Source organism: Psychrobacter sp. 72-O-c, from assembly GCF_904846605.1.
Classification (GTDB): Bacteria; Pseudomonadota; Gammaproteobacteria; order Pseudomonadales; family Moraxellaceae; genus Psychrobacter.
Genome location: NZ_CAJHBI010000015.1, coordinates 1 through 57671, shown reverse-complemented (window position 1 = coordinate 57671; position 57671 = coordinate 1). Strand labels below are relative to the sequence as shown.

At 42.7% G+C, this 57671-nt stretch carries 50 protein-coding genes and 1 pseudogene (1 of these 51 running past the window's edge); 27 read left to right on the top strand and 24 right to left on the bottom strand.

Features of this window, described 5'->3' with window-relative positions; genetic code table 11:
- Positions 1-721 carry the 5' portion of a hypothetical protein gene (locus JMX97_RS07295; RefSeq protein WP_227671500.1) on the bottom strand. Its footprint begins 362 nt before the window's first position, so the window shows 721 of its 1083 coding nt (coding positions 1-721); the start codon lies at positions 719-721; its stop codon lies off the left edge, out of view.
- A gap of 152 nt (positions 722-873) precedes the next feature.
- Here JMX97_RS07295 and ccmA point away from each other — a divergent pair, with 152 nt between their 5' ends.
- The 5 genes from ccmA to ccmE all read left to right on the top strand — a co-directional run bounded on the left by ccmA (position 874) and on the right by ccmE (position 4319).
- On the top strand, positions 874-1515 hold the full coding sequence (gene ccmA, locus JMX97_RS07290) for a heme ABC exporter ATP-binding protein CcmA (protein WP_201556481.1): 642 nt from the start codon (positions 874-876) through the stop codon (positions 1513-1515).
- 109 nt (positions 1516-1624) lie between these two features.
- A complete protein-coding gene (locus tag JMX97_RS07285) occupies positions 1625-2299 on the top strand; it encodes a heme exporter protein CcmB (RefSeq protein WP_201556501.1) in 675 nt (224 codons plus the stop codon).
- Between the two features lie 256 nt (positions 2300-2555).
- Positions 2556-3344 (top strand): heme ABC transporter permease CcmC, encoded by a 789-nt coding sequence (gene ccmC, locus JMX97_RS07280; protein WP_201556480.1) that lies wholly within the window; start codon positions 2556-2558, stop codon positions 3342-3344.
- Between the two features lie 35 nt (positions 3345-3379).
- The gene (gene ccmD, locus JMX97_RS07275) at positions 3380-3592 is read left to right on the top strand and encodes a heme exporter protein CcmD (protein ID WP_201556479.1); all 213 of its coding nucleotides are present in this window, start codon (positions 3380-3382) and stop codon (positions 3590-3592) included.
- Positions 3593-3818: 226 nt separating this feature from the next.
- Complete coding sequence (ccmE, locus tag JMX97_RS07270; RefSeq protein WP_201556478.1) at positions 3819-4319, top strand: cytochrome c maturation protein CcmE; 501 nt, start codon at positions 3819-3821, stop codon at positions 4317-4319.
- Between the two features lie 177 nt (positions 4320-4496).
- On the opposite strand, the gene JMX97_RS07265 is transcribed toward ccmE, so the two are convergent.
- The 7 genes from JMX97_RS07265 to JMX97_RS07235 form a co-directional block, all read right to left on the bottom strand.
- Complete coding sequence (locus JMX97_RS07265; protein WP_201556477.1) at positions 4497-5345, bottom strand: aldo/keto reductase; 849 nt, start codon at positions 5343-5345, stop codon at positions 4497-4499.
- A 415-nt stretch (positions 5346-5760) separates the two neighbouring features.
- Positions 5761-6711, bottom strand: coding sequence for a MetQ/NlpA family ABC transporter substrate-binding protein (locus JMX97_RS07260; RefSeq protein WP_201556476.1), 951 nt, complete (start codon positions 6709-6711; stop codon positions 5761-5763).
- A gap of 232 nt (positions 6712-6943) precedes the next feature.
- Entirely contained in the window at positions 6944-7630 is a 687-nt protein-coding gene (locus tag JMX97_RS07255) for a methionine ABC transporter permease (RefSeq protein ID WP_201556475.1), read from the bottom strand.
- Positions 7631-7649: 19 nt separating this feature from the next.
- Positions 7650-8420 carry a methionine ABC transporter ATP-binding protein gene (locus JMX97_RS07250; RefSeq protein WP_201556474.1) on the bottom strand — a complete coding sequence of 257 codons (771 nt, stop codon included), beginning with the start codon at positions 8418-8420 and terminating at the stop codon, positions 7650-7652.
- Positions 8421-8790: 370 nt separating this feature from the next.
- Positions 8791-10971: an ATP-binding protein gene (locus JMX97_RS07245; protein WP_201556473.1), complete on the bottom strand. Its 2181-nt coding sequence runs from the start codon at positions 10969-10971 to the stop codon at positions 8791-8793.
- A 130-nt stretch (positions 10972-11101) separates the two neighbouring features.
- Positions 11102-11824, bottom strand: coding sequence for a response regulator transcription factor (locus JMX97_RS07240; protein WP_201556472.1), 723 nt, complete (start codon positions 11822-11824; stop codon positions 11102-11104).
- A gap of 229 nt (positions 11825-12053) precedes the next feature.
- A complete protein-coding gene (locus tag JMX97_RS07235) occupies positions 12054-13322 on the bottom strand; it encodes an efflux RND transporter periplasmic adaptor subunit (protein WP_227671501.1) in 1269 nt (422 codons plus the stop codon).
- A 628-nt stretch (positions 13323-13950) separates the two neighbouring features.
- On the opposite strand from JMX97_RS07235, the gene pilG reads away from it, so the two are divergent.
- From pilG to JMX97_RS07190, 9 genes and pseudogenes are all read left to right on the top strand, one after another.
- Positions 13951-14328 (top strand): twitching motility response regulator PilG, encoded by a 378-nt coding sequence (gene pilG, locus JMX97_RS07230; protein ID WP_201556471.1) that lies wholly within the window; start codon positions 13951-13953, stop codon positions 14326-14328.
- Positions 14329-14625: 297 nt separating this feature from the next.
- Complete coding sequence (locus JMX97_RS07225; RefSeq protein ID WP_201556470.1) at positions 14626-14988, top strand: response regulator; 363 nt, start codon at positions 14626-14628, stop codon at positions 14986-14988.
- Between the two features lie 3 nt (positions 14989-14991).
- Positions 14992-15522, top strand: a complete 531-nt coding sequence (locus tag JMX97_RS07220) for a chemotaxis protein CheW (protein ID WP_201556469.1) — start codon at positions 14992-14994, stop codon at positions 15520-15522.
- A 315-nt stretch (positions 15523-15837) separates the two neighbouring features.
- Positions 15838-17055 (top strand): annotated as a pseudogene (locus JMX97_RS07215) (methyl-accepting chemotaxis protein); the annotation flags it as partial.
- A gap of 370 nt (positions 17056-17425) precedes the next feature.
- A complete protein-coding gene (locus JMX97_RS07210) occupies positions 17426-18385 on the top strand; it encodes a CheR family methyltransferase (protein WP_201556468.1) in 960 nt (319 codons plus the stop codon).
- A 30-nt stretch (positions 18386-18415) separates the two neighbouring features.
- The gene (locus JMX97_RS07205) at positions 18416-25585 is read left to right on the top strand and encodes an Hpt domain-containing protein (protein WP_201556467.1); all 7170 of its coding nucleotides are present in this window, start codon (positions 18416-18418) and stop codon (positions 25583-25585) included.
- Complete coding sequence (locus tag JMX97_RS07200) at positions 25575-26573, top strand: chemotaxis protein CheB (protein WP_201556466.1); 999 nt, start codon at positions 25575-25577, stop codon at positions 26571-26573. The genes JMX97_RS07205 and JMX97_RS07200 overlap by 11 nt, the downstream gene beginning before the upstream one ends.
- Before the next feature lie 17 nt (positions 26574-26590).
- Positions 26591-27181, top strand: a complete 591-nt coding sequence (locus JMX97_RS07195; protein WP_201556465.1) for a hypothetical protein — start codon at positions 26591-26593, stop codon at positions 27179-27181.
- A gap of 138 nt (positions 27182-27319) precedes the next feature.
- Positions 27320-27847 carry a cytochrome b gene (locus tag JMX97_RS07190; RefSeq protein WP_201556464.1) on the top strand — a complete coding sequence of 176 codons (528 nt, stop codon included), beginning with the start codon at positions 27320-27322 and terminating at the stop codon, positions 27845-27847.
- A gap of 124 nt (positions 27848-27971) precedes the next feature.
- Here the strand turns inward: JMX97_RS07190 and minE are convergent, their stop codons facing one another.
- From minE to JMX97_RS07165, 5 genes are all read right to left on the bottom strand, one after another.
- Complete coding sequence (gene minE / locus JMX97_RS07185) at positions 27972-28262, bottom strand: cell division topological specificity factor MinE (protein ID WP_201556463.1); 291 nt, start codon at positions 28260-28262, stop codon at positions 27972-27974.
- Positions 28262-29077: a septum site-determining protein MinD gene (gene minD, locus JMX97_RS07180; RefSeq protein WP_201556462.1), complete on the bottom strand. Its 816-nt coding sequence runs from the start codon at positions 29075-29077 to the stop codon at positions 28262-28264. Before minD ends, minE begins: the two co-directional genes overlap by 1 nt.
- 429 nt (positions 29078-29506) lie before the next feature.
- Positions 29507-30340: a septum site-determining protein MinC gene (gene minC, locus JMX97_RS07175; RefSeq protein WP_201556461.1), complete on the bottom strand. Its 834-nt coding sequence runs from the start codon at positions 30338-30340 to the stop codon at positions 29507-29509.
- Between the two features lie 232 nt (positions 30341-30572).
- On the bottom strand, positions 30573-31682 hold the full coding sequence (locus JMX97_RS07170; protein WP_201556460.1) for a hypothetical protein: 1110 nt from the start codon (positions 31680-31682) through the stop codon (positions 30573-30575).
- A gap of 248 nt (positions 31683-31930) precedes the next feature.
- Positions 31931-32875, bottom strand: a complete 945-nt coding sequence (locus JMX97_RS07165) for an acyltransferase (RefSeq protein WP_201556459.1) — start codon at positions 32873-32875, stop codon at positions 31931-31933.
- Between the two features lie 527 nt (positions 32876-33402).
- Between JMX97_RS07165 and JMX97_RS07160 the strand changes: the two genes are divergently transcribed.
- The 7 genes from JMX97_RS07160 to JMX97_RS07130 all read left to right on the top strand — a co-directional run bounded on the left by JMX97_RS07160 (position 33403) and on the right by JMX97_RS07130 (position 42405).
- Positions 33403-34056 carry an OmpA family protein gene (locus JMX97_RS07160; protein ID WP_201556458.1) on the top strand — a complete coding sequence of 218 codons (654 nt, stop codon included), beginning with the start codon at positions 33403-33405 and terminating at the stop codon, positions 34054-34056.
- Positions 34057-34357: 301 nt separating this feature from the next.
- Entirely contained in the window at positions 34358-35818 is a 1461-nt protein-coding gene (locus tag JMX97_RS07155) for an imelysin family protein (RefSeq protein ID WP_201556457.1), read from the top strand.
- A 400-nt stretch (positions 35819-36218) separates the two neighbouring features.
- Positions 36219-37850, top strand: coding sequence for a di-heme oxidoredictase family protein (locus tag JMX97_RS07150; RefSeq protein ID WP_201556499.1), 1632 nt, complete (start codon positions 36219-36221; stop codon positions 37848-37850).
- A gap of 127 nt (positions 37851-37977) precedes the next feature.
- Positions 37978-39147, top strand: a complete 1170-nt coding sequence (locus JMX97_RS07145) for an imelysin family protein (RefSeq protein WP_201556456.1) — start codon at positions 37978-37980, stop codon at positions 39145-39147.
- A 90-nt stretch (positions 39148-39237) separates the two neighbouring features.
- Positions 39238-40914, top strand: a complete 1677-nt coding sequence (locus JMX97_RS07140; protein ID WP_201556455.1) for a DUF1513 domain-containing protein — start codon at positions 39238-39240, stop codon at positions 40912-40914.
- 33 nt (positions 40915-40947) lie between these two features.
- Complete coding sequence (locus JMX97_RS07135; RefSeq protein ID WP_227671503.1) at positions 40948-41634, top strand: M48 family metallopeptidase; 687 nt, start codon at positions 40948-40950, stop codon at positions 41632-41634.
- A gap of 159 nt (positions 41635-41793) precedes the next feature.
- The gene (locus JMX97_RS07130; RefSeq protein WP_201556454.1) at positions 41794-42405 is read left to right on the top strand and encodes a methyltransferase domain-containing protein; all 612 of its coding nucleotides are present in this window, start codon (positions 41794-41796) and stop codon (positions 42403-42405) included.
- 38 nt (positions 42406-42443) lie between these two features.
- Here the strand turns inward: JMX97_RS07130 and JMX97_RS07125 are convergent, their stop codons facing one another.
- Positions 42444-43355 (bottom strand): hydrogen peroxide-inducible genes activator, encoded by a 912-nt coding sequence (locus JMX97_RS07125; protein ID WP_201556453.1) that lies wholly within the window; start codon positions 43353-43355, stop codon positions 42444-42446.
- Between the two features lie 300 nt (positions 43356-43655).
- On the opposite strand from JMX97_RS07125, the gene ahpC reads away from it, so the two are divergent.
- Positions 43656-44222 (top strand): alkyl hydroperoxide reductase subunit C, encoded by a 567-nt coding sequence (gene ahpC, locus JMX97_RS07120; RefSeq protein ID WP_201556452.1) that lies wholly within the window; start codon positions 43656-43658, stop codon positions 44220-44222.
- 177 nt (positions 44223-44399) lie between these two features.
- On the opposite strand, the gene JMX97_RS07115 is transcribed toward ahpC, so the two are convergent.
- Positions 44400-44648, bottom strand: coding sequence for a YdcH family protein (locus JMX97_RS07115; RefSeq protein ID WP_201556451.1), 249 nt, complete (start codon positions 44646-44648; stop codon positions 44400-44402).
- 525 nt (positions 44649-45173) lie between these two features.
- On the opposite strand from JMX97_RS07115, the gene ahpF reads away from it, so the two are divergent.
- On the top strand, positions 45174-46754 hold the full coding sequence (gene ahpF / locus JMX97_RS07110; protein WP_201556450.1) for an alkyl hydroperoxide reductase subunit F: 1581 nt from the start codon (positions 45174-45176) through the stop codon (positions 46752-46754).
- Between the two features lie 104 nt (positions 46755-46858).
- Here the strand turns inward: ahpF and JMX97_RS07105 are convergent, their stop codons facing one another.
- From JMX97_RS07105 to JMX97_RS13955, 5 genes are all read right to left on the bottom strand, one after another.
- Positions 46859-47716 (bottom strand): bile acid:sodium symporter family protein, encoded by an 858-nt coding sequence (locus JMX97_RS07105; protein ID WP_201556449.1) that lies wholly within the window; start codon positions 47714-47716, stop codon positions 46859-46861.
- A gap of 170 nt (positions 47717-47886) precedes the next feature.
- Positions 47887-48219 (bottom strand): TIGR01244 family sulfur transferase, encoded by a 333-nt coding sequence (locus JMX97_RS07100; protein WP_201556448.1) that lies wholly within the window; start codon positions 48217-48219, stop codon positions 47887-47889.
- A gap of 221 nt (positions 48220-48440) precedes the next feature.
- Complete coding sequence (locus JMX97_RS07095) at positions 48441-48767, bottom strand: beta-lactamase hydrolase domain-containing protein (RefSeq protein ID WP_201556447.1); 327 nt, start codon at positions 48765-48767, stop codon at positions 48441-48443.
- A 218-nt stretch (positions 48768-48985) separates the two neighbouring features.
- Complete coding sequence (locus JMX97_RS07090; RefSeq protein WP_201556446.1) at positions 48986-50695, bottom strand: SulP family inorganic anion transporter; 1710 nt, start codon at positions 50693-50695, stop codon at positions 48986-48988.
- A 105-nt stretch (positions 50696-50800) separates the two neighbouring features.
- The gene (locus JMX97_RS13955; protein WP_320157740.1) at positions 50801-51304 is read right to left on the bottom strand and encodes a metalloregulator ArsR/SmtB family transcription factor; all 504 of its coding nucleotides are present in this window, start codon (positions 51302-51304) and stop codon (positions 50801-50803) included.
- Positions 51305-51605: 301 nt separating this feature from the next.
- Between JMX97_RS13955 and JMX97_RS07080 the strand changes: the two genes are divergently transcribed.
- The 4 genes from JMX97_RS07080 (at position 51606) to trxC (ending at position 54285) form a co-directional block, all read left to right on the top strand.
- Complete coding sequence (locus JMX97_RS07080) at positions 51606-52478, top strand: MBL fold metallo-hydrolase (RefSeq protein ID WP_201556445.1); 873 nt, start codon at positions 51606-51608, stop codon at positions 52476-52478.
- Between the two features lie 112 nt (positions 52479-52590).
- Positions 52591-52773 carry a DUF2892 domain-containing protein gene (locus JMX97_RS07075; RefSeq protein ID WP_201556444.1) on the top strand — a complete coding sequence of 61 codons (183 nt, stop codon included), beginning with the start codon at positions 52591-52593 and terminating at the stop codon, positions 52771-52773.
- Positions 52774-53064: 291 nt separating this feature from the next.
- Complete coding sequence (locus JMX97_RS07070) at positions 53065-53676, top strand: class I SAM-dependent methyltransferase (RefSeq protein ID WP_201556443.1); 612 nt, start codon at positions 53065-53067, stop codon at positions 53674-53676.
- Positions 53677-53841: 165 nt separating this feature from the next.
- Positions 53842-54285, top strand: a complete 444-nt coding sequence (gene trxC, locus JMX97_RS07065; protein ID WP_201556442.1) for a thioredoxin TrxC — start codon at positions 53842-53844, stop codon at positions 54283-54285.
- A 133-nt stretch (positions 54286-54418) separates the two neighbouring features.
- On the opposite strand, the gene JMX97_RS07060 is transcribed toward trxC, so the two are convergent.
- From JMX97_RS07060 to JMX97_RS07045, 4 genes are all read right to left on the bottom strand, one after another.
- Positions 54419-54820: a hypothetical protein gene (locus JMX97_RS07060; RefSeq protein WP_201556441.1), complete on the bottom strand. Its 402-nt coding sequence runs from the start codon at positions 54818-54820 to the stop codon at positions 54419-54421.
- Between the two features lie 221 nt (positions 54821-55041).
- The gene (locus tag JMX97_RS07055) at positions 55042-55401 is read right to left on the bottom strand and encodes a SirB2 family protein (RefSeq protein WP_201556440.1); all 360 of its coding nucleotides are present in this window, start codon (positions 55399-55401) and stop codon (positions 55042-55044) included.
- A 163-nt stretch (positions 55402-55564) separates the two neighbouring features.
- Positions 55565-55909 carry a BolA family protein gene (locus tag JMX97_RS07050; RefSeq protein WP_201556439.1) on the bottom strand — a complete coding sequence of 115 codons (345 nt, stop codon included), beginning with the start codon at positions 55907-55909 and terminating at the stop codon, positions 55565-55567.
- A 242-nt stretch (positions 55910-56151) separates the two neighbouring features.
- Complete coding sequence (locus JMX97_RS07045) at positions 56152-56964, bottom strand: M48 family metallopeptidase (RefSeq protein WP_201556438.1); 813 nt, start codon at positions 56962-56964, stop codon at positions 56152-56154.
- Positions 56965-57671: the final 707 nt, after the last annotated feature.

The following is a 57671-nucleotide window of genomic DNA, read 5'->3' as shown; positions in this document are numbered from 1 at the left end:
CTTTGATACCTGCCCAGCCAGTCACTAACAGACGCGAGACTTCTTCGTTAGACAAGTGCGCCTTAGCGTTGGTTTCTGCACGTTGGGTCAGATCTTTGATATTGCGATGTAAGTAAGTTTGCAGCTTTTCATCAAGGTTTTTATTAGTGGCTTTTTCAAAAGAGCTGCGCCCCAGTTTCATTAATTTACCCACGCCACCTGCTTTATCGAGCGTACTTTCCATAAAGTCGTTAATAGCGTGGTACAGTGTTTGGGTCAGCAGATTGGCGAAAGTATCGTTACCAATGAGCGCATGGATCAGCATGTTGCGCTGCTGCTCGTGACTGCCAATATAGGTTGCAAGGGTCTCAACTTGAGCGTCATCAAAGAGCTCAGAAAGGGGTACCGTGTCATTGGCCGGATGATAAATCAGCGTATGCAGAATAGCGCGAATGTCTGCGCGCATGACCTCCCTCATCGGTTGGCTAAGTAACCAGTCATTGATTAAGCGTTGTAAGTCCTCTACGCTGACGTATTGACTGAGCGGCTGCGCCCCTAACCATTGCCACGCCTCATTAGCAAGCGGTTCCGCCTTTTGCCGTAGCCATTGCTGGATGAATGCCACTTGCGCATCGACTAGGCCATCTGTTGTGAACGCGGCGTTCAAAGGAGAATTTGGCACATCAGCATTAGTAGTATCTGAATCAAGTGCTAGGTTTTGGCTGTCTTTCGAATTCTGCATATTTTTTGAAGTCTACTTCTGTTTTAAGATAATGACAATCGACAATTTGATATACTGTGATGTGGTAGTGAGCATAACGTATTATGCCATGAACGCAATATCTGTTTGTGGTGAATATTTATCGCCCGCTCAAATCATAATAAGAGGTTTTGATGACTGCGCCACCTTTATCTATACCTACACCTATGCTTAAACTTGACGATCTGACCGTTCAGCGCGGCGAAATACCTTTGTGTGAGAGGGTGACTCTGAGCTTATCTGCTGGTAGTATTTGCCATTTGATTGGTGCTAATGGTACGGGTAAGACCACGTTACTTATGCAGCTTGCTGGATTATTGCCAATAATAACGGGCGAGATTCATTACCAAGGGACAGCTGGCGTACCCGTACAGCCGTTATATGTATCACATCAATTGGGCATACATCCGAGTCTGACCGTGGCGCAAAACCTAACGTTTTTACTGAATTTGTATGGCATTACGCCAAGTAGTACCGATATTGATGAAGCGTTGGCATGGGTAGGGCTACAAGGTTTTGAGACTATTAGCTCAAGCCATCTATCTGCTGGACAAACGCGGCGAATTACGCTTGCTCGCCTGTATTTATTAACCCCTCAGGTGACGCCATTGTGGTTACTTGATGAACCATTCACGGCGTTGGATGTGGATATGATGGCGCGGATGGAGACTCGATTGCGTGAGTTTGTAGGCATGGGCGGGGCGATAGTGATGACCAGCCATCAGCCCGTAGGCGTCGCCAATCAAGTGCTCGATTTATCAGATTATATGGTATAGGGGGCAGACAATGACCGACAACCGAGTGCAAGCAGCAAGTGGTAACTCTACCAGTGCTAACAAGAGTGCTAATAACATTGCTAACGTGTATTCTGCAGAGAACCTTGCTATGCCCAGCATTACCTTTAGTCAATTATGGCGCCGCGAATGGCAGGTTAAGCAGCAGGGGGCGATACAATGGCTATATCCCTTGGTACTGTTTTTAGTCATTATCACCTTGTTTCCCTTAGCCGTTGGTAGTGAACCTCAATTGCTACAACGGCTTGGGGTGTCAGCGGTGTGGATTGCTGCTTTATTGTCGTTGGTAATGGGTGTGGATGGCTTGTTTAAGCCTGCGCTTGATAATGGGACCTTGGCGCAATTGGTGGTGGCAAGGGTCTCGCTGCCGCTGTGGGTGCTTATTCGTTTGATTATTCACTGGGTATTTAGCAGTGGTATTGTGGCGGTGCTTAGTTTGCTTGCGGTACCGTTATTCCAGTTGAGCTGGTTTGAGGCAGGCATATTAATGGCGTCAATCGTCACTGGTAGTCCGATGCTGCTGATGTTGTCAGCAGTCGCCAGTAGTTTGACGCTATCGCTTAAAAATGGTGCAGTACTCGTGCCTTTGATTGCACTACCGATGCAATTGCCCGTGTTGATTTTTGCGACCGGGGCCGTTGATTTGTTTGCTTCAGGTCTCAATGGTCTGCCTATTTTAGCGTTACTGCTAGCGGGTAGTATTGTCTCTGTATTGGTCATGCCTTGGGTCATTTCACTGACCTTAAGAATGGCATGGCTCAACTAATAGTTTGAATGAAAAATTTAAACAAACGGCATTTTGCTTTTAGGTTTCGTGTAACCGTACCGCGTAGCCCTTTTGAATTAACATCGTGGTGAGATGCTGCAATTTTGCTATAATAGTCAATTAATTGAATGAAAAGTCACTTGTAGATTCTGTCCAGTGTTTAACACTAACAGGTTAGCAGATAGTAGCGCTCGCAAATAATATAATCGTGCGCCTATCAGCCATAATCAATATGCTGAGCAATAGGTTTATTCCCATGCCCAACCTGAATAACGTCTCATCTCCCAGCCTGTGGCAGCGCATTTGGCAAGGCTTCTTAGCCACGGTGGGTACCAAGCAGTTCTTCCGTATCTTTGCGCCATGGGTCAAGTGGCTTGCGATATTAGCCGGTATTTTCCTGCTGATTGGTAGTGTCTGGGGTTTGGCCTTTGCGCCGCCTGATTATCTACAAGGCAACAGCTATCGCATCATCTTTATCCACGTGCCGGCTGCCAGTCTTGCCATTTCGATTTATTTTGCGCTTGCTATATTGGGTGTGATTTATCTGGTATGGAAAATAAAGACAGCCAACCTTGTGGCGCAAGCGCTTGCCCCTATTGGATTTTTGCTGTGTGTGATTAGCCTGTTGACTGGCTCTATCTGGGCAAAACCAACGTGGGGCACTTACTGGGTTTGGGATGCGCGACTGACCTCGATGCTGATTTTGGCGTTTTTGTATGCTGGAGTGATGGCGCTGTTTGCCGCCTTTGAACATACTGCCAATCGCGGAAAAGCTGCCGCTATTTTGTCCATTATCGGTGCAGTAAACCTGCCGATTATTAAATATTCTGTGCAGTGGTGGAATACCTTGCATCAAGGCGCGACCTTTAGCTTGACCGAAGCACCCAAAATGTCTGCTGATATGTGGATGCCATTATTAATGATGATTATTGGTAGTTACTTATTAGTGGCGACATTAGCGATTTATCGTACCAATACTTTGATCTTGTACCGAGATCAAGGCAAAGCTTGGGTGAAAGAATATATTCGTGGACAACATAAATAACGGCTAAGAAGATACCATTTAGAGAGGAGAAGACCATGCAGCCTTACTTTTATAGCGTATCTGAGTTTGTTGCCATGGGTGATCATGGTGTTTTCGTCTGGTCATGCTGGGCGATTACGTTTGGTATGATGCTGGTTTTTGTTATTTATAGCCGCCGGCAAAGACAAGCATTGATAAAGCAGCTCATCATTCAGCAGGTGCGGCAAGCTCAGCGCAATCCTAACGCTAATAAATCCTACACGTCGTAGATAGCTTTACTTTAAAATCACTATAGTATTGATCCTTTGCGGTAGCAGGATGTTTTTTAATGCCAGTACCCATCAGTTTTCTCATATCTAAATGGCTTATTGATTTGTGCGAACAGTGCTACCATATAGGTGTTATAAAATTATCCTGTCTGATTCATGACGACAAGGGTGTCCTTCGATATTTTCTCTATTTTGTACAGCAGTCACTCGATAATGAGGTAGTGGTATGAACGCAGTTCGTCGCAAAAAACTGATGTGGGTGTTGTTTACGCTGGCAGGCGCAGCGGTAGCGGTGGTGCTGGTCGTCTATGCTATTGGGCAAAAGACTGACTATTATTTTGACCCTACTGCCATTGCTCAAGGTGAAGCCCCGCAAGACAAACGCATACGTGCTGGTGGTATGGTGGTTGCTGGTAGTATACAGCGTGCGCCAGACGATCCGCTCAGCATTGAGTTTGCTATTACTGACTTTAAATCGTCGGTTCCCGTGACTTACCAAGGTATATTGCCGGACTTGTTCGCTGAAAACTCAGGCATCGTGGCTACGGGTAAAATGCAAGGTGAAACCTTTGTCGCTGGTGAAGTATTGGCCAAGCACGATGAAAACTACATGCCACCAGAAGTTGCAAAGTCGTTAAAAGAAAACAACCGTCTTGGTACAACTCCATCATCCGAGCAGTATAATCCTGCTGAACCTATTAATGAGACTCAAACGCTGCAACAATAATGGTTATTGTTAACAACGATTCCTGGTCTTTAACGTGATAAGCAAGAGCAGTAAAAAATCCACTGAATATATCAGTGGATTTTTTTGTGTTTAAGGTGACGATTTTTGAGATATTGTACTTTCTAAGCAACGTTGCAATTAATATTCTAAGCAACTTTTTTTATCAGCTTTCGAAAATCAATCATCCCATTCAGGGGTATAGTCTGGATGCTCAATCTTACGACCATCGCTACGGGCTAAGCTACCGATCTGTTCTAGTTCGTCCGCGCTCAACTGGATATCGATAGCGTCTAAATTCCCTTGCAAATGATCAGGGTTAGAGGTCTTTGGAATAGCAACGCGGTCTTTGTCCGACAGAATCCATGCAAGCGATACTTGGGCGGGGGTAATACCATGCTTTTCAGCAATGTTTTTAATAATTTCATTATCAAACACGTCACCACGCGCTAACGGCGAGTAGGCCTCTAACAAGATATGATGATTGTTTAAGAAGGTCTGTAAAGTATGTTGTTTGATGAACGGATGGAACTCAACTTGGTTAACCACAATAGGTACATCAGCGTATTTTTCTGCTTCAGTTAAATTCGCGATATTAAAGTTCGACACCCCGATATGACGCGTCAAACCTTGTTTCTGTAGCTCGCACAGCGCAGGAATGGTTTCAGACAAAGGAACACGATCATCAGGCCAGTGTAATAGCAACAGATCAACGTAATCGGTATCTAAATCTTCTAAAGAGCGCTTAGCTGCTGCCATTAACTTCTCTGGCTGGAACTTTAAGTCATCAGGAAATATTTTGGTCGTAAGAAAAAACTTATCACGAGCCACTCCTGATTCTTTGATTCCTTTACCTACTTCTTTTTCATTACCATAAGCTTGGGCAGTATCAATGTGCTCATAGCCCATCTTTAAACCTTGGCTCACGACATCAACACAGTCCTGACCTGTGGATTGCCATGTACCCAGTCCAAGTACAGGAATATTAGCTTTCCCAGCTGTTCGAATGTTATATTTTTTTGAACTCATAGCATTGTCCTTATTATTAGTTTGTAAGTTATTAATTGGTCTTTATTAATAATATGGCTTATGTTTCTACAGCCATCAGTATCAATTTACTTCACTCACTATAAGAGCATTTAACCCTAAGTGTAAGGGGAGGTGACGCTTTCTTACAAAGGGTACACAGGCTTTAACGTCATTTTTAGTAACGAGGATAAATGCTCGTCATAAAAGGGAGACAATAAAAAACGTCCATTATCAGAGGATAATGGACGTTTTGGATACTTATATAGTCAATGCTAAATAAAAGCAATACATAGATAAATGTATGTAGCTGGTAGAAAGTTTCTAACTTACTGCGCGCTTCGCCAGACAGAGGCTGCAAAAATTTCTACCAGCCACACTATATCTTTTTTAAAGTGTACCGATTATACCGTATAAGCTATTGGGCAGTTTCTTCTACGACCGGTGCAGTAGGGGTCGCATTGGTAGTCGCTGCACTACCATCAGCGGCCCAGATTTTTGGATATTTATAACCTGGGAAAGTATCATGCGCATACTTTTTAAAGGCTTCTGAGTTATAAGCGTTAGTAACGTCTTGGACCCATTTTTTGCCGACATCAGCAGATTTGATTGCCGACCAGTTGATATAGTTAAAGCTTGGCTCTTGGAATAGCGCTTCGGTCAGCTTGATGCCAGCGTCAGTCGCGTAGTTACCATTAATGACCGCAAAGTCCACTTCATCACGTGCACGTGGTAGTTGGGCCGCTTCTAGCTCAACGATTTCGATATCGTATTTGCTGTTGTCAGCGATATCTGTTTTTGAGGCCGTTAATGGATCGATATCGTCTTTTAAGGTGATCCAACCCAGATCATTCATCATTACCAAAGCACGGGCAAAGTTACTTGGGTCATTAGGCGCAGAGACACTCATGCCTTTATAAACATCATTAAGGTCGGTTTTTTTGCCTGAATAGATACCAAGTGGTGCGGTTGGGACTTGGAACACTTCTATCAAATCAAGGTCGTTTTCTGATTTGAAGGTATCTAGATAAGGCTTGTGCTGAAAGATGTTGATGTCTAAATCGCCATCGGCCAATGCGAGGTTCGGGCGTACGTAGTCAGTGAAAGGAATCAGTTCAACTTCATAGCCTTGAGCTTCAAGTGAGCTTTTGACTTGGTTACGTACCATATCTGCAAAGTCGCCTTCGGTGGTACCGATAACGATTTTGGTATGGTCAGGGTCAATATCGCTATTGGCAGCGTTTTCAGTGACTGGCTCTTGCGTGGCTTCTGGGGCTGATGAGTTGCTACAACCGACTAAGACCAAGCTTGATACACCAACGGCGGCAAAGGCGGTCGCTAATTGACGGCTGATATCTGTTAATTTCATGGGATTTCCTCAATAATAAAAATAATAAACGCGTTAGGTTCAACGTAGTCATCAAAAAAGCAACATGAGTCATGCTGCTATGTTATGTAATGCGATATCAATTGGTGCTAAATTAGCATCAAAATTAAACTTGCTCAGTTACAAAGTCAAGCATTGTACCTAGAAGGTATGGACACTAAATTCCGAATATAATTTATAACTAGGAATAAACCGATGAATACTCTGAGCAATCCTAACGTTTATCCAGCCGAGTTGCTAGCAAATTACCAAGGCCTTGAATGGAGATAACCATGATCGATAGCATAATCACAATAAATACCATTACCTCAGTCTGATAGCGATAGTAACCATAACGAATGGCCAAATCACCAAGCCCGCCACCACCAATCATACCTGCCGCTGCTGAGTAGGACAGTAAGCTGATACTAAGAATAGTTACGGACAGCACCAACCCTGAACGTGCTTCGTTAAGCAGTACTTTAATAATAGTAAAGGGACTGGCGCCCATAGATTCGGTAGCTTCAATGATACCGCGCGGCACTTCTCGTAGATTTTGTTCCACCAAGCGTGCAAAATAGAATGAGCCTGCAATGGCCAGCACTAAAGAGGCGGCGATCGGGCCGATACCTGTGCCGACAATGGCTTTGGTAAAGGGACTCATGGCAATCATCAAAATGACAAACGGGAAAGCACGCATAAAGTTGGTGATACCACCCAACACGCCATACAAAGTTTTATTTTGCAAAAACTGCCGATCGCTAGATAAGAATAAGAATATGCCAAACAGTCCGCCGATAAGTATCGCTACCGTGGTGGAAATGCCCAGCATAATAAAGGTATCGACGAACGATTTCAAAATCTCTTTGCGCAGTTCAAACAGCTTGTCTATTGAGGCGGATAATTCAGCACCAGTCAACATATTTATCTCTCCTGCCTCATTAGTCTTCGTGCACTAAGCCTTGGCCAATAGGGGTGGTAGCCTGAATCAAGCCATCGCGAATATCGGCGACCTCGAGCAGTTGCCCTTGATGTAGCAATGCGGCGCGGTGACACAGCCTACGAATAACACTCATCTCATGGGTCACAATAACAATAGTCACCCCGAGCTGTTCATTAATATCACGCAGACAAGTCAACAAACTGCGGGTAGTGGCAGGATCAAGAGCACTGGTCGGCTCATCAGCGAGCAAAACTTTGGGGCTCGGTGCAATAGCGCGGGCAATACCTACTCGCTGCATTTGTCCGCCTGAAAGTTGCGCGGGATAATGACTGGCGCGATCGGTCAGATCAACAATGTTCAGACAGTCCATTACCCGCTTATGAATATCACGGCTGGGATAGCCTGAAACCGTCAAATTAAAAGCGACGTTATCAAATACCGTGCGATTCGACATGAGATTAAATTGTTGAAAAATCATACCCATATTATGGCGTGCGATACGCAAATCACTGGCAGACAACTGGGTCAAATCAGTGCCATCGATAATAACTTGTCCGCTATCAGGACGCTCAAGCAGATTAATCAACCGCAGCAAGGTAGACTTTCCTGCTCCCGAATAGCCCATTAGACCGAAGATTTCACCTTGCTGTATAGATAGCGACGTCGGCTCAACGGCAGTAAACCAATGCGGTTTGCCGTCTTTGTTCTTTATCGATCGGTCGCTTAAAAAGCTCTTCGTCACATCATTTAGGACGATCATGTCACTCATGGAATGCTCAAAATAATAATAGATATAGTAACGGTTATAAAAGTCAGCATGCTACTGCGTGATGACGGCATCGCAGTCAATAAGCACTGTCAATAACAATGTAATTAAGGGGCAGTAATATAGCATATTATTGAGCGCTTTGGATATGCACATCCGTATTTGGCTTATGACAATATAGCCATTAGCTGCAATAAGTATCATAGTGCGGATATGAATAAGATGACGCCATAAAGCGGCAAACAGTAGAGAGTCATTATTGCTGTAATAAAAACCAATATTGAGGTAGGAGAGCCATTATAGGGCGTGTCTAAATGGCTTTAACTGAGCACGATAAAAAGATTTAAAAGTTGAAATATAGTCCAATGATATGCTACTCATTAAGGTCTTTATAGCTATGATGAGGGTCGTGTTTGACTGGAATCACTACCAAAAATCGAGTATGACCATTGATGGTATCAGTAATAATATGACCTTGATGAGCAGTGACAATTTGTGCTACCAACGATAAGCCTAACCCCGAGCCTTTATTTTTTTGCTGCAAACGTACAAATGGACTAAAGATTTCTTCGCGTTTGTTTTCAGGTATACCGTCGCCTTCATCAATGACAGCGAGCACAGCATATTTTGGTAGGGGACGCGTCGGCTCGGCTTTAGATTTTTTTAAATGCTTGGTAAATAGGTTTTCTTTACGCGGGGAAGTAGGCGTCTCGTTTTTATCCTTACTGTCTTTTTTATTATTGGTTTTACTAATGGGCTCATTACTATCAAGGCTGTCATCTGTGTGTTTGTTAGTAGCGTTGATGGTATTAGGATCTTGAGGCTCAAGATGAACCTTGTCGTTCTTAGCAATGTTACTATTCTGACCAGCATCGGCTGGCGCATCCGGTACTATATTCCAAATAACTTTTTTAATCTTGTCCATTAGATCTATGGTCAGTTTATTGGCATCGTTGCTCAGTGAAATATCTCTTTCACTATTGGGCGACGTAGCAGCTGATTGTCTGGTACTGACTAATTCAGTCGCTGCTGGTTGTCGCTTATCTGTCTCAGCAGACTTTTCATCAGCCTTTCTGGAATATGCATTCTCTTGCTTATCCTCATTTGTGCTATCAACAGGGGCCAGCGTCTCACCATTTCGATAAATAATGGGCGCAGGTGGGGCGGCTATTTCATCTGAATTTTCTGAACTAGCAGTGCTCGAACGATCCGATTTGCGGTCAGATTGTACATTGATACGCTGGCCATTTTTATTTATTTCATCCTGATTGCTATCATTAAGAGGGTACTCGCTATCGTCAAACTGTTCAGCATAATAATTATAATCTGAGTCACTGTGATCGGCAAAGCTGCTGCATAGTACGGATTGCAACAGATAGTCAGGCACAATATCTGCCTCATCGATAGTTTGTACGCCATAGAGTAATACAGTCACAGGCGGTCTGCCATGTAACATCGCGTTATTTAATAAATTACGAATTAAATGGGTCAACATGGATGGCTGACCATCAATGACCATATGCTCACCAATTAAGGTCGCCTCAGAATAATGTTGACGCTCTTGATTGACCAAATCGTATAAATCTAATCGTTCAACTTGCTGCATAACATGACCGGCATCTAAACGACTGACCAGCAAGATACTTTCAACCAGATCATTGAGTCCTGACAAGTCGCGATTGATGGCTTGGGCACGTTTATCAAACTTGGCTTTAGTATCTATAGGCATGGCTCCGGCCAGCATGTCCATCATCTCGATTTGCAAGCGAATGCGAGTGATGGGAGTGCGCAGCTCGTGAGAGGCATGTGCCAACAGCAAGTTATTAGCGTTAATAAGCTGTTCAATCTTTTTAGCCGCTTGGTTAAATCCTCGTGATAGCGAAGCAATTTCATCATTACCGCGCGCATTCACACGTACTGTAAAGTCGCCATCCCCAAGCTGAGTCATTTGCTGGCTCAGCTGATTGATCCGCCATGTCATGGTACGAGCGATCCACCATAGCGCGCCTGCCATAATCATAAGTAACAGTAAAGTACCAGTAAATAAATTCAGCGCAGCAGAGAGTACTGGCTTTTTGGGTGGCAAGCGTGATTCATAAAGCAGTGTGTAGCCGGTACTACTATACACTTGTGCTTGCTGGGTAGGCGGGGTGTCTGAAAATGAGGGGAAAACGTGTGATAATAAAGACGGGGTTGCTGGCAACTCCAATGGTAGATCGCTGCTGTCCGTCTGCATCAATAAGCGACCATGACTGTCATACAAGCCCATTTTTGCTTGCAATGACTCATCAAAGATATCAAAGCTTTTTTTGACGACTGCCAGCATAAAACGTGATTGTAAGCGATTGTCTTCGCTGACAGATATATTGAGCTCATATAAAAAAGGGTCTATCTGCCCCAAAATCTGAGTCGCGACTACCTCTGAGCGTATGCCAGCATCCTTATCGTGGACCAATTGCGTCAATAGCACCATCGCAACCGCAAATAAGATAAGTGCCAGCATCACACTGGCAAATAACTTAGCAAATACGGAGCGAAAACCCAGCTGCTGCATTAAACAGTCTCTATTATCATAAGCTCATATCTATTCATGCTGATACTAGTAAATATTGGTTATAGTTATTAGTTGCAAAAGTGGCAATCATATTTACTATAACCCTTGTTGATTAGTAGTTTGTTCACGATCAAACCTGATCAGTGGCGAATTGATAACCCACACCGCGTACCGTAATGATACGTTTTGGTTGCCGCGGATTGTCCTCAATTAAGGCACGCAAACGTGAAATATGGACATCAATAGCACGGTCTATATTGTCTGAACTGTCATCGTTTGGCATCGCTTGCCACAGCTGCTCACGGTTGAGCACTTTACCGGAATGAGTGGCAAAGTAATGCAGCAGTTGGAACTGATGGGTTGTTAAGCGTACTGACTGCTCATCAATAGTCACTTCATGACTGTCGGGAAAGACACTTAAACGCCCAAAAGTCAAACTATCCGATTGACTATCCGCTTGATTGGGTTGCTCGTGACGACGAATAACTGATCGAATACGTGCCAATAGTTCTCGTGGCTCAAAAGGCTTTGAGATATAATCATCAGCGCCCATTTCCAACCCCAATACGCGATCGGTAGTATCGCCTTTAGCCGTCAGCATAATAATCGGAACTTTATTGGTCATATTGTTTTTATTGCCACGAATTTTTTGGCAAACCTGCATTCCATCCATATCGGGGAGCATTAAATCAAGCACTACTAAGTCAATATCGCGTTCTTTGGTATCTAACGTATCAAGACCTTCCTGACCGAGTCCTGCATGATGGACATCGTAATAATTCATAGTCAGATAATCGCTAATTAATTCTGCCAAATCTGGATCATCTTCAATTAATAAGATCTGCTTACTCATGGGTTATCCTCTAGTTGTTTTTATAAAAGCCAGCTAATAGTGTCATCGTCATTTTAAATTATTCATTTTCAATCATTAAATCACAACGATTAAAACTACGGTTAATAAATCAGTCGACGATTAGACGATACGACTATATTGCCTAAGTAAGACGTTATTAAACAAGACATGCTTTGTTAATGTTTATATACCATGTAACTTATATTAAGGTAATGTACATCTTAACCGACTATGAAATAACCACTTTTTTGCCAGCTGACTCTACCGGCAAGTCAGCCAAACAAATTAAGCTATCATTGCTGATACCTGCGATCAGATATTGTCCCGTACTTGGATCATACTTGATAACCTCAACAGGCTGACGGGTCAGAAGTTGATCTTGTTTAATAGTCCATACATTAGCGGTCAATGGCGTAAGAGACTGGTATGGCGGTGTTTCTAGAGCTTTCAAGTCAACATCGTGAAGCGCGCGCTTAGGGACGACTGTACCCACCTCTATTTGACCATAATCGACTCGGCCGGTAACGAACATACCTGGCTTGAGGGTACTGCGGCTGGCGTCGTTTTTGACCACATGAACATAGACCAGTAGCTGATTAGGTTGGTCACTGGCAACTAAGTTACTGACTTGACCCGTAAATTTTTCTGACAGACCTTGAGTAGTGAAGTTCACCGTTTGTCCCACTGATAATTGAGGCTTGGCTTGAATGGGCAAGGTGGCGATAAAGCGTAGATCAGTCTCATCACTGAGGTGTAACAGTGGCTTACGAGCGGCAATTTGTTCTTTAGGTTGAACATATAAAGCATCCACGCGCCCTGAAAAACTGGCACGTATGGTAATCAGCTGAGAGGATTTTTCGGAGTTTACAGGACCTTGACTGCTATTTACACCGCTATTGCTGGCATCATCATTTGGGGATAGTTGACTTTTGGTTTCAAGGTCATTGGCTTCCTTACTGTCTTGCTGATTGCTGGGCAACAACGGCTCTAATGAGGTGTCCTTATTTGTAGCACTACTTATAGCGTTTTGGTTTCTGGCTTCATTATTAGCAGTCGCAGCACTGCCTAAATTAATGGGGTTTAAGTTTGTAGAACCTGAATTTTCGGCGTCTGTCTCATTGGATAGATTTGTTTGTTTGCTGGTATCAACTTGACGCCGGACAATCAATAATGGCGTGCCTTTTTCTACCCATTGACCTGTGGTAACCAGTACTTTTTCTACCCTAAGCGCATAGGCTGAAATGAGCTGTGTCTGCTTAGTGGGTTCAATGTTGCCTTGTAGTCCGAGGCTTGGCTGGTAACGTGATGATTTTATATTCAGAATATGTTTAGGCGTCATAGTGACACTATCTGCACCGATAATGAGTGGTGTATCTACGATCTCACTTTTATCGCTAGCACGAAGTTCATCATTAGGTGCCGGCGGTTGGCACGCGACAAGAAGTAAAGCGATCAATAAGCAAGCGCTATTCTTGAAGCATACAGATTCGAAGCACATAAAGAACGTCATACCAACCACCATCATAAACGTCGTTTTATTATATAGTGAAATCAAACGAGGGGGAACTAGTGCGCCCTAGTTAACTATCAAAGAGCTACTAGCTGCTACAAAGAGCAATACTATAAGCACTGGTTCAGTAGGATAGTAAATGTAATTAATGTAGCTAAAGTAACCGCCAGTCAATTAAATAACTGGGAAAGTGCAACCAATTATGCTAAAACAGGCACAGTAGAATCAATTGATACACTTTTATCACAAACTAAGATTATCGGGTAAGTTATGTAGCAATTTTATACATAATAAAGATTAAAGCAATGCTTAGAAATTTGCTGCTTAGCTTTCATTCCATACTGTTGTTGAGTACCCTTGTTATATTAATAGCTGAATTTACTCAGATAATTAATGATAAAGTACGTATATTAGCTTATGATAGCGCGATATTTAATAGGCGGTTAGCACCATAGATAATAGCTGTAGATAAAGTTAATCGTTATCAAGCTAATAATGTAAAGTTGGTAATCGCTATAAACTTAAATATAAGCTATTTCATGAAACAAAATAGCAGCCAAAAGTTTACATTGAAAAATAGCGATACGAATAAACAGTCGTTCATAGGACAATTATAATGGAAAATAATTTTGATGGCTTAAAAGTCATGGTTATCGATGACTCAAAAACCATTCGTCGTACAGCAGAGACCTTATTGCAAAAAGCCGGCTGCGAAGTGGTTACGGCTATTGATGGTTTTGATGCGTTGGCTAAGATTGTTGATAATAACCCAGACATTATCTTTGTCGACATCATGATGCCACGTCTAGACGGCTATCAGACATGCGCATTGATCAAAAACAATCCTGATTATGCCGGCAAGCCTGTGATTATGTTGTCATCAAAAGATGGTTTGTTTGATAAAGCGCGTGGACGTATTGTCGGTTCTGATGAGTATTTGACCAAGCCATTTAGCAAAGATGAGTTGTTTGAAGCTATTAACCAATACCGCTAATAGATATAAATACCAGGTTTAGACAGACCAGTTTAGATATGGAAGTTGGCATAGTTTGTCGGTTATTTCGTCATACAAATCGTTATGTCATACCAAAAAAACAACTGTAAAAAGTAATTATACAAGTATGTAAAGTATAGTTGCCACAGTTATAAATTAGCCAGTTAATTAGTGCATATCACTTAACACTTCGTATTATGACCATAAACTTGTCATTAAAGCTTAAGGTATGAGTACTCATTAGATGGTTTAAATTACACATCCTGACGGATATCTTTAAAAATAAAGGAAATACCCATGACTACTGTTTTAGTCATTGACGACTCGCCATCTGAGATGGCGAAATTTCGTGACATGCTTGCGAAAAATAATTATAAAGTGTTAGAGGCGATCAATGGTGAACAAGGTTGTCAGATGGCAGCTGAACATTTGCCAGACATCATTTTGATGGATGTGGTTATGCCAGAGATGAATGGTTTTCAGGCCACTCGTAAAATAACACGTGGCAAGACCACCGCTCATATTCCAGTCATCATGATCAGTACCAAGAATCAAGAAACTGATCGGGTTTGGGGTAAGCGTCAAGGCGCTAAAGAGTATGTGTCTAAGCCGGTTGACGAGATAGGGTTGATTAACATTATTCGTAAAGTAATGGAGTAACTTGTGGCTTCCAGAGGATTTATTGAGCTTCTGCGCTTAGCGGACATGGCACGCGCGCGCAAAAGTGGTCGCCAAGGCGGGCAAGAATCCGACTGGCAAGGTGTGGTATTTGAGATTGGCGGACAGCGACTGGTTGCCCCAATGGGTGAAGTGTCAGAGGTGCTGATGATGCCTGAATATACCAGTATGCCCCTAGTCCAGCCATGGATTCTAGGTATTGCTAATATTCGCGGACGTCTATTACCGTTGACAGATCTGTCTCAGTTTTTGCATGTTCCTAGTCATTTGTCGCAAATGAGTCAGCGCAAAGTGATTGTTATCGATCATGATAGCGTGTTTTCAGGAATACTCGTAGATCAAGTGCTGGGTATTGAGCATTTCAATCGTAGTCAGTACCGATCAGAAGCTATTGATAGTAAGTCACCATTTGCCCCTTATAATCATGGTAAGTTCTTTAAAGATGAGCAAGATTGGTTTGTTTTTATGCCCAGTTTGCTGGCGCAAGACTCGCGATATATTGATGCTGCGATATAACTATCTGTAATAAACCATAATAAAAAATTTGTCTGCTAGAACAATGACAAAGTAGTAACGACTGACATGATACTGCTGTATGTCAGTATTCATACAGGCTTTGCTGATGGCTGTTATTGGTATGACAGTGATTGATAAAGTCAGTCAAGAGACGACTTGGACGACTGTTTGGAAGGAATATGCACGATGAGTGAAGTTATGAAAAACCCTGTAGCTGGCACGGTTAAAAAAACGCCAGATGTTAAAGATTCCAATAATAAATGGAAGGTTTTATTAGGGTTTTTTGCCTTAGTGAGCGTGGCCTGCTTGGTTTGGTTAATCAATTCATTATCATCATTGAGTCAATACTTGAACGATTTCAATCAATCAATAGTATTGCCAATGATTGCATTCGTGTTAGGGGTATTGGGTACCTTATTGGCCTTATACCAGCTACTAAAAAATCGCGGTGGAAAGGAACGCTTACTTATTGAAAAAGAAACCTTGCGCCGCCGGCAAGAAGCAGATGCAGAGTCTGAACGTGCTCGCCAGATTCAGGAAGAAAACGAACGTAACCAGATAGCGATTTTACGCTTACTTGATGAGCTAGGAGATTTGGCAGAAGGTGACTTGACCGTTAACGCGACGGTATCAGAAGATTTCACTGGGGCAATTGCTGACTCAGTGAACTTTGCGATTGACCAATTACGTCAACTGGTATTGGTTATTAACAGTACTGCTGACCGCGTCTCACAATCCTCAGAGCAAACGCAGATGAACGCCATTGAGCTTGCTGAAGCATCTGAGCACCAAGCGCAAGAAATCGCTGGTGTGTCAGCGGCGATTAATGAGATGACGGTATCGATTGATCAAGTTTCGAATAACGCCACGGAGTCCGCAACGGTTGCTCAGCGCTCAGTTGCTATCTCTTATAATGGGGCAGAAGTCGTACAGCGCTCGATTGAAGGTATGAACGTCATTCGCGATCAAATTCAAGAAACTTCAAAGCGTATCAAACGCCTTGGTGAATCCTCTCAAGAGATTGGTGATATCGTTGGCTTGATTAATGATATTGCTGATCAGACCAACGTTTTGGCATTGAACGCCGCTATTCAGGCGTCGATGGCAGGCGAGGCGGGCCGAGGATTTGCTGTAGTTGCTGATGAGGTTCAGCGTCTCGCTGAGCGTTCAGCCAATGCGACCAAGCAGATCGAAACTTTGGTAAAAACCATTCAGGCAGATACTAATGAAGCGGTTATGTCGATGGAGTCCACTACTTCTGAGGTTGTCCGCGGTGCGCGCTTAGCAAAAGATGCTGGTGAAGCACTAGAGGAAGTGCAAAGTGTTTCTAACACCTTGGCCGATTTGATTCAAAGCATCTCAAACGCCGCGCAGCAGCAAGCTGACTCTGCCGGGCACATCTCTCATACTATGAATATTATTCAAGATATTACTTCGCAAACTTCGTCCGGTACGATGGCAACGGCGCGTTCTATTGGTGAGCTGAGCGAAATGGCAGCAGCCCTACAAGAATCGGTAACGGGCTTTAAGGTATCTAATGATGATGAACAATTAGATCATGACCTAAACAATGATCATGACTTAAATAGTGATTATGACTTAAATAGTGATTATGACTTAAACAATGATCATGATTTAAATAGTGATTATGATTTGGATAGTGATCATGATAGTTTTGAGATGAAAAGTCCGTCAAATGTATCGAGTACTTAACACCAGTGCTAGTAATAAAAATTGAGTAAAAATAAACGAGCGACCTTGAATTCTATCGTTTACTTTTACTCAATCGTTATTAACAAAGCGTAGTTTTTTATATTGAACTACTATTTCTTATATTGAGCTACTACTTAAAACGCGGCGCTAGTCATTCTAGCGTGCGATTGTAATAACAATAGCAGGTCATGTGAATAATCTTACTCAGCGAGATAGTAGAGCGGTCGACCAGGCTAAAACTAGATCTATAGCGATAAATGTTTTAGTAAAAAATGCAATCTTAAATGCGCAACAGTGGCGAAGTTATATAGAGCAAGAGATTGGCTTTGTCTTACCAGACATACAATTAAAGTGGTTAGTGAATGCCGTTGATCACACAGCAGCGGCACATCAGTTGACAGTTGAGCAACTATGGACTGCATTACCGTTTAACAGTGAGTTGCGTCAGAAGTTATTGGATGCCGTACTCATTCCCGAAAGTCGTTTTTTTCGGCATATACCTTCAATACGGTTCATCACGGAACACGCCTTACAATATCAGCAGCAAGCCCATTTGAACGGTCTCAATACTGATAATTTATTTCGTATTTGGAGCGTTGGTTGCGCTCACGGTCAGGAGGTTTGGACGCTTGCTATGAGTTTAGCGGCGCAGCGGATGACAAATTATGCCATATTAGGTACTGATGTCAGTAAGCAAGCTCTGACCAAGGCGCAATTAGGGCGTTACGATGAGCAGCAGCGGCACTTAATCCCGCAAGACTGCCAGCAGTTTATTCAACCCTTAGTGCCTGAACATGTAACTTGCAGACCAAATCCTTATGATTTGTCTATGATTAATCAACCACGAACAGCCATCCAGGCGGACTGGCAAATCGCGGCGACGTTACGTCAGCATGTCAGTTTTGTTTGGCACAATATTTTCACTCAAGAGTTGTCCACACCTTATCTACAACAGGTGATTATCTGCCAAAACGTGCTGTTATATTTTCGCAAATTTGATCAACGTGATATTTTGACCCGATTGGCAGCTCAGTGTGCGTTAGGTGGTTATATTGTGTTAGCTCCAGGTGAGGCGTTGTTTTGGCGTCCTTCGAACATGCGCCGTATCGCGCACCCACAGATTAATGCGTGGCAAAAGATTAGTGCCTAAATTAGTGCCTACAAGAGTCAGGATAAACCTATGAAAAACCAGCCCAATGAAATGGTGACGCTTGAGCGGCTACTACCACTACTTAATCAGCAATTATCACAGGTAGCTGATGGCTGGCAAGTAGGCTCTAGCAGTCCTGATTATGAACATATGGCACCGCATTATCATCAGGTTAGTGGTGCACTAATCATGATCAATCTGCCTTTGTTGGCAAGCTTAGCTACTAAACTGAGTTTATTAGCAGGCGTAGGCAATAGCGAGAAGCTTAGTACTAATATTAGTACTGATATTAGTGCTGACCACTGTCGAACGGCTCAGTTTTCTCACCAGCTATTGCAGCACGAGTTGGCGCAATATGTGCGAACAGGCACCTACTACGTAGCGTTAGTAAAGAAAGCTGTTGATGAACTTACCCAAACGTTGTCACAGCTAGGTATAGTAACGGAATCAACTAAAGATTCGACCTCAATAGCTAGAGATAATACTGTCTATGACATCAATAAGGCATTACCGAATAGCATAACGATAGGGGCTTTAACCTCTCAGCAATATCAACAACTATTAATAGTCTGGCGTCAGCAAGTGCAACAATTGCTGGTGGCTAATGCTAACCAACCGCCTGTATTAACGGTGTTAGAAAAAGTCAGCCAGTATTTGTGGCAAACTTCTAGCATAAATGTTCAGCAGCGTCTTTGGTACTTAGCTGAACGATGGTTAAATGAACTTGCGTCTAATGAAAAGCCGTTACCTAAGCACTATGCACCGTTACTGGCGCAGCTTGATCAAGTCATAGAAGCTTGCGCACATCACACTCAGGTCGAAGATGGGCAGTCGCCCACTGAGACAAATGCTGATACGGACGGTTATTTAGCAGCATTATCACCAGACATCATCAAAAACTTGGTGACAGACATCTATGTTGAGTTAAACGCTCTTGCTCAGAGTAACGAGCACACTCAATCAAGATCCGACCGTTTATCGCAAAGCACTGATAACGATGATAGTAATGACAGCGCCGACACCGTGTTGCGTTTTTTACCGCGCATATTGAGTGAGCTTGAGACCGTAATCCTTGCTCTTGATAAACCTCATAGCCTTCTAAAGCTTTTGCAACAGATAAAAACCCAACTTGAGCGCCGAGGTTGGACGTTATTTGCGTCTCAAATTAAACTCATCATGACGGATGTAGAGCAAAGCATCTCATCTGAGACCGAATTTGCGCGGATTCAGGTTGAGCAGCAACTCCAAGAGTTATATAACGCCATTTATAATACAGAACAGGCTATCCATATTAAAATAGGGGACACCGCTTCCCTGTTTTCAAAACCTACAACGCCTGATATTGAAAATTTACAGACAGACGCTATTACGGATGTGATTCCTTCTGATAAGCGTTTACGTGAATTGCGAATTGCTGTTGAAGAGGTAAAGCAGCATTTCAATGAGTATATACAGCGTCAGCAGACTCATTTGCTACCAGATGCTAAAGACTTTATTAGGATTAGCAGTGCTTTTAAGGATATGGGCTTACCATCAGTTGGCCAAGCTACCGATAGCATCGGAACTGTATTTGCGCAACTGGTAGCGCATGATATTAGTACGCTTAACTGGGAGCTTACCCAAGCGTTGGCTGAGAGCTTAACTGCTATCGAGCTTTTATTAGACTGTTTGGCGCAGCAGATTTTTGACCAGCAATTATTAGCTCAGGCAAATAGACACATTGAACAAGCTACCGAACTACTCATTGCACGCTTGCAAACTTCTGATACGGCCAATGATAATGATACGTACCTTAGCAAAAAAGTAGCTGCTACTGATGTGATTCGCTACGACGATAGTGGTGAGATTGCTCCTAGTATTAATCAGCCTCCTGTTGACCAAACGCTTATTAATGAAACCACCATCTCGTCAACCTCAGACGGTGATACTACATTAAAGCCTAACGCTCATGATGTTATAGATGAAACCGACAGCGAAGCCTTATTAAGCGCTCGCGCTCAAGTCAAGCCTGATAATTTTGATATGGATGAAGAGATTCGTGACATCTTTATCGAAGAGGCGACGGAAGTTATCGCTGATTTAGGAGACTTTTTACCCATTTGGGAGCAAGATGCACAGGATTTAACGCCGTTAACTGAAGTAAGGCGCGGTTTTCATACTCTAAAAGGCTCGGGTCGTATGGTTGGTGCTTTTAGCATTAGCGAGATGGCATGGTCTATTGAAGATCTGCTTAATCATCTCTTAAATAAAACGATGCCGGTCTCTGAAGATGTTGTCGCGCTAGTAATACAGACCACAAAGCGCTTATCGTTATTGGTAACGGACTTTGAGTCTTTACAAGCGCCAAGTGTTGACCCTGCTATCACTATCTTACAAAGTAATAATCTGCGAACCAATCAACCGCTGAATGCTGGTTTAGCGACGTCTGTATTTATACAAACTGAAGCTGATATAGAGAAGTCTATATCAGAAAACGAAAACGAAAACGATCTGAGCTTAGAAGAGCAGAGAGCAACTCCCGATCACCTTGATCTAGTAGACTCTATAGATGACGCTTATCGGTCTATAAATAATAGTAGCGATGTCAATGATGATACTAGTGAGAATGCTAGCAATGACGGTGTTAGTAATGAGCAGGGCTTGCCTGTCTCTATCTCTGGTCTAGAAATACCGGTGGTACTTGTGCCCTTTATGCAAGAGACGTCGCAACTCCCAACTGATGCTAATGATGCAGATCCTGATATCAAAGAGATATTTATAGAAGAGGCCTATGAAGTATTAGCCGAGATTGTACCCTTATATGAACAGTGGCAACAGACAGCTGCTGACTTAAGCAATCTGGCAGATATTCGCCGCGGCTTCCACACCCTAAAAGGCTCAGGCCGTATGGTTGGCGCTAATTATACGGCTGGGCTGGCATGGTCTATAGAGAACATGCTCAATCGTATTTTAGATCATAGTATTACGGTCTCAGCAGATATAAGACAGCTTATCGCTGATGTCTTAACAGCGTATCCAGCGTTAGTGGCAACGTTTGAAAGTGACGGCCATGACTATCCGGCTGTTGTGCCGCTATGGATAGCCTGTGCCGATGCGTATAGTAAGCAATATGGGGATGAGTTCAGCTACTCCGCTTTACGTGATAAATTACTAAACACGCCTGAACAGCAACCTATTGATCACTTGGCGATATCGTCTGATGGTGATATGAATGCTCATAGCATTAATCGTGGTAATAGCAGTGCTCTTGGTAGTAGTGCTTCGGATAATAGTGACCCTGATAGTACTGATGTTAACAACAATGATCATGTTGATAGCATGCTACAAACGATTTATTCTGTTAACGAAATCATGGCAGAGGCGCCAGTCGTTCTCACCCCGCAAAGTGAAGAAGAACAAGCGTTTTGTGAAATCTTTATTGAAGAGGCAGAGGAGTTATTACAAGATATTAATGACTTTGTCGGTGCGCACCAAGACCAGTCTCATATTGAAGTCAGTGATGAAATTGTTCGTGCCTTTCATACTTTGCGAGCGGCTTCCGGCTCTAAGGCCTTAGCTGCTATCAGTGACGTTAGCGCAACAATAGAGCAAAGCTTAGAGCAATTACAACAGCAAGATACGCTGATGAGTGCTCAGCATCTCCAAGCGCTAACTCAATCCGTTGAGCTTATTGATGGCTATCTAAGTAATTATAAACAAAATCTCCAGCAGCAAAATTTGTCAGGAGAAGACAACCAAAGCCAGCAAGATTTAGCCTCACTACAAGCGATGCTCGGAGAGTCAGACGATACTGTCAACGCAGCTGATAGCCAGCTAAGTATCTCGCAGCTATTAGATGAAAATATCGATGAGTTGTTAGATGCTGAATGGCAATTAAATGCCGCGCTTAGTTATTCTGATCTTGAACACGTTCAAACCTATATACAGCAGCAAATCCTACAAATAAAGTACTTAGCTGCTAAAGTTGTAGAGTCGCCAAAATTTACTTCGATACTTGGTGCGTTAGGTGGCGCTTATGCTTACCTGAACAAGCATCCTCAACAGGCAAGAGATGCTGATATTCAAACCATAATGCTTGCTGGCCACGCCCAGCTGGTTGGCTTGTTTGATGCGCTAGCTGGTAGCATGTCATTAAAAGTCAATGAGCAAGTTATTGAAAGTTTGCAAAGCTTATCTCATAACAATGATTCCTATGACGATAATAGTAGCCATGACGTCGCTACTGATAGTGCCTCAGATACTGTGCAAAGTACCTCAGCCCCCAAGTTACAGCTTGAGTCGATTGATACCGACGCTGAGCTATTAGAAATCTTCTTAGAAGAAGCGCAAGAACTCGATACTGCCATCGCCGAAAGTTTTAGTAAATGGCGAGCAGATATCACCAACACTAAGACTTTAAAAATATTACAACGTCATCTTCATACCATCAAAGGTGGCGCACGAATGGCAGGTATTCGTAGTATTGGAGATATGACTCATGAAGCTGAAAGTATTTACGAAGCCTTTGTAGAAGATAGACGGGTGCCAACAGCGCAGTGGTTGGCTATTATGCAAATAGTACAGGATACTTTGTCGCTACAGATTACACATATTCTAAATCATCAAACCTCGTTTTTTGCCCATGAACTCATTGAGCAATTACGGCAGTTTGAGCAAACAGATACGCTACCGGCAACTGTTACCCTTATCTTACCAGCGCCACACAAGCGTGTGGGTACTGAACCTCAATCCGTTGCAGATGAAAGTGATCGCGGAATAGATAAAGCCCCAGACAGCCTTAGTTTGGATAGATTGATCAAGGAATCGTGGTCAAATGGGTTGCCTGATCCTGATATTTTAGAGGTGTTCTTAGAAGAAGCACAAGAGCTTACCAACCGTAACAAGTATTTGCAGCAATTTTTGAATAATGTCAGCGATACGGTCGCACTACAATCTCTACAGCGTGACTTACATACGATAAAAGGTGGCGCGCGGATGGTCGCAGCCAATGGTATTGCTGATTTAGCGCATGAAATGGAGACTGTTTATGAAGATCTTGCCAGTCGACGCCGTCCCGCCACCAAAAAGATATTAGAGTTACTGGTAACTTGTCATGATTGGCTCGCAGACGCGGTGTTTATTCTCGAACAGCAAGTGAATCCACCAACGCCTACGTTACTAATAGAGGCGCTCGAGCAATTTGTTAAAAATCCTGATAGTTTAAAGCAGATACCTAACGAGTCACTCCAAGCGCAGCGGACGACAATTTTGACGGCTAAAGCCAAGCAAGAGTCAGAATATATAGAAGAAGACATTAGTGAGATGCCGCCTCTGACTGGCAATTTCACTGAGCAGGAACAGAGTGCAAGTAGTAATGAGATGATCCGTATCTCAGGCGGTCTGATTGAGCATATGATTAACCTATCCGGCGAGTCGGCGATTAACCGTGCGCGTATTGATATGGGCATGAGTAGCTTAACCAATAGCATTGAGGATATGGGAACTACAGTACAACGTTTGGCAGATCAGCTGCGCCGGATGGAGATTGAGCTTGAAGCGCAGATTTTATCGCAAATTGATGATGAGCTGATTAGTCATGAAGGTTTTGACCCTTTAGAGATGGATCAATATTCTTCTTTAAACCAATTATCAAAATCTTTGACAGAGTCCGCTTCCGACTTGATTGATATTAATAGTACTTTACTTGAAAAAACACGTGATAGTGAAAGTCTATTGCTACAACTGTCACGGACGCAAACTGAGCTACAAGATGGGCTAATGAACTCGCGAATGGTGCCTTTTACGCACTTAACACCGCGCCTTGAGCGGGTTGTGAGGCAAACCGCTAATGAGCTCAATAAATCAGTCGAGCTGACGATCATCAATGCTGACGATGAGATGGACAGAACCATCCTAGAGCGTATTACCTCGCCGCTTGAGCACATGCTACGTAACGCGGTAGATCACGGTATTGAAAACACTGCCACACGTTTAAAAGCAGGTAAAGATCGTAGCGGACGTATTACCCTAGAGGTACTGCGCGAAGGTAGTGAAATCGTCATTAATTTATCGGACGATGGCCGTGGCATTGATGTTGAAGCCGTACGTGATAAAGCCATTTCTCAAGGTTTGATTGATGCAGAAGATACCAGTTTAACGGATATTGATATCATGCAATATATCTTTAACGCTGGCTTGTCCACTACCAAGCAAGTGACCCAAATCTCGGGACGCGGTGTGGGTATGGATGTCGTGATCAGTGAAATTCGTCAATTGGGTGGCTTGGTTTCGGTAATGTCAAAACCTGAACAAGGGTCACGCTTTACCATACGGGTACCACTTACTGTAGCAGTATCTGATGCTTTGGTTGTGCGCGCTGCCGATCGTTATTATGCTATTCCTTTGGTGCAGATTGAACGTGTGGTACGTATCAACCCAGAAAAACTTTATGACTACTATCAATCAGGTGAGGGGACTCTACGTCTTGAAGGCGCTAATTATCGTGTGCGTTATTTAAACGAGATTTTGTCTGGTAACAAGCTCAATGAGCTGATGGTCAATACTAATACCAGCTTACCCCTTATCCTTATTAAAAATCGTACCGGACAAAATATCGCTCTCCAAGTCGATCAAATTGCCGGATCACGTATTGAGGTGGTGGTTAAACCTCTAGGCCGACAGCTGGCACATCTAGCTGGTATTTCAGCGGCTACCATTATGGGTGACGGTTCGGTGATGCTAATTTTGGATCTTATCACCTTGATGCGTAATACTCCGGCGCTCAAAGATATCCCGCAATCCACCAAACCTGAGCGCAGTCGTTCAAAATCTCAGCCTACTATTTTAGTGGTTGATGACTCGGTCACCGTCCGCAAAGTAACCTCTCGCTTCTTAGAGCGTCAAGGAATTAATGTTGCTCTAGCCAAAGACGGTATCGATGCGATTGAGATATTACAAGAGACCACACCAGACTTGATATTATTGGATATTGAGATGCCGCGGATGGATGGCTTCGAGGTGGCCATTCAAGTACGTCATAATAAACGCTTACAGCATATTCCGATTATCATGATTACCTCACGTACGGGTGAAAAACATCGTGAACGTGCGCTTGAGATTGGCGTGAACGACTATATGGGTAAGCCATTCCAGGAGAAAGAACTTCTCAATAAAATACAGCGCTTATTGGGTAAACAAGTTAGTCTGACTTATGAGGGATAAAGCGTGTGCCTCAGCGCTTATAAATAAAACTAATGATCAGATCCAAGTGATGGTGGTGGCGGAAAGTCATCATCAGCGTGTGGCGTTTTGTGATACTGTGCGTAGTTGTGGCTTCACTCTCGTTGATTGCGTGTCACGAGCACAGTTAAAAGGTAAGCTTAAACCCTATAAAGTTACTATCGATATTTGGTTGATTGACAGCGACTATGATGACAATGTTGCCGCTGCTATTACCGCGTCCAAGTCAAGTGCGGTGTTAGTAGGCTTTAGTCAAGCACCTTATTTAAATGAAGCACAGCATTATGCTAAATGGCAACGCCAGTTAAAGCGGAAGTTGTCGAAAATGCTTGGGTTGCCAACGCTGTTAGATAGCTCTGCTTACATAGGTATTCCTAGTTCTTGGCGTTATGTGGTTTTTTTGGGTGCTTCTATGGGCGGACCTAATGCAATAAAAGCATTTTTGGATAATTTATCGCCCACGCTACCGATTTGTATTCTATTGGCACAACACTTTAACCAAGCTATGATTGGAACGTTACCACGGATACTTAATCGCCATAATAAATGGCGCTGTCAAGTAATTACCACCTCGCAGCGGCTACAGACAGGTCAATGCCTAATTGCACCTATTGACCGACAGATTGTCTGTGATTCGACGGGCAGGGTGATTCTATCAGAACATGCTTGGGATGGAGAGTATAAGCCTGATATCGGTCAGCTGCTCAAAAATACTAGCGATGTCTACGGCACTGATTTGGTGAGTATCATATTCTCTGGTATGGGCAACGATGGCACCCAGTATGTGGATTCAATTCAAGACAATCATAGCCAACTATGGGCGCAAGATCCCAGTTCGAGTACCTGTCCTAGCCAACCTCAAGCCATTATTGATTCAGGTCACTGTCAGTTTATAGGTAGTCCTGAAGTTTTGGCACAAAAACTCACCGACTACATTGGTGAAATGATGGCTACTGCCCCTTCGGCTTAATTCATTGTGAGCAACGTATGAAAAAAATTCTAAAACATTCGTTTGAAGCAGTAAGCTTGCTGACCACTGACAATGGCATGCTTGATGTTACTATCGTCCCAGCGCTCAATCAACCTGACTGGATTATCCCCAGCAGTTTGATTTTGAGTGTGGATGACTATCATGAGTATATTTGGACTTATCTGTGGCAACAGCAAGAGGTTGCCGTATTTCATATGCTATCGCGCGATCAGGTTCCAGATAAAATAGTAGTAATAGAAGGAAATACCGCGTTGCACCGCGTTGCTTTACAGACTACAGGCGAGTTGCGTCAAATAAAAGTTCGCATCTCTGAAGTTAAAGATGGCCAATTACCTGAGCATTTCGTTGACGTTGCTGCTAGCAATATCGACGACAATAAAGCCAAAGACGATAATAGTATTTATCAGCAAAACAATTTTAGTACTATTGACAATAGAACTGATAACAAGATCGATGACATTGAAGAACACTTTAGAGAAAATGACGTGCTATCCTATCTATTTCAAACGGTCATTATTGAGGACACTCCTTATCTGGTACCGGATTTGGATAAAATTGCGCACCAGTTGGTTAATTCGGATAGCTAATGCGTTAAGGCTGAGGTGGAGTATGGTTACGAAGTCACAATCGCCTACCCGGTAACTACTCTACCAATCTATCAAGATTAATTGCTATCAATAACCGTTGCGTCATATCAGCTAGAGAGCTGATTAGCAGGATAATATATGAATAATGTCAATCCAAACGCAACAAAATGGCCACTTAGCAGTCGTCTATTTCACTGGGTAAGCGCCATTTTATTATTGGTTACTTGGATATTAATGCTGCTGTACCAGAATACAGATGACAAGGCTTATATCGGTCTACATAAAGCCTTCGGTATCAGTATATTGTGTTGGATGATAGCGCGAGTAATCAATCGTGTGTTTACTAAAGCGCCGCCCGCTCCGCCGATGCCAAAATGGCAACGGGTCATATCGAAATTGTCTCATTTTGGCTTGTATGCATTACTTATTGCTATGCCAATGGCGGGATTATTAATGACCGTTTATGGGGGTAGGCCAGTTGATATATTTGGTTTGTTTCAAATTCCGGTTTTTGTGACCCCTGATCGTAGTGCGGCACGTTTTTATAATGACGTACATACTGATATTATCTGGCCGATGATTATAGCCTTTACTTTATTGCACATCAGCGCGGCCTTATATCATCAGTTTATCTTAAAAGATAAGCTAATCAATCGGATGAAGTAATGGTTTAGCCGTAACAAATTGAATAAAAAAAACCTCAGTACGATGCTGAGGTTTTTTTATTTGGATTTCTATGTTATTAAATTGCTAACGCGTCTACCTTATAACACGTAGATACTCAAAAATTTTATTTCTTGTGCTCAGGTAAGCTGATATTCATCTCAAGCACATCAAGGGTATCTTCATGACGATGATTAATGTTCACATCGTCAATCTGTACACCATTAACATATTTATTGACCACTTCAAGTATTTCGCGTTTCATCTTCTCAATACGGTCGGCAGTCAGACGATTATTCAGGCGATTTTCACTCGCAACAATAACTTTTAAACGCTCAGTCGCCATATTGGCACTACCAGAGACATTATTATCATCTGAACCAAACAAATTACTCCAAAATCCTTTTTTCTTATTCATTATTGACCTCCAAACCAGCGCTGTAGTAGACTCTTTTTCTTCACATCAATATGACGTAATGGACGTTCTTCCCCTAAAAAGCGGGCGACGATATCGTCATAGCATTGACCAGCAACAGAGTCAGTATAGTGAATGACTGGCTCACCGTGGTTAGATGCTTCAAGTACAGAATGACTTTCAGGGATGACCCCTAATAACGGCACCTTTAGGATATCATTAGAGATGGTTTCAATACTCATCATTTCACTGGCTGCAGCACGTTCCGCATTATAGCGAGTAATAATTAAATGCTCACGGATAGAGCCTTGGTCTTCTTCAACCTTTTTAGTTCGGCTTTGCAAAATACCGATGATACGATCTGAGTCACGTACTGAAGATATCTCAGGATTGGTGACAATAATTGCCTCATCTGCATGATACATAGCTAGCTGAGCGCCACGCTCAATACCCGCTGGCGAATCGCAAATAATATAGTCGAATTGCTTGGACAGCTCAGCCATAATCTCTGCCACACCTTCGTCTGTGAGCGCGTCTTTATCACGCGTTTGACTGGCAGGTAGGATATATAAGTTCTCTAACCGTTTGTCTTTGACGAGTGCTTGCGACAGACGAGCATTACCACTGATGACATCAACAAAGTCATAAACGATACGGTTCTCACAGCCCATAATCAAGTCTAGATTACGGAGGCCCACATCAAAATCGATGACCACTGTCTTATAGCCACGTAATGCCAAACCGGCAGCAAAAGAGGCGCTGGTCGTGGTTTTACCCACACCGCCTTTGCCTGAAGTGATTACAACAATCTTTGCCACAATGGCACACTCCTATGAATCAATGGGATGTCTAATAGCTAAAATAGCGCATTTACTTTTAATATATGTGCTACGTGCGAGCGTAAGCCTAGCATAAATAAACAAAAACTTATAGCAAGTCCGTATGAAAGGACAGAAACCTACAAAATAAGTGCTACCTTGTTGCTACATTACAGCAGCGCCTACTAATAGTCTAGATAGTGGCTGAATTAAAGATTTATGGTAGCGCAATTTTGTTAAATAAACTTACTCTAGTGCTCAACCTTTTTTAACCTATTACAGTATTGAGTAACGGCTCAACCAAATATTAACTGCACGCTTTGGACAATTGCTTTGTTGATTAACCAACAGTCAATTAACAAAGCAAGTATCAAAAGCAATAAAGATATAGTCCCTATAGCTTATCCAAGCACTAGATTATACAAACACTCAGGCATTATCCATAATGGTAAATACTAAGCCTTGACCTTCTACAAAGCGTACTTGTACCGGTTTATCAATTACATTCTCAGGTAAATTATCTCGTAAGCAATAAGTGCCAGCAACCGACACCAACGAGGGATTAAAGACTTGACAGAAAATACGCGCATCTCGATCACCTGTAGCTCCTGCGACTAAGCGCCCTTGTGCACGGCCATATACGTGTAAGCTATTATCGGTAATCGCTTCAGCACCACTATTAACGCTATTGGTCAAAATCAAATCACCACCGACATGGTTAAGGGTTTGTCCTGAGCGTAGCATTTGATCATAGATTAGGCTGGTAATATGCTCGGCGCTGAGTAGGGCCTCTGCTGATTGTTTGGTAGCTGTAGTCGATTCAACAGTTTCGTTGTTTGCTGCGGCGCTAATGCTATTATCAGATGGCTTTTCTGCACGGTTATCAACAGCTGCTTGGTTGACGGGGGGTACAGATTTTTTGCTGGGTAAAATGCGCTCAATACGCTTGCCCTCTGCTGGGAATATCGCTAATTGTTGAGCGCGTGCTTGTGTGTCAAGCAGACCGGTAATTACACCGATAGGCTGTAGGCCCCATGACCACAGTAGGTTTACTAAAGCCGCTAAATCTTGTTCAATATCACTATCAATGATGACTGGAATATTGCTGGTCTTATTACTCAGCATACCAGCAAGCTGAGTCTCAATAGCAGACAGATCATCAGTACTCAATTGCAAGCGCGAAAAGGTCAGCATCTTGCCATAAAAAGTCATAGCAGGCGCGGCGGGAGAGAGGGCTTGGTTGTCGGTATCTGAAATCGTCATACTGTTAATCCTCAAGAGATAGTCATATCGCTGCGATCACGGCGCAGTTGTTATTATAGGTAAGTTATCAGCACACTATTAGGCAGCGTTCTTATTGGGGTCAGTGTACTAAGGAAGACTAGGGCTTAACAAGCCCATTAGCCTAGAGAATATAATCCAGCGCCTAATATACTTATAATTATAACTCCTATTATAACTACAATTTATTGGTAGGCATCAATTCATAAAATAGCTAAAAATTAAGCATATCCTGGTGCTTCCATTGTTGGACTTTTATTTGTGCTTCAAATTCTGACAAACTGTCAGCGATGATACGCGCTATTAGGCCATCAAGCGCCGTATTATTGGTATCAATATGAGCAACACCGTGGGCAATCGCAACCATTAAGGCGTCAATACGCTCGGCATCTAAGAGACGCTCATTAAGCGCATGGACGACATTTTCACCAATATTCTGTCCGACATGCTGTAGTTGTGACTCAATCAAGCTACCAGCGATCGGTATTAGACGTAGATAGCGACGCAGCTCGGGGGTGTTGGCCAGCCCGTTTTGGATCGCGTTACCGACTTCGCTCGCTATTAGATTGCCGCCCTCTGAGGTGTCAGTTAGTTTTTGCAGTTGCGGCGCCAGCTCTTTACGTAATAAAGACAGCAGTACTGACTCAATTTCTTTACGATTACGGCCAATGGTTGATTCAATCAATGACTGTTGCATTTCAGGATCGGTGAGCTGTTGCCGATAATTATGAATGGTGGTCAGAATAACGCGATCGGACAGCTCTTCTAAAACTAAGTTAATATAAAACTTAATACGGTTGAGCCACGGCTGCGGTAGAACTTGATAACCCAGCTGATATAGACGCCGACCGATGACTACTGCTCGAAACAACCGTAATGCACGTAGCTGCGGAAAACAGCCCAGCACTTCATACCAATGCACAAAGGGAAAGAAGAACCAGCGATAATAGACTTGCTCTTTAATGGCAATAGCCCAGCGTAATATTAGCTCACCAATCAAGAATAGGGTAAAAAACCCACCAGCCGTACGTAATGGATCGTGTAAGGTGCTTTGATACCAGCTCAGTCCATCGCTGAGCGCCAGCCACCCTGCGACATTGCTACTGAAGTTACTCATCAAAATAGCATCAACACTGATCAGTAATAAATCAATACTGATAGCGATAATCATCACAATATCATAGGTGAGCTTTAGACGGTTTGGCTTTGGACGCATGGGACGCTGAGGTTGTTGCGACCGAGTATCTAGAGGATTTGTAGACTGGTTGGGCAATGGCTTTGAGTTTGTAGGCGGGTTAGCAGCAGGAGAGGCGGACACAGTCATACCTTATATATATAGTGAGTGGCTATTAAGTAAACGGTAAGCTTTAATATTCACTAACATTATCAATGAATAATACCTAAAAACAACCCGTCAGCCATTATAATCGGACATTATAAATAAAAACAGCACAAGGCGATATTATCACCATTTTGACTTAATGCCATAGCAGTCACTACTATCATCTAACTCTTTATCTTAATCCGTCAATCAAGCGATTTTTGGCCTTAGGGTCGTATTATCATAAGGTATTAGACGGCATCAAATTCGGCAAGCATTTCAGTAATCAGCTGATCTTTTTGATGCCATACTTGCTCCACCCATTCGAACATTTGCGCCTTGATAGCCTCATCACTCTCGTAACCGCCATTTTGAATAGCAGTAAATAAAGCGTCTGGCATCTTGATATGTCGAACATCAACGCTCAAGCGCTTAATATTGCCTTTCCATAAATCACTATAAGTCGGTATGCCATCAGGATAGACAATAGTCATGTCTAAGATAGCATCGACTTCCTCGCCTAAGGCACTAATGGCTAGGGCCAATCCACCAGCGCGTGGCTTGAGCAAATGCTGATAAGGCGATTGCTGCTTATCGCGTTTGGCTGGCGTAAAACGCGTACCTTCCAAATAATTGAGGAGGGTAAAAGGCTTGTTTTTTAGTAGGGCGCAGGCGCGTTTTGCCTCTTCGATATCTTTGCCTTGCAGCGCAGGGTTTTTAGCGATTGCGTCTTTAGAATGCCGACGCATCATTGGAAAGTCTAAAAAATAAAAGGCTTGTCCTATTACAGGAATATAGATCAGCTCAAATTTGGTAAAAAATCGTGTCAATGGCAAACGTTTTTCACTGATATATTGCACGATACTGGTATCTACCCACGACTGATGATTACTGATAAGTAAGTATTTACCCTGGGTATCCACATCCTCAGGTAGGCTGATGCGCCAGTCTTTGTGTGGCAAAATATTATCAATTAAGGCGTTATTGCTGTTGATCCAAGCATTGGTAACTTGGATCACCGTCTTATCGGCAATAGCCGCGCCTGTAATCATTTTGGTTGCACCCATTAGCCATATGGGTAGACCTGCGGCGAGACTGGTGGCAGTGATAGCACTAGTAGCCGTGACCAGAGAAACCGCTTTGCCCACTTTAGGCGCGCGGTCATGTAATTTCTGTATGGCAGATGTCAATTTCATGTTCAATCCTTGAGTTTCGATATTATTAGTTTCGATATTATTAGTTTCTAAGTTATCTTTTTTTGGGATAGCTATTTTTATAGCGATAGTAGTTAGTAGTAGCGCAATAGGCATACCATTTAACTACGACTAGGGCATGATTTTAGCAGAAATCAATAACAGTGTACGAGTGTTAACGTGACTATCAGTGTATCCATCTCCAGCGTATCTATTTTATTTTTTATTAACAATAGTGTACCTTAAGCGAAGTACTATAATATCTACTTTGTTTCATATAAAAATTCTATGAAACATAAAAGGGGTCGCTGTTACCTATCGCAAAACTGAGCGCAAAGCATCATGCACTTCCTATACATAGATGTGACAAAATATTACACATAGTTAGGTTGCTCTTGACATAATAATGGTGAGTATTAGTGACACCTTATAAAATATTAGTCAATAAGATCTAATCGATAAGTTTCACAAAAAACGTAAAATCTAAAAGCATACTTTGTTTATAATTTTTAACTTCAGAGGAAAACATCATGCGTAACCAATTAATGATTGTAGCAGTAGCATCAGGTCTAGCACTGAGCGGTTGTACTACTGATCCCAACACTGGACAGCAACGTTTGAACAAAACAGCCATTGGTACTTTAGCTGGCGCTGCTGGTGGCGCTGTTATCTCAAAAGCAACTGGCGGGGATAAAACTGGTCGTGACGCCGCTATTGGCGCAGCACTAGGTGCTGGTGTTGGTTATTACATGGAGCGTCAGGCTAAGCAGCTTGAGCAACAAATGGCTGGCAGTGGTGTCACTGTTACCCCGAATGCTAATGGTAACATTGATTTAGTTATGCCAGCCAATATTACGTTCTCGTTTGATGATGCAACATTAAGCTCAGGTTTCAAGCCAACACTTGATAAATTGGCAGCGACTATGAGCGAGTACAATCAAAACTCAATCACTATTGCTGGTCATACTGATAGCAAAGGTTCAGCGTCTTATAACCAAGGTCTATCACGTGATCGTGCTTATGCTGTCGCAAACTACTTAAGCGCTCGCGGTGTACCATCTAGCCGTATTAATGTAGTGGCCTATGGTGAATCACGTCCAGTCGCTGACAACAACACTGATTATGGTCGTCAGCAAAACCGTCGTGTTGAGTTAACTATTAATGCGCCCAACAGCGTTCGTTAATTAACGAAAAAACAGTACTATAAAATTATAAATATTAAGAGGGTCGGCGATAAGCTGGCCTTTTTTTTATGGTTTTATGAAAGTGGTAATAAGCAAAATAATAGCAAAGTGAAAACATAGAGCAATTCAGCTAGTACTAATAATAAATCAGATTAAATACTTAGTAATTTAATAGAAGAGAGTTAATCTATCTATTGATAATAGTTATCAATACCATTATAATTTGCATCGGCCTAAATATTATATAGCTATTGACTGCTTTTTTGCTCTTTTTTGTTCGATAATTCCTCTGAGGACGCGTATGACTATTAACACCGTGACGAGCCGCAAGATTCTACCTACCACTTTAGCTGCTGCACTTGCAGGATTATTAATGGTTACGGGTTGTACCAAGCAGACTAATGACGATACCGCCGCCGCCGATAAGCAAACAGCCGTTCAAACTGACAAAGCTGGCGATAGTGTGCAAAAGTCAACTGCTGAACAGGCGAGTATCGATAGATTGGTTTTAAGCCATATAGACATCGTACACGCCGCTTATAAAGACTCACTAGATACCGCTAAGCTGTTACAAACGGCGGTTAATACTTATGTAGATACGCCCACACAAGCGAACCTTGATGCGGCAAAAGCGGCTTATAAAACAGCGCGACAGCCGTATTCGCAAACTGAAACTTTTCGTTTCGATGAAGGTTTTGTCACCGCTGATGACAAACGTGCTATTAGCAGTATTGATGCTTGGGAAGCACAGGTGAATGCATGGCCACTTGACGAGGCATTAATCGATTACGTCGATGACAGCTACGCTGGCGAGTACAATAGCAAAGATAATATTATCAATAGTGATAGCATCACCGTTAGTAGCTCAAAGCAAGATACCAAAACCATTACTCCTGATCTGTTGGCAGAAATGAATGAAATCGGTGGCAGCGAATCCAATGTCACTACAGGTTATCATGCCATTGAGTTTTTATTATGGGGTCAAGACACCAATGGCGTTGCTGAAGGCGCTGGTAATCGTCCAGTCAGCGACTATATGACTGACTCTACCGATGAGGTCGGTCAATGTACCAGCGGTGAGACCGTAAATACAGATGCCAGCGTTTGTAATCGTCGCGGTCAGTATCTAAAAGCAGTTACCCAATTGTTGGTTGATGATTTAGCCGCGATGGAAGCTGAGTGGCAGCCTGAAAGTAAAAACACCTTGCGTAGCGATATGTTGGCGCGTAAAGATAATAACGGCCTGCGCCAAATCATGTATCAAATGGGTAGTTTAGCATTAGGAGAGTTGGCTTCTCAGCGTATGCAGGTCGCCTTTGTTACAGGTTCAACAGAAGATGAGCATGAGTGCTTTAGTGATTTGACACATTTAAGTTATGCTAATAATGCTCTTGGTATTCAAAACGTCTTTAATGGCAGCTATAAAACGGTCGCTGGTGAATCAGTTGGCGGCTATGGTATCAAGAATTATTTGATAGATACTGACCATAAAGATGCTGCCGACAAGCTTACCGCGGACTTTAAAAAAGTAGAAGATGCTTTTAATGTAATCGTAGCCAAAGGCGAAAAAGAAAATATCAAGGTCGATCAAATGATCGCTACCGTCGGACAAGTGAGTAAGCAAGGTATCTCTGCTGAAGAACAAAATATTCGTCGTGGCTGGATCGAGAACGGCATCACTAGCTTGAAGATGCTGACTTCTGGGATTGAGAATGCGGCAAAAGCGGTCGGCATTGACAATCTAGATGCTGATGCTGGCTAACAGTCTTAAGCTGGTCTTTATTATTTAGCGACTGTTTGTTATTTAACGACTGTTTGTTGTCTAGCGACTATTTGTTATCTAACAACTACAGGCTTGGCGGTATAAGATCGGTTCTATAGTCTTAGTCTGTACTAAATTTGAATGCCTTTTGAATGGCTAATGAGTCACATCAGTCTAATGAGAATGATTTTTATGTCAGTAAAACTTAGGTATAATATGCACGTTGTCAATAATGGTTGGCAGCGTGTTTTTTATACCATATTAAAATAGCCTGATAGCTCAGGGCATAGACAGTTCCGATACATAGACAGTTCTGATATATCGACTAAAAGTGAAAAACTTTATAGCATGCGATTTTAATAGTTCTATATTAGAGCTAAGGTAATTCTTTATGAACACCATGAAAGCTATGAACGCCACAAAAGCGATACTAGCTGTTTCTTTTTATCCCTTTTCAGCACTACGTATGGCGCCATCCAAGCTTGCGCTAAGCGTGCTATGTGCGTTATCCGTAAGTGCCTGTCAACCGTCAGATAGTGTGACTGATACCAAACAAATTCAAGCAACATCAGCTGAGCGCACGCAAACCATTGAAGCACTGGCTGGCGTACCGATGCAACAGCTAGCTACCTTTGATCCGCAAGAGATTAAGCAGGGCGGCGATACCGGCGTTACCGTTACCAGCGCTGAGAGTTACTCTAAACCGTCCTCAAATCTGACTGCCTCGCGAAAGGGAGATTTCTTTATTGGCAATGCCTTCTTTAGCCAACCGTGGGTGTTGGCCCCTGCCAGCACTGATAGCCGTGATGGACTCGGGGGGCTATTTAACGTTGCGGCTTGTCAGTCTTGTCATGTGAAAGACGGACGTGGTCATGCTCCAATGACTACTGAAGATGATGCGGATAGTTTATTGGTCCGTCTTGCTATGCCAGCGACTACCGATGAGCAGCAGCAACAGTTGCAGAACTCTCTGATAGAAAAAGTCGCCCATCCAGTCTATGGTGGTCAATTGCAAGATCGTGGCATTCAGGGCGTACCAGCGGAAGCGCGTATTGTAGTGCAGTGGACAGATAAGCCGGTCACTTTTGCAGATGGTCATATCGAGACTTTGCGCGCCCCGACTTTTAACTTGACCAAACCTGGCTATGGCGCCTTTGATGATGAGCTGATGGTGTCACCGCGCATTGCACTACCGATGATTGGACTTGGTTTACTGGAGCAAATTCCTGATGAAGATATCAAAAAACAGGCCGTCAGTAACAATAAAAATGCAAACAGCATCCGCGGTAAGTTTAACTGGGTCATGGACCCACAAACAGGCAAGCACGCATTGGGCCGTTTTGGCTGGAAAGCGGGCCAAACGAAGCTGATTACTCAAAACCAAAGCGCCTTTAGTGAAGACATGGGTCTGACCTCAAATATTCGGCCTCATGAATCTTGTATGCCTGCGCAAACCGCTTGTCTTAATGCGACCACTGGAGCCGATGAACAAGGCAACGGTAAGCCACCTGTTGAAGTGAATGATGAAATCGCTAAGTTTGTAGAGTTTTATACTCGTAATTTAGCAGTTCCAAATCGACGTGATGCTGATGATGCAATGGTATTAGCCGGTAAAAAGCGTTTTTATGATATGGGTTGCCAAAGTTGCCATACCCCAAGATATCAGCTGCCAAAGACTAACGACGATAATCTTGAGCAGCACGGACAAGTGATTTATCCTTATACTGATTTGCTGCTACATGATATGGGCGATGATTTAGCGGATCGTACTATCGCGGGCAAGCTACCGCCAAAAGACGCACAAGTGGAATTTTTAGCCAACTCTTATGAATGGCGTACGCCAGCACTATGGGGGATTGGCTTGGCGCAAACCGTTGATCCTCAAGCTACCTTTTTGCATGATGGACGCGCTCGTACTTTGATGGAAGCAGTATTGTGGCATGGTGGGGAAGCCGCTAAGCAGCAACAAAAAGTGCTAAAACTGGATAAGCAAGGTCGGACTGAACTCAATGCCTTTTTAAAATCATTGTAATAGCGAGACAGACTTACTCTTAAGACAGATTCATGATTAATCGATAAATATATCGTCAAATACATTAATGAGATTGGCCGCCTCATTTACTAATTGATACAAACATTGAGACAATACCGAGAAATTTATGAAAAAGAACCACGCTTTAGCTATGGTGTTATCTGCACTGAGTGCTGGTCTATTGATCAGCTGCGTTAAACCTGCTGATGACAATAAAGCGGCTGATAATGACAGCCAAACGGTTGCGCAAGAGTCTACAGCGACCAAGGTCAGTAACAATGCAGCCGCTAATGAAAGCAATAATAGTGAGCAAAATATTGTTATCACTCCGGTAGACATTAGCGCTGATACTGAAAAAAAATATCTGACTCACGTTGCCGATACTATGATCATTCCAGCTTATGCGGACGCAGCGAAACAAAGTGAAGTGTTACATGATTTAGCACAAAAACACTGTCAGAAAGCGCCCGTTAGCGGTGATGAGTTACAAGCATTACGCGATCAGTGGTTAGTTTTAGCCCAAGCATGGGCCAGCGCAGAGATGATTGATTTTGGTCCAGCGACCGCCAGCATGAGCAATCTATATATTAACTACTATCCAGACGAGCGCGGCTTGGTGCATAGCGGTGTCGCTGAGCTCATCGCTGCCAATCCCACATTGACGCCTAAGCAACTGGCCAACGAAAGCGCTATCGTTCAAGGTGTACCCGGCTTAGAAGAAGCGTTATATGCTAATGATAGTCTAGACGCTGGTCAATGTGCCTATGTTATTAGCGCCAGTAGCGCACTAAGCACACGCCTAAAAGATATTGAAAGTAATTGGCAAGAGAATGCGACAGATTTATTGGTTATCAATCAAACCGCAGATAGCGATAAAGGCTTGAATCAATGGTTTAATTCCCTGCTGTCATCGATTGAGAATATGAAAAATATTGCGATAGATCAGCCGCTAGGTCTGACTGCCAAAGCGAAAGGTCATCTGCCAGCAACAACTGCTGGACAAAGTCGCGCCATTATCAATGCTAAATTAGCCACCTTAAATAGAGCACTTACTGATCCGGTACTAACGGCCATGCTTAGTAGTAATAACGAGAGTGAACTGGGTAATAATCTATCGACTGCACTTGCTGAAACGACAACCTTGCTAGCACAGATGCCGGAAGATTTAGTAACCGCAGACAAGGAAGCACAGCAAGCGTTGTATGATCATCTAACGACCGTCACGCGGCTAATTAAGCGTCAATTGATTCCGACATTAGGCGTTCGTGTGGGCTTCAATAGCACAGATGGTGACTAAACGGCTGGTACTGAATGACCGAAATCGAATGATGACTATTAAGTGATCGACAAGCAGACAAAAGCTATAGCAACTAAAGGTCTTAATACCATGGATAAGTGCACTACGCATAAGCGTACTACATATGAGCTGCTGACCGCTTCAGCGTCAACTGCGCTTGGCACCACTTTAGGAACCTTGATAGGCACAGCGGCTTTAGTTGGGCTACATCATCGCTATCGTAAGCAGCAGCAACCAGATGCGCGTTTGCAAGATTATTTGACTGGGTTGAATCAAGCGCATTCTGATATTAATGCACAGCTGAATGATTTATCGCGTTCTGAGAATCTTGACCGCTTAAAGTATGTTTGTCAGCAAGCTGTACAGGCTTATCAAAGCTATCCGAATGGCAGCTATTCTAATAAAAGTTATCCTAACTATTATAAGGATAAAAATGATGCTGATGAGGCTACAGCTAAGCTGTTAGCAATACATACTACCACCGTGTTGACACGTCCAGTATGTTGGGTCAGCGGGGTAGCGTCCATGCCGCAAGCGGCTGCGACTACAGATGGTAATGGTAGCGATAATAATTTTGGTGTAGTGGGGATTGATGCCGATCGCCAGATTGTTTGGCAGACGACTATGCCAGAGCGCGTTCATGATATTGTCGTGCAGCCCGATGTTAATAATACTGGTAATCAGGTCAGTGATAGCAATAATAAAACCACACGCCGCGATGTAGTGGTCATGGGTCGACGTCCAAGTGAAGGGTTTTGGGTATTAGATACGGCTACAGGACAAGTAAAGCATGCTATTAAATCAGCTACTGATAGACATTTTTATGGTCATGCCTGCTATAGCCTAGACGGTCAATTACTCTATGTGACTGAAAATGATACCGTAAGTTTAGCAGGTAAAATTGGTATCTATGATGTCAGTTGTGACTACCAAAAAGTCGCTGAATTTGGCTCGCATGGTATTGGGCCACATGAGCTTATTATGCATCCCGATGGTGAGACATTAATTATTGCTAATGGTGGTATTAAGACTGAACGAGCCTCACGCGAGGAGCTGAACTTAGATACTATGCATCCATCATTGGTTTATATTAATCGTCAAGATGGCCAGCTTGTTGAACAAATTTTTCCTGAGCACAATCAAATGAGCGTGCGTCATTTAGCCGTCCATAGTGACGGAACAGTGATGATTGGAATCCAATTTCAAGGCGAGAAGCATATCAATGTCCCTTTAGTACTGACCCATAATCGTGGTGATATCGACTTTAGTCCTTTAATCATGCCAGACAATCAATGGCAACGCTTTCATCAGTATATTGCCAGTGTCGTCGTTGATAGCCAACACAACTTATTGTGTGTGACCACACCCTTTGGGGGCTGTGCGGCAGTCTATGACTTGAATACTCGCAAATTGATTAGCGATGTGAGTTTGCCGGATTGTGCAGGGGCATCTGTGTTACGCAGTAGTGAGAGTTATAATACTCAAGCCAATTACAATAAAGCCAATCACAATAAAAATAGTGATCCTAAAAATAAAGACCTTAACTTTGACAACATTGAAACTGGTAAAAATACAGATAGTGGTAAGCAAGCTGGTTTTATTATTAGTGATGGTCTAGGTCAATTGACTACTTTGCAAGTGTCTGGCTTAAAAGGAACTGGGTTAAAGACAACTGCTTTAGATAGCGAAAAACAGTCGAACCAGCGTGTGACCAAAGACAGCAAGTTACATATAATGTCCTTTGACAATCACTTACAAGCTTTATAGTGAGAGCGTAATGATAAAGGTAGCGAATAATCTATGGAACCCTTGAGCCTGCCACAAAAGTATGTTCATCCCTTATTAGAAAGTGCCGTGCAATGTCTTGCTCAAGCCGGCATCACCTTACAAATTACTCCAAAGCATGTCAAAAATATCAACTTTCGCCTCAAACCTTATCAATTAAGGGTGTCAGTACCGCTAAGGATCACCGCCGCTCAAGTCGCACAAGCCGTGACGACGCGAGTACCACGGGTGTTAGCCAATCATCCGCAAATATTGGCGCAGTACGAGCGCAAACAAAACCCTTCACCTAAATCTCCAGATACTGACAGCTCTGTTTTATTATGGGGTGTACCACAAACCTTTACCTTAAGTCAGGCTGACAAAGTTGCCTATTATCGGCAGCAATTATCTATCGTTATGCCTGAGCTATTTGATAAGTGGCAACCGATTGTTGGTGCTGAAGCTCGCGAAATACGGATCAAAAAAATGCACACGCGCTGGGGCAGTTGTAATACGCGCGCTCGCCGTATATGGCTGTCCGTTCACCTTCCTGCCTATCCTATAGAATGCACAGAATATGTGATTGTCCATGAGTTATGTCATCTACATCATGCCAACCATAGCCGCGCATTTTGGCAAACAGTAGCGACGGCGATGCCAGAATATAAGCAATGGCACGATATGCTGGCAGGAAAATCAGGAGTAATCGATAACACGGCCTAGACTGAGTTTAATTTTCAAGTTAATAGAGAAAGGCTATCACGTATTAAATTAATTATACTGATACGTAACGTCTCGAAATACTGATATGATAGATAATTTATAAATATTGCTAGGCGTAACGTTTAAATGACCTAGTCGCATATAAAGGAAGGGTAACGTATGGACAGCGTTAATCAAGCGGAATTTTGGCAGCAGCGTTATGAGCAGGATAGTATCAACTGGGACATGGGCGAGATATCACCGCCACTTAAAGCTTATATTGATCAGTTGCCTGAGCCTGCTAAAGATCAGGCAATCCTAGTAGCTGGGGCTGGCAATGCCTATGAGGTTGGCTACTTACATGAGCAAGGATTTACCAACGTTACGTTAGTAGATTTTGCCCCTGCACCGATTAAAGCCTTTGCTAAGCGCTATCCAAGCTTTCCACCTGAGCATTTGATATGCGCAGATTTTTTTGATTTATCACCGAGCCATTATCAGTTTGACTGGGTACTTGAGCAGACTTTTTTTTGTGCGATAGATCCTATACGCCGTGATGACTATGTAAAGCAAATGGCTGCGCTGCTTAAGCCTAAAGGCAAACTGGTTGGGTTGTTATTTGATAAGAATTTTGGGCGCGCCGAGCCCCCATTTGGTGGTAGTGCGGATGAATACCGCCAGCATTTTGCCCCATATTTCGGTATTGAAATAATGGAGCCTTGCTATAATTCGCATCCTGCACGGCAAGGTAGTGAGTTGTTTGTTATGATGCATAACCAACGTCAGCATTAAATAGTGAGCAGTTAGTTATGCTATCTACACCTAAATCACTAATCAGCAGTTTTGGCAGCCTCTTCAAGCGCCTGCTTAAACACATCACCGAGCAGATTCACATCATCAACACGAGCGTAATTTAGACGGGTAACAAAGGCGATATGCCGATGCGGCCCTTTCTCTGCCAAGGGTACGGCCACGGCGTTTTGGTTTTGTAGATGCAGCTGGTCTAAAGCCATCTCCGGTACCAATGTGGTGCCCATATTAGCCAATGCCATTTGAATTAAAGTATTTAAGCTGGCATCAGAAAAGCTTGATTTCATCTGCTCACGATCGAAATGACACACCGATAGCGTTTGATCCGTTAGACAGTGACCTTCACCAAGCAGCATCAGATTAGCAGTCGCTAACTCATCGGAATTGATGGTATCGAGCTTGGCATGGACATCATCTTTAGGGAATACTGCAAAGAAGTCTTCATCCCAAAACTCAAAACTATGTAGCCCATCTACCGCATAAGGTAGAGCAATAATGGCAGTGTCAATATGACCATAACGTACCTGTTCGAGCAAGCGCTCCGTTTGCTGCTCAACGATGGTCATACGAAATTCTGGATAGTGGGTGCGAAGCGCAGGCAGTACTTTTGGCAGCAGATAAGGCGCAATAGTTGGAATAATACCGACAGTCATCGGGTAAGCAAGCGGCGTCTGATGACTTTGAGCGCGGGTGGTCAAATCATTGATCTCAGAAAAGACTCGTTGCGCCCGGGTCAGAATGTCTTGTCCAATAGGGGTAATCAATACTTGCTTATTATTACGCTCAAAAATCTGCGTATCTAGCTGCTTTTCTAACTCTGCTATCCCTAAACTTAGAGCCGACTGGGAGATATTACAGTCTTCCGCAGCACGTTTAAAATGACGGTGTTTGGCGACGGCTAAGGCAAATTCGAGTTGACGTAAGGTAATCATAAGGGTTCTCTCTTAATTGGCTTTTTATTGATTTTTAATTGGTTTTTAATGTAATTTTGATGGTTATTAATTTTATGTACTTCTCAACTACTAAGGTAGTTTACGAATAGGGATAGGTTGAAAAGTAACAGATAGAATAGTTTAACAAGTTTAATAAAACAAAACATCACATTAAAATCTTTTAACTGGATTAACCATAGAATTCACGTATAGTTTGTCAGGTGGCCCAGTTAGCTAAAGGCTTAATTAAAACGATCAGACAAATAATCACCAATCAATTTAACGATAAAGGAGCCAATCATGGCCGCTATTATTAACCAAGAAATCCCAGAATTCTCAACAGAAGCTTTTGTAAACGGTGAATTCAAAACCATTACTTCAGACGACGTTAAAGGCAAATGGGCAATCTTCATGTTCTATCCACATGACTTCACGTTTGTATGCCCAACAGAACTTGAAGATATGGCCAATCATTATGAAGAGCTACAAGGCTTAGACGTTGAAGTATACGCAGTATCAACTGATACTCATTTCGTGCATAAAGCATGGCATGATTCTTCAGAAGCTATTGGTAAAGTAACTTACCCAATGCTTGGCGACGGTACTGGTAAAATCACTCGTGGCTTTAACATCATGATCGAAGAAGACAACGCAGCCCTTCGTGGTACGTTCCTAGTAGATCCAGATGGTCTTATCAAAGTTGCTGAGATTCATGACTTAGGTATTGGCCGTAGTGCAAAAGACATGCTTCGTAAAGTAAAAGCAGCACAATATGTACGTGAAAACGACGGCGAAGTTTGCCCAGCAGCTTGGGAAGCCGGTCAAGCAACTCTAAAACCAAGTCTTGATCTAGTTGGTAAAATCTAAGCAGTTGCTTAGTAAGTGCAAAGTTTAATATGTAGCAATAAATATATTGAATAATGACTTAAAAAAAGACCCCGTCAGCAATAGTTGATGGGGTCTTTTTATATCTTAAGATGTTTTATATTTTTAACTATTATCTTTCATAAAGTTTGTATATTAAAAATTGCAAATAACGGACGGTTAGGCGCGAGACTGAATTTTATTCTTATCGATTATTTTATAAATCTCGTCTTTAAGCTGTAGTTTCCGCCACTTCATTTTTTCTATTTCTTCATCACGACTGGCATGTTTGACTACGTCCTGTTCGAGCTGATTGATTTGCTGATCGAGCTGAGTATGCTCATCAAAAATACTCACAAAGTGGCTGTCTTTCTGTTTAAGTTCAGCGATAATATCTCTGTTATCTTGCCATGTATTAGTCTTTCTCATGTTGTCATCCTTGTTATTTAGCGCAAGCTTAGGGTAAGTACTTAAGCACTGGCGCGTGGGGGTTAAGACGGTTTATGATTATGAGACTTATTCATTATAAAGCCCTATTGTTATAAGGCTTGCTGTTAGAAGGCTGCTGTTATGAAAATAAAATGATAAAAGCTACCCATCGTAAAAATGAGCTTATCATTAGGAAATAACATTAGGAAATAAGCGATTAAACTTAGGACCTATTCTCGATTGTAGCGAAATAATCATGCTTATACCACGGTTAATATCCACACTTATATTCAAAATACAAAACGATTATTGTTATACGATTGGTTTTATAAAACATAGAATTTGAATTTCTCAGCTTGCTCAAAATGCTGAAACGCCCGATAATAGACGTATTCAAGGTCACCCACACAGTTGTTAAAGCGTTTTGAGATTTATTAACTGCTACTGACTTTTCACACTTATATAATCAGCCTAAGTCTAAAAACAGTGCTGATGTTACATATTCAATAAAAATGAGGAACAATCATGATAGACCAAGGCTTATTAGACGCGGTGAAAAGCTACAGTGAGAAGATGACTCGCCCTATTACCTTTGTATTAGGCAGCGGTGAACATGATAAGCGTGCCGAACTGATTGATTTTTTAACTAAAATCGCAGGCACTACAGATAAGATTAACTTTGATGCGGCAGCCAATGATGACAGCTTACCAAGCCCCATTAGCTTTGCGGTTCGTAGTCATATTGACGGCGCATTAACCGATACGGGTATCGTGTTTAGTGGTATTCCTGGTGGTCATGAATTTACTTCGCTGATTTTGGCAATTCTGCAATCGGGTGGTCATACTTTAAAACTCGACGAGGGTATTCAAAAGCTGGTTAAGCGTTTTAACAAGCCATTACAGTTTCAAACCTATGTATCATTATCTTGCCATAGCTGCCCAGAAGTGGTGCAAGCGCTAAACCAATTTGCGCTATTAAATGATGGTATCAGCAATGAGATGATTGATGGCGCTCTATTCCAAGAGCAAGTAGATGCCAACAATATCCAAGGCGTACCCGCTGTATTCCTAAATGGTAAACCATTCGCTAATGGTATGATTGATACGGCCAAACTAATTGGAAAATTACAAGAGCAGTTTCCTGATTTGTTAGCCGGTGGCAGTGCGGAAGATGCTGAACAGTTAGAGCAACAAGATGTGACTATTATTGGTGCAGGACCTGCAGGGATTGCTGCAGCTATTTATACTGCTCGTAAAGGCTTAAAAGTGACTATGGTCGCTGACCGTATTGGCGGGCAGGTGAAAGATACTCAAGATATTGAAAACTTAATCTCAGTGCCATTGACTACGGGTACTGAATTGACAACAAATTTCGAAAAGCATATGCACGAATACAATATTACTTTAAAACAGCATGTTAGCGTCAAAGAGATTGGTGAGACTGAAGAAGAAAACTATAGTATCCATCTGAGTACTGGTGAAGTATTTGAGAGTCGCAGTATTATCCTAGCGACCGGCGCTCAATGGCGTAAACTTGGTGTACCGGGCGAAGAAGAAAACATCGGTAAAGGCGTGGCCTACTGCCCACACTGTGATGGTCCGTTCTTTAAAGGTAAGGACGTGTCAGTCATTGGTGGCGGTAACTCAGGTATTGAGGCAGCAATCGACTTATCCGGTATCGTCAAACATGTCACAGTGTTTGAATTTGCTGACAATTTAAAAGCCGACCAAATATTGATTAATAAAGCCAAAGAAAAAGGCAATATCGATATCATTACCAGTGCAGCGACTAAAGAGATCAAAGCGACTGATGATAAAGTAAGCTCGATCGTTTATGAAGATCGTAATTCGGGCGAGACCAAAGAGTTGGACTTGGCAGCAGTATTTATTCAGATTGGCTTAATACCTAATACTAACTTTGTCAAAGGCTTCGTTGATATGAACCGCTTTGGTGAGATTGAGATTGATGAGCGCTGTCATACCGATCGCAAAGGTATCTTTGCTTGTGGTGACGTGACTACGGTTCCCTTTAAGCAGATTAACATTGCTATGGGCGAAGGTAGTAAGGCAGCATTATCAGCGTTTGAATACTTGGTTATGCAGTAAGCCTAAACCAATTTGACTCATTAAATCGTCTTATCTTTAACAAAAAATATTTAATAAAAAAAGCCACCTCATTTTTTGAGGTGGCTTTTTTATATTCCCTATAATCAGTTCTTATTCCTAATTAGAAAAATAATGGGGAGCGTAATAACATACATCAACACGCCATATAAAGCAGCGGGCAGGGCAATGGCTGGCAAAGTACTTACTCCCATAATAATAGGAGCTAAGGTAATAGCAGTAGTGCTGTTTTGAACGCTGGTCTCTATTGAGATTGTTTTGGTATCAAACCAGCTAAGATTAAACACTTTAGAAACCAGCATGCTTAAAGCAAATAAGATTACAATGATAAAGATAAGCTCTAGCCCAATTTGGGTGAACTGTGATTGTAGCAACTGCCAGTTAGAAGCAATGGCGGCAAAAACGATTAATACAAAAAAGATACTGGCCAAGCCATTAAGAATACCGCTCCTACGTACTATAAAATCGGTAAACTTATAGCGAGCGAGCATACCAAGGGTAACGGGCAAAGCCGTCAATAAAAACATCACTACGCCGATTTTTACGGCACTAATAGAGCCCGCTTGGTCTTGCATAAAGTGGTTAAAAGCTAGAGTGATCAAGATGGGTAAAGTAACAACTGATAATAGACTAACCACGCCAGTAAGCGCCACTGAGAGCGCCACATTGCCCTTGGCATAATAGGTCAGCATATTACTAGTCACGCCGCCCGGGCAAAAACTAATCAGCATGATACCAAAGGCAATGGCTGGTGGTGGAGCCGTCGCCAACACTACTGCTAAAGCAACCAAAGGCACGAAAATGACTTGGTTCACTAAGCCTATAAAGAATGCTTTGGGATAATTGGCGATAACCTTGAAATCACTGGGTTTTAGCCCTGCCCCCAAGGTAAACATAATATAGGCAAGTGCTAGAGGAAGTAAAGCTAGCGCAGTATTATTCATAAAACATTCCTTGTAAAATTGAAAGTCATATTTGAATAATTTTTCAAATAGCTCACATTCCTTGTGGCGATATAATTTTTAAATACAACTTAATATCTAATCCTAGATGCTATAAAAGCCCACACGTTTATATGGGCTCAATTATCTAATTATTTAAGACAGCTAATTTATCAGTCGTCAAGCAAATCCATGTTCTTTGCCGCTTCATAGATACCCGTTGAGCGATTGCCAGTACGGCAATATATCAATACTGGCTGCTCAGCTTGGTTAAAAAAGTCAGCAAACTCTTCTACGTGAGTTTGGTTTAGCTCATTGCCCGCAAAAGACACTTCTTTATAAGCAAGGCCTGCCTTTTCAGCCGCCGCCGCAATCTCAGCGCTGGTCGGTTGGCCAGCTTCTTCGCCATCGGGACGGTTGTTGATGATAGTTTTAAAACCATTTTCGGCAATCATAGGAACTTGGTCAGGGGTAATTTGTCCGGTAATACTGATTTCGTGGCTCATACGAGCTCCTTTTTTAGAGTTATTCATTTAAAGTGAGTAGTATTAAATTGAGTGTTATTAACTTTAGTGTTATTAACTATCAAACCTATCGTTTGCGTAAAGTAGTTAGTACAATTAACGCCAACTTTGATGATGCCCAAGCCTAGGCTGATTGAGCTTATTTTTAAAGACAGGGTATGTAAGTAGAACGCGGTTCATCATATTTTTATAGAAGAATCATTTTATAGTAGACCTTGCATCAAGGCACTTTGATAAAGCAATTTAGCACGTGCACCTGTACCGCAAAACATCAATATAGGTTTGGGTATCGCATGATAATAGGCTGCAAACTGCTCAACGGTGACAAGGCTTAAGTGCTCATCATCAAAAGGTAAGTGATGATAAGCCAAATTTGCTTGCTCAGTGGCAGTAGCTAGCTCATTGCTGCTAGGCTGAGTCACCGTTTCGTCATCTGGGCGTACATTTATCACTGAGCGATAGCCAAGCTCAGCAAGCTTAGTGCACTGTATGGGATAAATTTGCTTATAAATCGTTAGATTATCGGTCATAAATAATGTCGGTTACTTTCGTTAAAGAACTTAAAGGGTACAAGTTGTATTGGGGTTGTACGAGTATAGTCAAGTTCATATTTATCGTAGCATATTTATCATGGCGTACTCATCATGATAGCCGTTAGCGCAACCACAGTCTATCATAACGGTATTTTGTGACAGACAGCAATAGCCAGTGACAGTTTAAGGTAAAAGCCAACCGTCTATAATACAAGCTAGCTGTCTTTTAAAGCTTCGACTGCTTCGATAGTGCTTAAAAAAACCTGCCCTGACAGCTCAGTAATCAGTGGGGTGTACTCAATGATATCCATTACTGGCCCTTTAACAAAACTAAGGTTTAATTGCTTATCTTGAATAGCAAGCTCTTGGTTAAGGGTGATCAGCATCTCTTGTGCGGTTAAATCAATATGATTGACCGCTGACATAATTAGGATGATTTTACGAGCCTCTGGATATTGCTGAGTGGCTTGTAATACACGGCGATGGACGGACTCGCTATTGCCAAAGAATAAACTCTCATCGATACGTAACATCAATAAATTATGAAAGGTCACCACATCATGACGATTGATATTGCGAAAATGTCCTGTACCTGCCAGTTGTCCAACGATAGCTACGTGCGGCTGACTGGATTGCCAAATTAAACTAGCAAATGACACCATCAAGCCAATAATCAGCCCTGTATTAAGCCCAAATATAAGGACCCCAGCGAACGCTGCTATAAAGCTGGCAGCATCTAAGCGGTCACGCTGCCAAGCAGATTTTAAGGTCGCGATATCTATCAGCCCAATAATAGAAGCCATGATAGTCGCGCCCAAAATAGCATAGGGTAGTGGGGCAAGGGCATTGCCAAATGCTATCAAGGCGATGACCATTACCAACACGGTTACTAGACTGGCAAGTGGGGTCTTTGCCCCTGAATCGGCATTGATAGCGGTACGCGAAAATCCACCAGCGACCGTAAAGCTTTGAAATAATCCACCGGCAAGGTTAGCTAGTCCTAGTCCTGTCAGTTCACGGTTGGCATCAAAGGTCTCCCCGCGTAGGCGGGCATAGGTGCTAGCGACTGAGCTGCTTGAAACAAAAATAATCAACGCCATCAGACCGGCGGTAGGCAGCAAGTTTAACGCTTCACTGAAGTCTGGCACATAGGGCAGCGTTAAGCTTGGTAGCCCTTGAGGAATGCTACCGATAGTCGCTACCCCATATGCTGTCCAATGCAAGCTCATACTAAGGACAATCGCAATCCCAAGTAGGATAAGTGGAAATAGTCTTTCTGCCCATTTGGCGTATGACGGCGACAGCCAAGATTGCCATACCCATCTGCTGCCGTAGCGGTTCATCACCAACAGGGCAAAAGCGAGCACGCCGATGAGCAATGTCAATGGGTGCCACTGACGTACATACATCTGCATGCTGGATAGATAGCCGATCAAGCTATCTCCTGTTATCGGAATGTTGCTCAGATATTTAAGCTGGCTGACAAAAATCAAGACGGCTGCGCCACTAATAAAGCCTGCTGACACCCCGCGACTGATAAACTGCATAATCCAGCCGAGTTTTAGCCGTCCAGCAATCCATAATAGTGCCCCTACCATCAACGCCAGCAGACTTGCCATCAATACATATTGCTCAGCGCCTTGATCTGCATAAGCATGCAAAGCGCTGGCAGTCATGATGGCAGTAATGGCAACCGGTCCGACCGCTTGCACGTTACTAGAGCCAAGCCAGGCATAAACGATAACGGGTACAATCGCCGCATATAAACCATAAACGGGAGGCAATCCTGCCAATACCGCGTAGCCTAAACTTTGCGGAATGACCAGCACGCCCACTACCAGTCCTGCGACCACATCGGTCGGTAATGAGGTAATCTGGTAGTGACGCAGCCAAGCAGGAATCAGACGAGCGGCGATAGAAGGCATATCAACTTATCATCACATTAAAAAATATTATTACATTAAAAAAGCATCACATTAAAATTCGGGCAAACTCATTATTAGCGCTCAAAGCCATCCGTTTATGCAACATTACTCTGCCTTAGCACAAAAGCGCTGATACAGTAGCTGTAATACGGCTAAAGCGTCGTCACTAGCGATACTATAATAAATCTGTTTACCTTCGCGTCGAGTAGTAACCAGCTGATCCTTACGCAAAATGCCCAGCTGCTGCGATAAGCTCGGCTGTCCGACCCCAACTAGGGTTTCAAGCTCACCAACGCAGTATTCACCTTGGGTCAGCTGGCATAAAAGTATCAGACGGTCAGGATGCGATAGCGATTTTAATAGCTGGCTGGCTTGTAATGATGCGTCTTGCATTTGTTTGGCTAAATCAATCGGAGCAAAATCGGTAGCATCTGAATCTAAGCTATCTGTACTGCTATTTATATTGCTGTCTAGATCGTTATCCGTATGATGAACTAGACGAGTAGATAAAGTCATCGGTGGGGTAGAAGTCGTCAGAGTAGGCTCCTTATAAAGGTATGGGGCTGCGACAGTGGTCGCTTTAGTCGTGGCTTTCTTGGTTACGGTCATTTTAACATCCCACGTAATAGCGTGCTGTGACAATACACCAGTTAAATATCAATAAAAAGAATTAGATTTAAATACATAGTTAATTATCAATCATTTAACCCATTATATCAAGTTATTGTTATTTACATTATATAAATTGATAAAGTGTTAGCTTGCTGTTATATTAATGATGACAGTTAAGAGACATTCGTTAAAAGACAATAGAAAACTAAATATAGATTAGACTCAGTAAGTAGTTAAAAATATAGAGCTAAAATCAAACTATATATTAAGCCAATTATTAAACAGTAGCGAGGCAGCCATGCAAGTACATTCTTTCTTACATAGCGATACAGAGACTTATACCCACGTATTAGCAGACGTAGAGGAGCGGTTATGCGCGGTCATCGATCCCGTATTGCACTTTGATCCCAAGTCAGGCCGTACTGGTACAGATGAAATTGATGAAGTAATTGAGTTTATTCGCAATCAAGGCTGGCAGCTGGTCTACATTATTGAGACTCATGCTCATGCTGACCATCTATCAGCAGCCATCCATCTAAAAGAAACTTTAGGCGGCGAGCTAGTGATGGGGCGGCACATTACTGAAGTACAAAAAATATTCAAGCAAATTTATAACTTTGATACTAGCTTTCGTACCGATGCCAGCCAGTTCGATATTTTAACGGATGAGGGTTACACGCTAGCGCTTGGCTCAATTACCATTACCGCTATGCACGTGCCCGGACATACGCCAGCTGATATGGCTTACATTGCCGCTGATGATGAAAAAACAGCGGTCTTCGTTGGTGATACCTTATTTGCTCCCGATGTGGGTACAGCTCGTTGCGACTTTCCAGGTGGGGATGCTAAAACCTTGTATAGCTCAATCAAAAAACTACTGGCGCTTGCTGACGATACGATTATCTATCTGTGTCACGACTACCCCAGTCAAGGTCGCAAGCATTGTCCAACTACTACTGTAGCTGCGCAAAAACTAGGTAATATTCATGTCAAAGATGGTATCAACGAAGCTGAATTTGTAGAGATGCGTGAGCGCCGTGATGCTACGCTTGATATGCCGCGACTGATTATTCCTTCAGTACAAATCAATATTGATGCCGGTCATCTGCCTAAGCCTGAAGATAATGGTACTCGTTATTTAAAAGTACCCATTAACGTCCTTGGACAATAAATAAGCAAAGTACAATCACTACTCTTGAGAATGTTAGTCTGTGTTGTTATGACATGACTGACTTATCTATTCACTCTGTTCGCATCAAGCGATTGAGATTAAGGAATCAGTTATGAAAATTAATGTCGGAAATACTGAAAGATTATTACGTATTATCGCCGGTATAATCATTATTGGCGTTGGTATTTATTATCAAAGCTGGTGGGGCGTGGTCGGCCTGATTCCTTTATTGACTGGACTATTCCGTTTTTGTCCACTTTATGCGATGTTAGGTATGAACACCTGTAAACGCTAAGCAGCTGGTAATAGCGTCAGTTGATAAAAAAGCTATTGTTGAGCGACATAAGTAATGTAAAAATACTGACTTCGATAAGTAATGCTAATAGGAAATTAGTAGCACGTTGCTATAAGCGACTCTCTTTTATTTTGAATCGACTATAGCAGTCCGAATATGAGGGAAGAGAAGCTACAAAGGTATCATAAAGCTACAGAGGCATTGCATGCTATGCTCGTATTGCCAAGTAACCAATCGCGTGTCATTTACAAGGTTGAGTGCAGCGTCCAATTGCGATAGATGGAGAAAGTAATGAATCCGTACAAGCGCTATGTATTGCCAAAAATGATCGATATTGCTTGTGGCATGGGTAATGTGATGAAAGCACGGTCCAAAATCGTACCCCAAGCAACAGGCGAAGTGCTGGAAATTGGCATCGGCAGCGGTCTCAACTTGCAGTTTTATGACCCAGAGACGGTTTCTTCTATTGTTGGTATCGACCCAGCCGCCGAGATGCAGACCCTCGGGCGCGCGAGAGCTTCCGATATCAGCATCCCCGTTGAGATGATGGCAGTTGATGTTTATGGCATTCATGCCGAGACAGATCGCTTCGACACTATTGTCATGACTTTTACCTTATGCAGTATTAACGATCCGATAGCAGCGCTTCAGGAAATGAAACGTGTGCTCAAGCCTGGAGGTCGGCTGTTATTCTGTGAACACGGCTTAGCACCGGATCTCTCAGTCGAGCGTTGGCAGCACCGATTAACCCCTTTGTGGAAACCCATGGCGGGTGGCTGTCATCTGAACCGTGACATTCCAGCGCTTATCGAAGAAGGTGGTTTCCTCGTCGAGGAGCTGAGCACGGAGTATTTACCCGGGCCACGGCCGATGACTTATGTGTACAGCGGTTGGGCGCAGTAAGCGGTCTAGTTACGGAAGCCGCTTTCTAGCACTTTCTCCAAACACCGGGTAAAGTGCGAACGACTGCGCGGATTGAGCAACAGGGAGTTAATAGCAAGCGTTACTATTTACGAAGCAAACCTATCAAAAAAACAAGATCGTCATCGTTAGTATAGGAGTCATAATATGAATGAAGAGAAGCTACCAGGGTGTCATGTGGTATGTCCACATTGTCAAGCGACCAATCGTGTGCCAGCTACTCGTTTAAGTGCGGCACCCAATTGTGGTAAATGTGGTAAGCCGTTATTAACTGGCAGTCCTCATGAGCTAAATGCGCAAACAGTCAGTAAAGTCATTCAAAAAAATGATGTTTTAACTATTGTGGATTTTTGGGCGAGTTGGTGTCAGCCTTGTCTCATGATGGCACCGGAATTTAAAACAGCTGCTAGTCAACTGCCGCAAGTGGTATTTGCTAAGATACAGACGGATAAATATGAGCAAGCCGCTGCGCCTTATAATATCCGTAGCCTACCGACGATGGTGGCCTTTAGGAATGGTAAGGAAGTTGCTCGTCAGTCGGGCGCGCTACCAAGCAACCAGATTGTACAGTGGGTGCAAAGCTTGAAGTAGTAGCCTTTATCGACCTGAGTATTTTTAAGCTAAGATTAAGTTTTTAGAATGAGTCAAAAAAAGCCAATACGTTTATAGCGTATTGGCTTTTTTAAACTAAAATTTTATGGATAAAACTAGTTTTAAGATCGGCTTACTCACCGTAAATTTTCACACCATTGGCAAAGCTACAACGCTGGATACGTGCCGATTGGATAATGGCATCACGCTCACCATAAAGCCGTGACAACTTAGCATCACGGCTTTTGGTATCGTTGCTTTTACCCACGCCAAAGCTAATATTAGGGGAGATACCCCAGCGGCCTGCCGATACCCCAACGCCCACGCCTGAGGTGGACAAAGTCGACTGCTCATTACGAGTGGCTTCAACGTAGCGATTCACGCGCACGTATTCTTGGCTCAATGCTTGGCAATCATAGTTTTGATAAGTACTTGGTGGCACGTATTGCGGTGTTAAGCTACCTGTAGAGGCGCAACCTGAGAGACCAAATATGCCGGCCGCTGCCAATAACGTTGCTGTAGTAAGAATTTTCATAATGGCTCCGTGAGGCTAAGATATTTCTCTATTGAAAAAACACTTATTGAAAAACAAGGTACTTTCTCAGTTGAAAAAGGCGTGATACGTACTTGAAAAGATGGTGTATTTATTTAAGATAGCAAAAATAAATCAATCACGGTAATAAAAAGCCATTTAAGCGACAAAAACGATGCTAAAGAGTTACTAAATATCAACATGGCCTAGTCTTAGAGTAGAGGTTAGAATAAGTTATCAGGCTTCACAAACGCCAAGATTAAGATACCAACATAAGCGACCGCAGCGATAATAAGGCCAACCTTACTTTCTTCTCGAGTAGCATTGGGACTAAACGCTTTAATGCTAGCGCTAATGGCAGCAATAAGTAATATAATCTTAGCAAACACCCACTGTACCGGTGCATTGGCACCCATCAGTTGCACTAACATCCAAGCACCTGAGAAAATAAGCCATGCATAGACAACATGAGTAGAGATTTTTACCACACGCGGTGCGCGTTTATTAGTGCTTAAGACCAAATAGCTTTGGTATAAAAACAACACAATTACGAGTGCTGCCATCAACATATGCAAGTGTTTCATGAAATGACGTTCCTTTTACCGTTTACTGTTGTAGTCCGTAGACTAGAATATGGTGTTGAGTATACGCAGAAAAAGGCGTGATTGCTGGTTGGATAAGACTTTATAAACATAAGTATAAATTTCTATCTAAACTTAGTGCATCGCTCATTATTATTAGAGAATTTTAACCTGCATTTTGACCCGCACATAATGGACTATCAGGACTCTGTCCTTGCCATTCTTGCGGAGCGTAGGCGTGGATTGCCAAGGCATGCACATTGCCGCCTTGTGAGGTTAGTAGTGCGGTTACCAACTCATAAATCATCTGATGGCGCCCCACTAGGCGCTTACTTGTAAAAGCGTCACTGACGATAGTAAGCTTAAAATGGCTTTCCTTACCTTCAAAATAGCCGGCATGATTCATTGATTCATTAACTAAAGTAAGATGTTGCGGCTGTAAAGCTTGTAGGGCTTTTTCAAGAGCAACAGCAGTCGGAGTAGAATGAGAAGTAGCGTTAGAATGGCTCATGGCGATCCTTATGGGGTAATAACTAGGAAAATAGTTAGGATGATAGCTAATAGTAAGCAAAGAAGTTGTTGGCACCATTGTAGCAGACGTGAACTGACATAGAGAAAACGCTGCGAGACCCATCTAATGCGTGTAAACCAAACAGGGGTTATCGGATTGAAGATTATAGGATTAAAGAATATAAAAAAGCAGAGCGCAACTGATAGGTTACGCTCTGCTTTTTATTGTCTACAGGGCAGCTCTTAACGGCGTGATCTTTGATACAGCGGCATCACTTTAGGCATCAACGATTGCAACTGGGCAATACGGTTGCTACTGGTTGGGTGAGTGCTTAAGAATTGTGGTGGCTCACCTTGGCTGGCGCGTTGCATTTTTTGCCATAAGGTAACGGCAGCTTGTGGATTATATCCAGCACGTGCCATCAGCTCCAGACCCATTTGATCCGCTTCGCTTTCTTGGGTACGGCTGTGTGGACGGCTAATCCCAAAGTCACCGGCTAAGTTTGCTAGATCCGCTTGACCTTGTGTAAGACCGAAGACGCTAGCTGCAACACCGATACCAGTTTGGGTGGCATACTGACGTGAGAGACGTTCGCGCGAGTGTTCGCGCAGCGCGTGTGACATCTCATGACCCATGATAGCAGCGATCTCATCGTCTGTTAGATTTAGACGGTCAATAATGCCGCTGTAAAACATTATCTTACCACCAGGCATAACAAAAGCATTCAGCTCTTTAGAGTTAATAGTATGTACTTCCCATTTCCATTTCGCTGCATCGGGACGATAAACACCGACTTGACCTACTAGCCGATTCGCGACATTCTTAAGGCGATTCAGCTGAGCGCTATTAGTGTCAAGAACACCACGCGCACGCGCTTGTTGGATACTTTTATTGTAACTCTGTGCAGACATGTCTAAGACTTGCTCGCTAGACACCAGAAGCAGCTGTTGGCGATCAACGCCGACCGCACCACTATTAGTAGTACTGGTACAACCGGTAAGGCTTAGCACCGATAACGATGCCGCCATAACCGTAGTAGTAAGCAATTTTTTCATAACAAACATCCTCATTGTAAAAGTAAGATTGAACAAAAATAATCATTTAGATAAAGTAGAAGCTACTGATAAAAAAGGCCAAGCCGTTATTAAAATTTTATTGATTGACTACTGATGCCTATTATTCCTGTTATTTTCTATAATAACTGGCTCTTCAAATACTGGCCCCTCAAATAATAGTCACTTAATAATATAAGCCTGTAAGGAGCCACTATATCAGTGATCGGTTTTTAATCAGTATTGTATCAGGATCAAATTAGCATCAATATCAAAATAGATTATTAGTATAATAATGATAACGAGATAAAACCAGTGCAACAAAAGTAACAATATTACGCATCATTGTAAGTGAGCTTGTGAAGAGTAAGGTCTAGGTAACTCTCATATTAACTATAATACTAACAATTCAGGTAAAACAAGTAGGGATTGTCAAATAGCTTGATAAATTTAGAGTTCTATATTTCTATGACTCAAAATTCATGATTTAAAAAAGCTGTTAGGTAGCGACTAACTGGTTTTAAGAGTTATAGGATCAATAAAATAAGGTTAACCCATATTCTATAGGTACGAAACAGTCGAATATAGTCAGTTCACAATAAAAAAAATACAGCCCATATCATGAAACAGTTTAGGCAGATTATTCTCCATCCAGCCTTGGCGTAGAAATTTAGCTTGTGCCCACTTCTTCTCGATAGGATTTAGATCGG

What these genes read in the sequence shown, in the direction of transcription:
- ccmA (WP_201556481.1), top strand. Translation starts at nt 874, where the DNA reads ATGACTGCGCCACCTTTATCTATACCTACACCTATGCTTAAACTTGAC.
- JMX97_RS07285 (WP_201556501.1), top strand. Translation starts at nt 1,625, where the DNA reads ATGCCCAGCATTACCTTTAGTCAATTATGGCGCCGCGAATGGCAGGTT.
- ccmC (WP_201556480.1), top strand. Translation starts at nt 2,556, where the DNA reads ATGCCCAACCTGAATAACGTCTCATCTCCCAGCCTGTGGCAGCGCATT.
- ccmD (WP_201556479.1), top strand. Translation starts at nt 3,380, where the DNA reads ATGCAGCCTTACTTTTATAGCGTATCTGAGTTTGTTGCCATGGGTGAT.
- ccmE (WP_201556478.1), top strand. Translation starts at nt 3,819, where the DNA reads ATGAACGCAGTTCGTCGCAAAAAACTGATGTGGGTGTTGTTTACGCTG.
- JMX97_RS07265 (WP_201556477.1), bottom strand. Translation starts at nt 5,345, where the DNA reads ATGAGTTCAAAAAAATATAACATTCGAACAGCTGGGAAAGCTAATATT.
- JMX97_RS07260 (WP_201556476.1), bottom strand. Translation starts at nt 6,711, where the DNA reads ATGAAATTAACAGATATCAGCCGTCAATTAGCGACCGCCTTTGCCGCC.
- JMX97_RS07255 (WP_201556475.1), bottom strand. Translation starts at nt 7,630, where the DNA reads ATGTTGACTGGTGCTGAATTATCCGCCTCAATAGACAAGCTGTTTGAA.
- JMX97_RS07250 (WP_201556474.1), bottom strand. Translation starts at nt 8,420, where the DNA reads ATGAGTGACATGATCGTCCTAAATGATGTGACGAAGAGCTTTTTAAGC.
- JMX97_RS07245 (WP_201556473.1), bottom strand. Translation starts at nt 10,971, where the DNA reads ATGCAGCAGCTGGGTTTTCGCTCCGTATTTGCTAAGTTATTTGCCAGT.
- JMX97_RS07240 (WP_201556472.1), bottom strand. Translation starts at nt 11,824, where the DNA reads ATGAGTAAGCAGATCTTATTAATTGAAGATGATCCAGATTTGGCAGAA.
- JMX97_RS07235 (WP_227671501.1), bottom strand. Translation starts at nt 13,322, where the DNA reads ATGTGCTTCGAATCTGTATGCTTCAAGAATAGCGCTTGCTTATTGATC.
- pilG (WP_201556471.1), top strand. Translation starts at nt 13,951, where the DNA reads ATGGAAAATAATTTTGATGGCTTAAAAGTCATGGTTATCGATGACTCA.
- JMX97_RS07225 (WP_201556470.1), top strand. Translation starts at nt 14,626, where the DNA reads ATGACTACTGTTTTAGTCATTGACGACTCGCCATCTGAGATGGCGAAA.
- JMX97_RS07205 (WP_201556467.1), top strand. Translation starts at nt 18,416, where the DNA reads ATGAAAAACCAGCCCAATGAAATGGTGACGCTTGAGCGGCTACTACCA.
- JMX97_RS07200 (WP_201556466.1), top strand. Translation starts at nt 25,575, where the DNA reads ATGAGGGATAAAGCGTGTGCCTCAGCGCTTATAAATAAAACTAATGAT.
- JMX97_RS07195 (WP_201556465.1), top strand. Translation starts at nt 26,591, where the DNA reads ATGAAAAAAATTCTAAAACATTCGTTTGAAGCAGTAAGCTTGCTGACC.
- JMX97_RS07190 (WP_201556464.1), top strand. Translation starts at nt 27,320, where the DNA reads ATGAATAATGTCAATCCAAACGCAACAAAATGGCCACTTAGCAGTCGT.
- minE (WP_201556463.1), bottom strand. Translation starts at nt 28,262, where the DNA reads ATGAATAAGAAAAAAGGATTTTGGAGTAATTTGTTTGGTTCAGATGAT.
- minC (WP_201556461.1), bottom strand. Translation starts at nt 30,340, where the DNA reads ATGACGATTTCAGATACCGACAACCAAGCCCTCTCTCCCGCCGCGCCT.
- JMX97_RS07170 (WP_201556460.1), bottom strand. Translation starts at nt 31,682, where the DNA reads ATGACTGTGTCCGCCTCTCCTGCTGCTAACCCGCCTACAAACTCAAAG.
- JMX97_RS07165 (WP_201556459.1), bottom strand. Translation starts at nt 32,875, where the DNA reads ATGAAATTGACATCTGCCATACAGAAATTACATGACCGCGCGCCTAAA.
- JMX97_RS07160 (WP_201556458.1), top strand. Translation starts at nt 33,403, where the DNA reads ATGCGTAACCAATTAATGATTGTAGCAGTAGCATCAGGTCTAGCACTG.
- JMX97_RS07155 (WP_201556457.1), top strand. Translation starts at nt 34,358, where the DNA reads ATGACTATTAACACCGTGACGAGCCGCAAGATTCTACCTACCACTTTA.
- JMX97_RS07150 (WP_201556499.1), top strand. Translation starts at nt 36,219, where the DNA reads ATGAAAGCTATGAACGCCACAAAAGCGATACTAGCTGTTTCTTTTTAT.
- JMX97_RS07145 (WP_201556456.1), top strand. Translation starts at nt 37,978, where the DNA reads ATGAAAAAGAACCACGCTTTAGCTATGGTGTTATCTGCACTGAGTGCT.
- JMX97_RS07140 (WP_201556455.1), top strand. Translation starts at nt 39,238, where the DNA reads ATGGATAAGTGCACTACGCATAAGCGTACTACATATGAGCTGCTGACC.
- JMX97_RS07135 (WP_227671503.1), top strand. Translation starts at nt 40,948, where the DNA reads ATGGAACCCTTGAGCCTGCCACAAAAGTATGTTCATCCCTTATTAGAA.
- JMX97_RS07130 (WP_201556454.1), top strand. Translation starts at nt 41,794, where the DNA reads ATGGACAGCGTTAATCAAGCGGAATTTTGGCAGCAGCGTTATGAGCAG.
- JMX97_RS07125 (WP_201556453.1), bottom strand. Translation starts at nt 43,355, where the DNA reads ATGATTACCTTACGTCAACTCGAATTTGCCTTAGCCGTCGCCAAACAC.
- ahpC (WP_201556452.1), top strand. Translation starts at nt 43,656, where the DNA reads ATGGCCGCTATTATTAACCAAGAAATCCCAGAATTCTCAACAGAAGCT.
- JMX97_RS07115 (WP_201556451.1), bottom strand. Translation starts at nt 44,648, where the DNA reads ATGAGAAAGACTAATACATGGCAAGATAACAGAGATATTATCGCTGAA.
- ahpF (WP_201556450.1), top strand. Translation starts at nt 45,174, where the DNA reads ATGATAGACCAAGGCTTATTAGACGCGGTGAAAAGCTACAGTGAGAAG.
- JMX97_RS07105 (WP_201556449.1), bottom strand. Translation starts at nt 47,716, where the DNA reads ATGAATAATACTGCGCTAGCTTTACTTCCTCTAGCACTTGCCTATATT.
- JMX97_RS07100 (WP_201556448.1), bottom strand. Translation starts at nt 48,219, where the DNA reads ATGAGCCACGAAATCAGTATTACCGGACAAATTACCCCTGACCAAGTT.
- JMX97_RS07095 (WP_201556447.1), bottom strand. Translation starts at nt 48,767, where the DNA reads ATGACCGATAATCTAACGATTTATAAGCAAATTTATCCCATACAGTGC.
- JMX97_RS07090 (WP_201556446.1), bottom strand. Translation starts at nt 50,695, where the DNA reads ATGCCTTCTATCGCCGCTCGTCTGATTCCTGCTTGGCTGCGTCACTAC.
- JMX97_RS13955 (WP_320157740.1), bottom strand. Translation starts at nt 51,304, where the DNA reads ATGACCGTAACCAAGAAAGCCACGACTAAAGCGACCACTGTCGCAGCC.
- JMX97_RS07080 (WP_201556445.1), top strand. Translation starts at nt 51,606, where the DNA reads ATGCAAGTACATTCTTTCTTACATAGCGATACAGAGACTTATACCCAC.
- JMX97_RS07075 (WP_201556444.1), top strand. Translation starts at nt 52,591, where the DNA reads ATGAAAATTAATGTCGGAAATACTGAAAGATTATTACGTATTATCGCC.
- JMX97_RS07070 (WP_201556443.1), top strand. Translation starts at nt 53,065, where the DNA reads ATGAATCCGTACAAGCGCTATGTATTGCCAAAAATGATCGATATTGCT.
- trxC (WP_201556442.1), top strand. Translation starts at nt 53,842, where the DNA reads ATGAATGAAGAGAAGCTACCAGGGTGTCATGTGGTATGTCCACATTGT.
- JMX97_RS07060 (WP_201556441.1), bottom strand. Translation starts at nt 54,820, where the DNA reads ATGAAAATTCTTACTACAGCAACGTTATTGGCAGCGGCCGGCATATTT.
- JMX97_RS07055 (WP_201556440.1), bottom strand. Translation starts at nt 55,401, where the DNA reads ATGAAACACTTGCATATGTTGATGGCAGCACTCGTAATTGTGTTGTTT.
- JMX97_RS07050 (WP_201556439.1), bottom strand. Translation starts at nt 55,909, where the DNA reads ATGAGCCATTCTAACGCTACTTCTCATTCTACTCCGACTGCTGTTGCT.
- JMX97_RS07045 (WP_201556438.1), bottom strand. Translation starts at nt 56,964, where the DNA reads ATGAAAAAATTGCTTACTACTACGGTTATGGCGGCATCGTTATCGGTG.